This is a genomic window from Paenibacillus plantarum (assembly GCF_013141695.1).
In the GTDB taxonomy this organism is placed as follows: domain Bacteria; phylum Bacillota; class Bacilli; order Paenibacillales; family NBRC-103111; genus Paenibacillus_E; species Paenibacillus_E plantarum.
Genome location: NZ_WHNY01000083.1, coordinates 1 through 57,671, shown reverse-complemented (window position 1 = coordinate 57,671; position 57,671 = coordinate 1). Strand labels below are relative to the sequence as shown.

The window sequence follows — 57,671 nt, the reverse complement described above, 5'->3', positions numbered from 1 at the left end:
GGTTCAAGCAGCTTATTCCAATGGTACTTCGGCTCCTTTGACACAAGGTGCGGTGTGGAGCTCGTCGGATCCCACCGTGGCATCGGTGGCTAACGGCACCGTTCAAGCGCTGAAGGCTGGATCCTCGGTGCTGTCTGTGGTGTATGGAACAGCGCGCGCAGAGGCGACAGTGCGGATCTCGGAGATTGCGCCTCCTCCCGTTCAGGACGGCCAAGCGGCAATGAACATTTATGAGGAAGGGCTGAATGATGCCTTTCAGGATTACAGCTGGGCAACGCATAATCTCGCTGAATCTTCTGTCGTTCACACGGGTTCAAAAGCGATCTCCTTCAACCCAAGCGGTCAAGGCGGCTTATATCTATATAAGGGCAATGGAGCAGTTCAAGTGAAGGATTACGACCGCCTCGAATTTTGGATTAACGGGGGAGACGCCGGCGCACAACAGCTGGAGCTCGTATTCAACGCTGGCGGTCAAGCTGCGGCGAAGGTGGATATTGGCAGTCTGATCGAAGGCGGTAAAATTCCTGCCAATGGCTGGACGAAGGTACAGATTCAGCTGCCAGAACTGCAAATGAAAGAGCAACTATTTGACGGTTTGCTGTTTAGTGGTTTAAGTAGCGGAGAGCAAGGTACCATCTATCTGGATGATATCCGCTTACTGGAGAAGTATGTCGCACCTCCGGAATTGGTTGAAGGCGTCCTATCTCAATATGGGATGGTGCTAGCTCCTGGCGACAATGCCAAGCTTACCTATGAGGCTCGTTATTCCAATAACACAAGCGCTGATGTGAGCGACCGAGCGACTTGGACTACGAGTGATCCTAGTATCATCGCTGTAGATAAAGGCGTTTTGACGGCTACAGGAAGCGGCCTAGCGAAGCTAACGGCTGTTTATGGCACAGCATCGGCTTCCATGTACGTGCAGGTCGTTCCAGTCACACCCGAGGCGATATATCGAGATGGATTGGCTGAGGGCTATGATACATGGAGTTGGGGAACGAACAACTTTGACAATGTACAGCCAACTGCTTCGGGAACCAAGTCCATTTCGTTTCTAGCTCAAGGGTATGACGGTATTTGGATGCATCGCAATACGAAGATGGATCTCAATCATTACGCTGGGTTATCGTTGAAAATCCATGGCGGCTCCACAGGGGGACAGAAGCTGCACGTTAACTTGATGGACGATCGAAGTTTCGTCGGGGAGCTTAATCTCGACAGTGTGCTGCCAGAAGGCGTGCCGGCGAATCAATGGACGGAGGTTAAGCTGAAATTTGCTGATCTTGGTATCCGTGATCTCACGTTCGATGGTGTTGTCGTGTCAGCATGGGGTGAGCATGATCAAGGATTGGTCTATTTTGATGACATTAGCATGCTGAAGACCACATCGGTCGTTAGTTTGCCTGATCCAGAGCTCCCAACCGTCCAAGTCACCATAGACTCAACGAAAGGGCATCGAGCTTTAAGTCCTGGCATCTTTGGCGTGAATTTCGAGGATTCCCCTTCAGAAGGGCATTCCACGATGAATGTTCCGGTCAAACGCTGGGGCGGAAATGCGATGACCCGTTATAACTGGGAAATCGACACGACCAACCGTGGCGGCGACTGGTACTTCCTGAATATCGCCAACGATAACACGGACCCTTCGAAGCTGCCGAACGGTTCCTTGTCAGACCGGTTCATTCAGGATTCCAAAAACACTGGCACAGAGGTCTTACTGCAGGTGCCGACAATCGGTTGGACGCCGAAGGATCGAAAAACGAGCTGGAGCTTCTCGATTGATAAGTATGGTCAGCAGCAAGGCAACGAGTGCGATTGGCATGAGGCCTGGTGTCGCAAGGATGCAGGAAATGGCAGGAATAAGGATGGAAGTTATCTGACAGGCAACAATCCTACAGATACATCCAAGCAGGTCAGCTATGATTTCGTGAGGGGATGGGTTCAGCATATCCAGCAGCAGTTTGGTTCTTACGTGCACAACTATGCGCTCGATAATGAGCCTATGTTGTGGCCGCATTCCCATTGGGATGTTCACCCGCAAATGACAACTTATGATGAGGTTTGGAATTATACGCAAGGCTATGCTCAGGCGATCAAACAGGCAGATCCAGAGGCGAATATTTTCGGACCGGTACCGTGGGGATGGTGCGAGTATTTCTACTCGGCGAAGGACGGTTGTTCACCTGGCAAGGATATGGAGGACCATAACAACAAGCCTTATCTGGAGTGGTTTTTGGGCAAAGTAGAGGACTATCGCTTGCAAACCGGCCAACGTTTGGTCGACACGCTCGATATTCACTATTACCCGGCTGAAAATAACGTAGCATTCTCAAGCGATGAATCCAAACTCATGCGGAAACGCCGCTTTGATTCCTTGAAGTCGTTGTATGATCCGAGCTTCACCGATCCATCCTCTTGGATTCAAGAGCCCGTGAACCTGATACCTCGGATGCATGAACTCATTGCCCGCAACTCGCCGGGGATGAAGCTATCCATTTCCGAATATAACTTCGGAGACGGAACAGGCATCGGCAGCGGACTTGCGCAAGCGGAGGCGCTTGCCTTATTCGCCCGCGAAGGCGTCGATTATGCGATGCGTTGGGGAGCGCTTCTTGGCAATACGCCACTAGAAGACGCGTTCAAGTTGTACTTGGATTATGACGGACAAGGCAGCCGCATTGAAGGCGAGGTTGTCAGCGCAACGAGCTCCAACCTGAATACGATAGGCGCTTATACCATTGTATCGCCGGATGGCAAGCAATACGTGTTGCTGTTCAATAAAGACACAGCCCCACGTGAAGCCAAGCTGGAGTCGGATTTATCGCTGAATGCTGCAGCATCTGTGTACCGTTTTGATGCACAGAAGCGTCTTGCCCCAGCAGGAACCGTTCAAGGAACAAGCCAAGGCCTATCCGTGAAACTGCCAGCGATGTCTGCGACATTGATTGTCATTCCGTAATGAAGCGAAGGAGGAATCATAGATGAAAAAACGTTTGCGAAACAAAAGCATCGTCATTTCCACACTAGCCGTTATGTTCACTCTTTTTTTGACACAGCAGAGTTTAGGGGCAGGTTCATTAACGGAAATTAAAGTTTTTTTGAACACAGGTATCAAGGTTATGTTGAATGGGCAACCCTTCGAACCGACGGACAAGGACGATGGCACGAAGCTTGTACCGATTACCTATAGAGGTTCCACTTATTTACCAATGCGGGCAGTGGCCGAAGCTGCAGGGATACAAGTTACCTGGGACCCTCAAACTGAAACTGCCTACTTAGGTGAAGTAACTGGCAATATGGCTCAGAATTCCATCAGCTACATCAAAGCATCACCGGAATTTGTTTACAATGGGAATGCAACCTATCGCTTAGCAAGTAGGACACCAGAGGAGTTAACGACCGCAGACGGAACTACGCTGAACTACGGGTATGTGACTGGAGGAAGTCGTTCGGTCAATATGGAGGTCACCACGGATTTCCAATACGATAAATTTAAGGCTAGGATATGGGCGGCAGATACCTTGACTAACGATGATTTGCAGGTAAAGGTCGTGGATGAACATAATGTTACAGTGAAAGAGCTGAAAGTGAAGTCAGGTAAAATCACAGAGATTGAGCTAAACGTTAAAGATACGAAAGCCCTTCGGATCTACGTGCAAGGGGATAGAAGCATTGTAGGTGAGCCGATGTTAGGGAAATGATCGTTGATTGACGGGCAATGAATGAATATAGAATTAACCTCCTCAGCAGAATAGGCTAGGAGGTTTTTCTGTCTGGGTTGTGTTCGATAGGGATGAAGTTGTGTTCAATCCTCTCATTTTCTTGGGGAGAAGGCTCTTTTATACTGATGATAGATGAAATTACTATTAGAAAAGGGTGAGCCCCAATATGCGTACACAACCTACGACAAATGCCAGTAAACAGGCTCAAAAGCGGTTCGCCGCCTTTCATTGGAAGGGCCGCTGGGAATCGCCTGTAGCAGGGTATTTGTTCATCTCCCCATGGCTGCTTGGCTTCTTGCTCTTAACCTTATGGCCGATGATCCGATCGGTTTATTATTCCTTTACCAAATTTACGTTGCTGGACGCTCCCGATTGGATCGGCTTGAGAAACTATGAACGCATCTTCGCCGACGATGAAACGTTCAGACAGTCTCTCACAGTCACGCTGTTGTTCGTTGTCATCTCCGTGCCAATCAAGCTGGTGACTGCCCTGTTGGTCGCTATGCTGCTCAACAAGAACATAAAGGGAATTTCCATTTACCGTACATTTATTTATTTGCCATCTCTAATCGGAAGCAGTATCGCCGTCGCGGTTCTATGGAAAAACATTTTCGGAATCGACGGATTTATCAATAAGTTTTTAAGCATTTTTGGGATCGAGGGGATCAGTTGGATCAGCAGCCCAGGTACGGCTCTGGGCACATTAATTATCCTGGTGGCGTGGCAGTTCGGCTCTTCGATGGTTATTTTCCTTGCGGGGCTCAAACAAATTCCATCGGAGCTCTATGAGGCTTCTTCTGTCGATGGCGCGTCGAAGCTCAGACAATTTTTCAACATTACGCTGCCCATGCTTTCTCCGGTCTTGCTGTTTAATCTGGTGCTGCAGACGATTGGCTCGTTCCAAATGTTCACGCAGGCATTCATTATTACAAAAGGCGGTCCGATCAACTCTACGTATATGTATGCGCTGTATTTGTACGAAAGAGCTTTCGCCCGCTATGATATGGGCTACGCTTCGGCATTAGCCTGGATACTGCTTGTGATTATCGGCATCGCAACTGCCTTGATCTTCGCATCATCCCGTTACTGGGTATTCTATGAGACTGAAGGAGGCCGTAAGAAATGACACTCACGCAGCGCCGGACTCTCGGCTCCCATATTTTTTTAACCCTATTCAGTATCGTTATGGTCTATCCCATCTTGTGGTGGGTTGGAGCCGCATTCAAATCCAATGATGAGATGAGCTCGCCTAATTTGTTCCCGAAGGTATGGTTGTGGAGCAACTTCACCGACGGCTGGGTTGCGCTTCCGAAATTTACGTTCACGCACTTCTATATTAATTCTTTCGAGCTTATCGCAGGCGTGCTAATTACATCGGTGCTTTCTTGCAGTCTCGTCGCTTTCGGCTTTGCCCGACTTGACTTTCCGCTCAAAAATTTTTGGTTCTCTATCCTGATGGTCACGCTGATGCTGCCTAGTCAGGTAACGTTAGTACCGCAGTATATCATGTTCAATACATTCGGCTGGATTAATACGTATCTGCCGTTCTATGTTCCACATGCCCTAGCTGGCGGTATTGGTGGACCGTTCTTTATTTTCCTGCTCATTCAGTTCATTCGCGGACTTCCGAAGGATCTGGACGAATCGGCCAAAATTGATGGCTGCAGCTGGTTCGGCATTTACTGGCGCATCATCTTGCCACTCACCAAGCCTGCACTAGTCACGGTAGCGATCTACTGTTTCCTATGGAACTGGGATGATTTCTTCGGTCACTTGTTGTATATCAACTCAGTAGATAAATACACGGTTGGGCTGGCACTCAAATTGTTTGTAGACAGTCAATCTGCCTTGCCTTGGGGTCAATTGCTGGCGATGTCACTCGTATCCATTGTTCCTTCGTTAATTATCTTCTTTATGGCTCAGCGCCATTTTGTAGACGGCATTGCGTCAGGTGCAGTGAAGGGGTAAAATTTGATGAGTTGCTTGAAAAGCTGCGATATTGTGCAGCTTTTTTGGCTTTTAGGATTGCCGCCTGAGGGGAGTGCCTTGATGAACTTATTCAAACGTGTGCGGATTGATCGGTTGTTTTTCAGCAGTTTCGCTTCTTTCTTATCGATCTTGCTGCTCGTCTTTACATGGATCAGCTACAGTGTGACATCTAGGGAACTTGCGGATACATCATCGTACTACCAGCAAGATATGCTCAATGAGTTGAATAAACAGATCGATATCCAGTTGAAATCGATCGAGCAAATGTCGCTGGCTGCTTCCCGCAATATGAATACGATCGGCTATGATCCCTTTGAAAAGGATCCTTTCGAGCTATTTCATCGCAGGGACGATATGCTGCGGATGCTGGCAAGCATCACGTACAGCACGACGATGGTGCAGTCCATCTACTTATATATAGACAATCCAACTAAGACCGATCCCCAGGCTCCTGTGCAAATTCTGGATATGAAGCATGTTCGGGAGGAGTCATGGTATCCGGAAATCCAGAATTCAGACTTCGCCTGGGTCGGGGAGCGGACGCTCCCCACGAATAAAGGGCCGCAACAGTTTATCAGCTTCGCCCGTAAGCTATATAACAATTCGGACAAGTACTATGGACTGCTGATGCTGAACGTGAAGGCATCAGAAATCGAAAGCATGGTTCGCGGGGAGTCCGAGGGTAAAGAGAAGAATCGGTTGCTTTTAGATGCCAGCGGCAGGACGATCGCCACGATTGGAAAGCCGACTTTGAGTGAAAATGATCTTAGGCTGATCAGCAGCAAGGACATCGCATCGAATTATATACACCTACCGGTAAACCAAGATCAGAGTGAGGGAGCTCTGCTCGTATGGAGCAAGGTGCGATCAGATTGGATGTTGATTGAAATCACGCCATGGAATGAGATTGTACACGGCAGTATCCGGCTGGCCTATATCCTAGTCTCTATCGGTCTAATGGCCATCTGCATTACGGCCTTCTTCACGCTGTTCCTGTCAAAGCAATTCACGAAGCCGATTCGCTTGCTGCTTGCGCGAATGGGACGTGTGCCCGCGACAGGGTCTGGCATGGATCCGGATCTGCCTACCGACTATGAGAATGAGTTCGGGAGCTTATTCAACGGCTACCGCCGGCAAATGGAGCGGATTGAAGAGTTGCTGCAATCGCTGCAATCCCAACATAAGCGTAAGCGAGAAGCGGAGATATTGGCGCTGCAAGCGATGATTAATCCCCATTTTTTATACAATACCTTGGATCAGCTGAACTGGATTGCTATTGATTCTGGGCAAGAGAAAATCAGTACAATCGTTTCGTTAATGGGCAAAATGTTCCGTATTGGTCTTTCCAATGGTGAGACAGTCATTCCAATTCGGGATGAGCTGACGCATGTTGATTGCTACCTGCAAATTCAAAAGATTCGTTGGGGCGAACGTCTTACGTACACCATTGAAATCGAAGAGGAGCTAAAAGAACTGTATATTTCGCGTTTAACGATACAGCCATTTGTCGAGAATGCATTCATTCATGGATTTCATGGCAGAAGGGCTGGGGAGGTTCATATTGCCCTTAAGCGTAAAGAAAGCGAATTGGAAATTACCATTCGTGATAATGGAGTAGGTTTGCAGCCAGGTTGGGATGTGCCGAAGCCTCGCAAAACTGGCGGCTATGGCGTTAGGAATGTGATGGACCGCATCGCTGCCTATTTCGGGGAACCTTACGGCGTCACGATGCGAGGCAGAGCGGAAGGCGGAACGGAAGTGGTTCTGCGGCTCCCTGTTCTGCACAATAAATCCGAAGTGGAGGAGGCCTTTCATGTGGAGAGTACTTATTATTGATGATGATTTTCAAGTGCTGGAAGGGATGAAGAAATCCATCCCCTGGGAGCGGTTAGAGGCCGAATGGGTAGGAGAAGCGATGGATGGGCAGGAAGGACTCCAGAAGGTGAAGGAAACGAGCCCAGACATTATCATAACCGACATCTATATGCCTGTGATGAATGGTCTCGAGATGATCGAGCAACTGAAGCAGGTAGGATTTGCAGGAGAAATCATTATTCTCAGTGGCTATTCCGATTTTCAGTACGCGCGTCAAGCGCTGCGACTGCAGGTAAGTGATTACTTGTCGAAGCCAGTCACGATGGATGAGCTTAGTGGTGTGCTGGAGCGGGCTATCCATGAGCTGGAGACCAAGGAGCTGGCGAAACTAGAGCAGGAGGAGACGCGGCGCAGGTTAATGATGTACGAGCCCTTCGTGCAGAAGGAATGGCTGAAGTCGGTCGTCACAGGTACGTTGGGTCGGGCGATGGCGGAGGAAAGCATGGAGCCGATCGACGAGAAATCGTGGCTAAGGCAGAAACATCTCATCATGGGCATCGAGCTGATGGGGACAAACCGTGTATCGAACCTCACCTTAACGGACTGGAGCTTGTTCCGGTTCGCTCTGGCCAACATCATCCGCGAAGTGTTAGAGCGGGATTGGCCGCTTTCTGAGTTCATCGAGCTGCACAGCCATCATGCTGCCATCGTTTTTCATATTCCTCTAGAGCAATCGGATGCAGAGGCTCGAGCGAGTATAAAGCGTATCGGTGCGTACATTTCGGAATGTACCCAGACCTATTTGAAATTAAGTATCCGTATCGGAATAGGAAGTGTACAAGCGGACTGGAGACAACTCTCTGACTCCACAGAAGAGGCTTTCTTGGATCTCCTGCAGCAAACGCTGAACGAAGATCAGGGGACTCGCCTATCCAATCCGGATGATGCGGAGCCCGAGTTTACGATTCGCCCGATCAAGTTTTATCAAGAGCTGGCAGAGGCTATCGTATATGCGAAGAAAGAGGAGACACTTGCGATTGTGGATGCCTACTTGGCGCAGCTTCGCCAAATGCCTTCCGTAACGCCAGCGTATTTGCAATACTTATGCTCGGAACTGTGGACGATTCTGGCCTATTCGCTATACAGTACCGGCGTAGTGCTCGACGATCTGTTTCCCGGTCTGCCGGCAAACCAAGAAATTACCAAGATTCAGACAATCGAGGAGCTCCGGCATTGGCTTGAAAACAAAATCTCCGGCATTTCCTCACAGCGTGGATGGAGCGAACATTCCAAACATAAGGAAGCCATCGATTTCATGATTCAATATGCCCATGAGCATTATGCCGAGGACATTGCTTTGGAAGATTTATCGAAACAGCTGTATTTAACCCGCAATTATTTGAACCGGATGTTTAAGAAAGCGACCGGAGAAACCTTTACGAACTATTTGATCCGTGTAAGGCTGGAGAAAGCCAAAGTACTGCTGACGGAAGGTAAGCACATGATTTATGAGATAGCAGAAAAGGTGGGCTACAAAAATGTGGCTTATTTCAGCTCTATTTTCAAAAAACATTACGGTATGAATCCCAGTGAGCTCGGAAAGAAATAGGTTGTGCTCGATTGTGGTAGAAATGTGTTCATTACCCTTATTTTGATTGTGTCCTTCGGTTTATATAATGAAGATATAAGCGCGCTGCTGATGAATGGAGCTGCCACAGTACCTTCGTTCCTTTTATCGAAAAGGCGTTGACACATGGACCTGAATATGGAGTACAGGAAGGGGTTAACAGAATGATGAACAAGCAGATAAAAAGATGGGGTTTACTGACAGTTACAGCACTTACAGCGGTAAGCTTGACCGCTTGCGGTGGCAATACCGCGACCAGTACCAAAACGGGTGCAAGCGCACAACCAAGCAGCGGTGCAGCAGCAACAGCAGCAGTGGTCGATAATAAGCCTGTGAAACTGCGCATTGTATGGTGGGGCTCACAAGCCAGACATGATGCGACTTTGAAGGCACTTGATGCTTACACGAAGAAACATCCAAACGTTACGTTTGAACCGGAATTTTCCGGGTTCGATGGCTATGCGGATAAGCTTGCCACTCAGGCTGCAGCGAAAAATGCACCAGACGTGATCCAGATGGATCCGGCTTGGCTAGCTGAATATAGTGGAAGAAACCAACTCGTGGATCTGTCCAAAGGTATTAATACCGCGGATATCGATAAATCTCTCGTCGATTCTGGTAAATATAAAGATAAGTTATATGCGATTCCTTTAGGAAATAATGCGACGGGGATGCTATTCAACAAGAATGCAGTGGACAAACTGGGTATCACACCTCCGGCTAATGGCTGGACATGGGATCAATATTTCCAATTCGGCAGGGATGCGAAAGCGAAGCTAGAGAAGGATAAATATGCCTTGATGGATGCGACGAATGATTACACCGTTTACTCCTCCTACCAAAGCAGTCAAGGTAAGGGGAATCCGATTACCGTAGACGGCAAATTCAACTTGGACAAAGATACGTATCTTACGTTCACGAAGAAATATGCTGATCTTCGAAAAGAAGGTGTTGTTCCTCCTCCGGATGTTGCAACGACAGATAAAGAATCCGATGCGAAGATGGATTTGATGAACAACGATACGGTCTTGATCAAGCGCAGCTTCGCGGCCCTATTGCCTGGCTTTGATGGCGTGAAACCGGGCGCTTATAAGTTTGTTACACAGCCTAAAGGTGCGGAGGCAAGCGGCTTCCTGAAGCCGTCCATGTTCTGGTCCATCAGTGCGGATTCCAAGAACATCGAAGCGTCCAAAGCGTTTATCGACTGGTTCGTCAACGATACGGAAGCAGCGGATATTTTGACAACAACGCGCGGCGTACCCGTTTCCAAAAAGGTTCTCGATTATCTGACACCGAAGCTGACTCCTGCAGATAAACAGCAAATCGAGCTGATCAAAAACGTAGCACCAGATGCACAGCCATTTAACCCTGGCGCTAAAGGTTGGAGCAACTACACAGCTAAGGACTTTAAAGATATTGGTGAGAAAATAATGTTTGGCAAAATTACGCCAGAAGCGGCGTATGATGAATTGGTGAAGAAAGCGAAAGATTACCAATAAATCGGAAAATAGAGCAATTCATGAAAAACTCAGGTCGTCGGGATGTTCTCGACAGCTTGAGTTTTTCGCGTTGGTGATGCTCAGCCTCGCCACTTGCGTGAATTGGGTGATTCCTACTGGTATCGTGTATAATCAATGGAAGAATCACATCATAGCTAGTAAGGAATAGGTGAATAGTATGGTGGGGAAAGCAGTACTCCGGCAGATGGGCAGTTCGTCCTTAGCTTTATCGCCACTCGGACTTGGCTGCTGGCAATTCAGCAATGGTCAAGGAATGGTTGGCAAGTTTTGGCCAGTCCTGAAGAAAGCGGATGTGCGCAGCATCGTTCAGACCAGTCTCAAGGGCGGGATTAATTGGTTTGATACAGCGGAGGTGTACGGAAAAGGTCAATCCGAGCAAATGCTGGCGGAAGCGCTGCGCGAAGCGGGACCTTTGGCTGACGGCGCACATATTGCGACGAAGTGGTGGCCGTTCCTTCGCACCGCAAGCAGCATCACGAGTACGATTGATGAGCGCCTTCGGCTGCTGGAGAATCGGACGATCGACTTGCATCAGGTGCATCAGCCTTTTTCATTTTCATCTGTGCGAGAAGAAATGAATGCGATGGCAGGGCTCGTGAAGTCAGGTAAAATCAAGAACGTAGGCGTCAGTAATTTTTCTGCTGATAAAATGCGTGAAGCCGACCGCGTCCTCCGCGAGCACGGACTTCGCCTCATTTCCAACCAAGTGAAGTATAGCTTGTTGGATCGCAGGATTGAGCACAATGGGATCATGGAGGCTGCCAAGGAGCTCGGTGTCGCGATTATCGCGTACTCACCACTGGAGCAGGGGATCTTGAGCGGCAAGTTTCACAAAAACCCAGAGCTGGTGAAAGCGATCAAAGGTCCGCGTAAATTCACATCGGCTTTCCGTGCTTCGGGGCTGCAGAAATCGAAGCCGCTGATCGACAAGTTAGATGAGCTTGCACTGATCTATGATGCATCTCCGACGCAGATTGCACTGAATTGGCTGATTCATGCGCATGGGGAGACCGTGTTCGCCATTCCAGGTGCGTCGAAAACACATCACGCAGAAGAGAATGTGAAAGCCATGCAATTCACACTAACCGAAGAGGAATTAAAGCAAATCAGCGATGTTTCGAATCGCGTGCTGAACGAATAAGAGAAGCCTCCAATCACTTCATCGTGCGTTGGGGGCTTTTACCTTTTTCGCAGCGAATATGAATGTTATACAAATCTCTCCTATAAGTCTATGAATATACTATTTTCTGTCATATAATGGGACGTATTATGTTCGTTGTATTTAGTTTACAGGGGGAGAAATATGAAGATTTTTATTCGAAAAGGGATAGCCTCCCTACTGGCTGCTGTTTGGATTGCGGCCGTTGCCGTGCCGATCAGTGCTCAGGCAAGCAGCGCTGCTGCCGCCTATGAGGACGTGCCAGCCGATTACTATGCGAGTCAAGAAATTACATGGCTTAAACAAAAAGGGATTATTCAAGCCGAAGAGGACGGTAACTTTCATCCAGATGATGCCGTTACACGTGGAGATGCTGCGGTATGGCTCGGCAAGGCGCTTAAGGTGCAGAAGCCGAAGTCATTGAATGGATTCACGGACGTGGCAGAAGCCAGTCCTTACGCGGAAGCGGTGAACGCTTTGAAGGAACGGAATATTGTCCAAGGGGATGGCGGGATGTATCAACCTGCATCCTTTCTAACACGTGAACAGATGGCGAGCTTGCTCGTTCGTGCTTTTCAGCTCAAAGATAATGGCATTCAGGCCTGGCTCAAGGATGAGGGCAGCATCGCAAAGCCGCATCACGACGATGTAATAAGACTGAAGCAAAATTTTATTACCGAGCAATTGACGTTTATGCCACAGGAGCATGTGACGCGTGCCCAGCTTGTCTTATTCATATATCGGACGATTTCTGCGCAAGAAGAGACGTCGCAAGGTACGGTTTCATTGGATGATCTCCTGAAGCTTCCAGATAAGGCTGCTTTACGTTTATCACCTGACGGTACGAAACTAGCTTTATTGCAACCGTGGGAAAACCGCATGAATCTCTATATTCAAAAAGTTGGAGAGACACAAAGCACACGGATTACGAGCTCCAAAGACGAAAATATTCAAAGCTTATATTGGATTACAGACAAAGTGCTCATCTATTCCGTCGATAACGGCGGTACCGAAAATACGCATATTCATGTTGTTCATGCAGACGGTACGGGCGATAAAGACCTGACTCCCTATACGAATGTAAAGGCGGACCTGCTTGATGTGCGGCCTGCTCAGAAAGAAGAGGATTTTGAACTCTTAGTTACCATGAATAAGCGGGATCCCAAAGCAATGGATGTTTACCGGGTAAAGCTAGGATCAGGAGATACAACCCTCCATGTGCAAAATCCAGGAAACGTCAATTATTGGCAGACCGATAACTGGGGCCAAGTTCGTGCAGCGATAGCTGTAGATGGCGAAAAAACAAGCCTCCTCTATAGGCAGGATGAGAACAAAGATTTTGAGAAAATAGCGAGTTTTGATGCAAATGATACCTTTATTCCTGTTATGTTCACTTACAATCCAGGGGCTAATGCAATTGATCAACTCTATGCGGCTTCCAACGTTGGACGCGACAAGGTCGCACTGGTTACTTATGATTTAAGCACGAAGAAAGAGACGGAAGTCATCTATGTGAATGACGAAGTCGATATTAGCAATTTCATCTATTCTTACAAGAAGAGGACCATTCTAGCGGTTTCGTATGAGACGGATGATGTTCATTTGAAATATTTGGATAAAGAGTTTGAAGTGATGTCGCGCCAAATCGATGACAAACTGCAAAACACGCATTGGGGCATTATTGGTTCACCGGATAAAGATGTCCTGCTGCTGCATGCGGGAGGCGATAAGTCATATGGCAGCTATTATTTATATGATCGCAAGATGGATAAGCTCGATAAGATTGCAGATAGTAATCCGAATCTGGATGAGAAGAAGCTGGCCGACATGAAGCCGATTTCTTTCAAAAGTAGAGATGGCTTGACGATTCACGGATATTTAACGTTACCTAAAGGCGCAGCAGCAACGAAACTGCCTCTTGTTGTCAATCCGCATGGCGGGCCGAGGGCTCGCGATTCCTGGGGCTACAGCTCGGAAGTTCAGCTGCTGGCTAGCCAAGGGTACGCTGTGCTGCAATTAAATTTCCGAGGCTCAACAGGCTATGGGAAAGCCTTCCTGCATGCTGGAGATAAGCAATGGGGCCAAGCGATGCAGAATGATATCACGGACGGTGTTAAATGGCTGATTGAACGGGGCACTGCAGACCCTGAACGTGTGGCGATATACGGAGCCTCCTACGGTGGATATGCGACGTTGGCGGGTATGGCGTTTACGCCGGATTTGTACGCAGCAGGTGTGGATTATGTAGGTCCGTCCGGCCTATTAACGTTTTTGAACTCGATGCCACCATATTGGGAGATTGGTCGTTCGCAGATGTACCAACAGGTAGGTGACCCTGTTAAAGATAAGAAGATGCTCGAAGCGTATTCGCCCGTGCTGCATGCGGACCAAATCAAAGCCCCTCTCATGATCGCACAAGGCGTGAATGATCCGAGGGTGAAGAGAACGGAATCGGATCAAATGGTGACGGCGCTACGTAAACTAGATGTCGATGTACCTTATATGCTCAAAATGTCCGAAGGACATGGTTATTCCAAGTTAGAAAATGAACGGGATTTCTACCAGGCACTTATCCATTTTCTGAATAAGAACGTGAAGAACAAGAAGAAAGCGTCGTAGAACTATATTGAGGACTGTCCTAGTAGGGGAGCCTCGAATGAATGAGAGGCCTTAGGGCCTCTTTTTTGTCTGTGTGCTGACGAACTACTTCTTGAAGTTGTAAAATGTGCAACACCACAAACTGGCTATTTATGGTACGATGGAAACTAGGTCGGACAGACTATTACTATGTATATTGGAGGCGCTTACAGTATGAGTCAGGAACAATTGCAGGAAGGGTATTTTGGGGAGTTCGGAGGTAGCTTCGTGCCGCCAGAATTACAGGAAGTGCTAAATTATCTGAGTGAGCAATTCTATAAGTATAAAGACGATGCGGAATTTAATGAAGAATATAGTTATTATTTACGTGAATATGTCGGTCGCGAGAATCCACTGACCTATGTGAAGAGGTTGTCGGAGACTTGGGGCGGTGCGAAAGTCTATCTAAAGCGTGAGGACCTGAACCACACGGGTGCGCACAAAATTAACAACGTAATCGGTCAAATTCTGCTCGCCAAGCGGATGGGTGCCAAGCGGATTATCGCCGAGACTGGAGCTGGACAGCATGGCGTCGCAACGGCGACAGCCTGCGCTATGTTCGACATGGAATGCATCATCTATATGGGCGCCGAAGATACGCGTCGTCAATCCTTGAATGTTTTCCGGATGGAGCTGCTTGGCGCTACCGTTGTTCCCGTTCACAAAGGACAAGGTCGCCTGAAGGATGCTGTTGACGAAGCCTTGGGAGATCTTGTTCAGAATTACAAGAACACGTTCTACTTGCTTGGTTCTGCCGTCGGCCCACATCCGTTCCCGTCGATGGTTAAACATTTCCAATCGATCGTCAGCGAGGAATCCAAGCGTCAGATTCTCGAAAAGGAGGGTCGCCTGCCAGATGCGGTTATCGCCTGCGTAGGGGGAGGAAGTAACGCGATCGGCGCGTTTGCCCACTACCTAGACGAACCATCGGTTCGATTGATCGGGGTCGAGCCGGATCAAGCGCCTACGTTGACTGAAGGTGTTCCGAGCGTCATTCACGGCTTCAAGTGCCTGGTGCTGCTGGACGAGGAGGGTAACCCACGGAAGACCTATTCGATTGCAGCGGGTCTCGATTATCCAGGCATAGGGCCGGAGCATAGCTATTTGAAAGTAACGGAGAGAGCGGAATATGTGACAGTCAGCAATGATGAAGTTTTGGCTGCATTTCAGGAGTTGTCTCGCATGGAAGGGATTATTCCTGCGCTTGAGAGCGCGCATGCTGTCGCTTATGCGAAGAAGCTTGCTCCGACGATGAGTAAGGATCAAATCATCATCATCAACCTCTCTGGTCGCGGAGACAAGGATGTCGAACAAGTATTCGAAATGCTTAAGAAATAAACGACCTTATAATCCCGTCACGATGGCGATAAGTGGGGCACCCCCTTGGGGTGTCCTAACAAGCCGACATGAAAATGTAACAAGATTGAAATCTGATCTTCAGGTAGATTTAAGGAAACGAGCCTATACTAAATCTCGACCCCCTTTTAAATATATATACCTTGAGACCTGCGGCCCGTTGCTGTGGGTCATTTTTTTGTAGATGTACGAATTTAGAAAATTCCGAATTCCATATTATTCCATATATCATACAAATAGCCCACAGTCAGGATGGCAGCGAGTATAGTCATAAATGCGTTAAATTGTTTGAAAATGATGGAGCTCAGTAAGACCGCTAGTGGAAGATAGTACATGTAGATTTGACTAAACATCTCAAACTGCGGCTCCAAATAAGGTGAACATAGTACCAGAATGACGATGGATAAGATCGAATAAAGAAACCCTACGAGAATACCCAGAATAATTAAACCGATGAAATCAATAACTTTCGTATACACGCTTATTCTTTCCATTACCACACCTCCCCTTCGATACTTACATTTTAGTAAAGTAAGCCCAGTAGGATAAGTACTAACATTTCATAGTACCGGTGTAGTAGGGTTGTAGCGCTGTTCAGTAGAACGGCAAAAGAGCTGCCTCGCGGCAGCTTTCTACATACGAAATGGTAGGAGGGGTCATCACCAAAGTTAGGCACATCAGACCTGTCCTGTTTACGTTACAGCACGCCCATGCTCAACTCGTCTGTACTCCTTCGGCACAATGCCCTTACTCTCTCGGAATATCCGCGAAAAGGTTTTGTACGAGCCATAGCCAACTTCCAATGCGATTTCCGTGACGCTCATGTCGGTGGAGACCAGCAAGCTGCAGGCATGACGCAAGCGCAGATCGTGCAGGAAGTGGACGAAGGTTTGGCCTGTTGTTTGCTTAATCACTTCGCTGATGCGTGACACGCTCATCGTGAAGCGAGCTGCCAGATCGGACAGTGCCAAATCTTCTTGATAATTCCGATGGATATAATGAATAATCGGCCACACGGCGTGGCTGGACCTTGATGGGGATTTGGCCAACGTTGCAGCTTCTTCCTCCTGGCCTGCGTGCTGGAAGCGATGCCGATCGAAGCGGATCAGTATTTCCTTCAATTTGGCCTTCAGCAGGGTCTGCCTGTACCGCTCGTCACCGTGATACTCTTTCACCATCTCTTCGATGAGAGCCGACATCATCTCTTGCTCAGCCCCTTCGAACTGTACATAAGCTGGCAATCCATTCGCATCATTAAACAGATCAGAGAGACCTTGATCGTTCCCTGGTTCCATGAGCAGATCCATACTGAACATGCCGTTGAAGAGAACTAGCTTTTGACCCGGATCCGTAAAAATCTCATGCACCTGATAGGGCAGTACAAACGTGAAAGTGCCAGGCGCCATCGTATGTTTCACATCATTTATGGATTCAGCGCCACGTCCTTCAACCACATAAGAGAACTCCAGGTAATCATGGCGGTGCGCGCGAAAGCCATGTTCCAATGTATTTCTACTAAGGTGAAATGGGAAGGGGGAGTGCATATTAGGGTACGTTTTCAGATAATCTGGAAAATACGTCATGATCAGTCAGGGCTCCTTCGAAAAAATGGGACGTTTTCCGAATATACGGTACGACTTCTTAGTGATCTTATTTTATCATAAAAGCAGGGTCAACAGCGTGTACTTATGAGGAGGAACGAATCGTGGAAAGCGTTAACAAAATTAGAATTGGAATTATTGGTGCAGGCAATATTGGCGGGGTTCATATTCGGGAGTTTTCAAAGCTGGCGGAACTCTGTGAAATTACGGCGATTACAGATGCGTACTTGCCTTTAGCTACAGCGAGAGCGCAAGAGCATGGCATTGCTCATGTGGCTGCCACACCGGAGGAATTAATTCAAAGCGCGAACGTCGACGCCGTCATTATTGGGGTGCCGAATCAATACCATGCTTCCCTTGCTGTTCAAGCGATTGAAGCGGGTAAACATGTACTTATCGAGAAGCCTATGGGCATTAACGCCGAAGCGGCTAAACAAATATATGAAGCAAGTAAAGCGGCGAATACGATTGTGATGATCGGTCACCAAATGCGCTGGGAATCCGTTCCTATGCAAATCAAAGAGCAGGTTGAAGCGGGCGAGCTGGGCAAAATTTATACAGCCAAAACCGGTTGGTTCCGTCGCAAAGGTATCCCAGGTTGGGGGACTTGGTTCACGAAAATGGATGAGTCCGGTGGCGGTCCGTTGATCGATATCGGCGTTCATATGCTGGATCTTGCCCTGTATTTGATGGGGAATCCGAAACCAGTTTCTGTTGTTGGTGCAACGTATGCGGAATTCGGGCCGCGCCGCAAAGGGATTGGTACATGGGGCAAACCGAATTGGAATGGTACCTATGATGTAGAGGATTTGGCAACTGCGCTGATTCGTATGGAAGATGGCAGCACGCTGACGCTTGAAGTGAGCTGGGCGGTTCACATGGACACAGACAACACGCCTTTCGTACACCTCATGGGCGCGGATGGCGGAGCTAGCTACAAGGGACCTACGGGTAAATTGCTGACAGAGAAATTCAACCGTCCGATCGAGACTGAATTGAAAAAGCCTGAGAATGATGAAGGCGAGCGCCTACGTCTTAGCCTACATTTCCTAGATTGTATTCGTGAAGGCAAACAGCCGATCACATCGGCGCTTTCCGGTTATACGAACAATTTGATTCTCGATGCGATTTACGAGTCTTCGCGTACGGGTAGTGAAGTGAAATTGAACTGGGAGTAGTCTCGGCTAGAACGAAGTAAGCGGAACAGAGTGAATATAGAACGGACAGCGTGAAGAACAGACTAAGAAAGCGTATTGCAGCAACCATTTGGAGGGATTATCGATGCTTAGAGGGTTAACGAGAGCAGGGCTTGGCAAGATCGAGAGTAACGAGCAGTTCATCGAGTTAGCGGCAAAATATGGCTTCCAAGCGGTCGACATCGACGCTTTGAGCCTTGTAGAAGCTCACACCATAGCTGGTGCTCGTGAGTTATTAGAGAAGAATGGACTCGTTGTCGGGTCCATTGGTTTGCCCGTGGAATGGCGTTCCACGGAAGAGGTGTTTCGCGTTGGGCTGCCGAAGCTAGCCCAAGCCGCGGAAGCGGCAGCAGCGCTCGGCTGCACGAGCTGCTGCACGTATGTGCTGCCCTCGACAGACCTCGGGGCAGCGCACTTCATGGCGCTCGCGACGCGCAGATTGCGCACGTGCGCCCAAATCCTAGGCGCCTACGGCATCCGCCTAGGGCTGGAGTTCGTCGGTCCGCATCATCTGCGGACACGGTGGCAGAACCCGTTCATCTGGACCATCGATGAAACGTTGGATTGGATCGATGCGATCGGTGAGCGCAACGTGGGCTTATTGTTCGATTCGTACCACTGGTACACGAATGGTGGGACTGTCGCGGATATCGAGAAGCTCCGCGTCGATCAGATCGTGCATGTGCACATCAACGATGCGCCGGATGTGCCGGTTGAGGAAGTTCTCGACAACGGACGTGTGTATCCGGGCGAGGGCGTTATTAATTTGGCAGGCTTCCTGCAAGGCCTACAGCGTATTGGTTACACCGGCGCCGTGGCGCAGGAGATCCTGACGGCCGAAGCGCCGACAGATTCTCCGGAGAGCTTGGTGGAGCGGTCCAAAGCTGGCTTCGACAAGGTGTATGCCGCGGCGGGGCTGTAGGTTGTTGTGTTGCGTGTTGTGTGGAGAGCGAATCCTTCGGGATTCGCTTTTTTTGTTTTTAGGGGCTCCGCTGCCCCAACTCCCCCCAACTTTAATCGACCGCACTTACAACTAGCTAAAATCGAAATGGAGGGAGCCTCAGCGGCTCAATGATATACTTTGCCCCTTTTTGCGAAATAACTGGATTTCCTCCCGCTAATTAGCGGGAAATCCACGTCTTGGGACGTTTAACTGGATTTCCTACAGTTATTTTCCTCGCTTTTCCGCCTCTACGCTGAAAAGCCGAAAATTAGCTGTAGGAAATCCATCTAATCGCAGATTCTCAGTGAATCCGCCGAAATTAGCTGTAGTTTTTCCAGCTAAATGGCGCCACAGCTAATCCCAAGCCACCTTCCGCAGCGATTCCCACAGCCCCATGCATCTCCGTCGACAAAAATTCCTACATTTCGTCCCTAAAGTGTGACAAACTTCTCACGGAAACTCGGGTACGATTTTAAAAAAGCGAAAAGGAGATAAGATCATGCAAATTAAGAATAAACAGGACATCAGCTTGATTTTGGACAACTTTTCAAACTTCGCAGAGTGGGACGCAGCAGGGAAGAAGCTTTACCTTGTTTTTGCTGATAAAAAACGTGGAGGTCAATGGACCTTAATGAGTTATGAAGACGAACGCTTCAGTGTGCATGGCGTCGGGAAAGATTATGAGGACGCAGAAGAGTTGTTCTTCGATGAGCGTAATCAGGTGCTCTCCTTCCTGTGGGACAACCGTGCCGCGCTTAAAGCAGCGGTTGATTCCAGCCAAGTCGTTTCCGCTTAACCGCGTAGAAACGAAGATCATGTGGACAAGCCTCCTCGAGGCTGTCCTACATCTCACAAGGCGAACAATAGCCTGCGAAACCACCAACAATCATGTGGTGGCTTCGCGGGCTGTTTGCTTTTTCGCAGCAGTGGCTTCGCAGGCTGTTTGCCTTTCCAGCGGTGGAAGGCAAACAGCTCTTCCCTTACGTACTAGGCTTCAAGCCCTCCCTCTGCTTATCCCGGTACTGACCAGGCGTAAGCCCTTCCTGCTTGCGGAAGGAGCGGATGAAATTCTGCGAGTTGTTGTAGCGCAGCTTCGAGGAGATATCCTTGATCGGCATATCGGTCTCGGAGAGCCATTTTTTCGCCATATTGAAACGGTAGTTCGATAAGTAATCACTGAAGGAGCAGTTCGTCTCTTTGCGGAAAATGCTGCTCAAATAATTGGCATTGTAATGCAAGCGAGAAGCGCACTCCTCGAGTGTCAGATCGGTGTCGTAGTAATGCTGCACGAGATCGATAATTTTCTCGGAAATGTTGTGGTACTGCGCATCCTGCCTGTCGCGGTAAATACGGATCAGCGGATGGATGACCTCGGTCCAGAACCAGTCCTCGATCTCGGGGGTCGTGTGCAGGCCGAGCACTTCCTCGAACAAAGAGCCTTTGTTCGGATGAATTTGATTCAAGGCGATGCCGGATTCCTGCATCATCATCAGCAGGTTGTTGAGCAGCCGCGCTAGCGGAATTTGATACTCCTGCGGGGTGAGCTGTGCCGCGAAAACAGCATGCAGCAGCTGCTTCAACAGCTCGCGGGATTTATCCTTTTCGGCTAGCTTAATGCTGTCGATCAGTTCATTCTCAATAGGCTTGGGATAGTTCAAATTCAAGTAATGCTTCCCTGAGTTGATGTTCTCATACTGGATAATAATGCCCTCGCCGAGCTTGATACGATGCTTCAAAGCCTCGAGCCCCTCTTTATAGGCTAGCGACATCTGGGTAAACGCATGAATCGGCAAGGAGATCCCGATGGAGATGTGCAGCTTCAGGAAGTTATAAATATGCTGTTGAACCTGCTCGGTTAGGCTGTACACCATCGTACGGAAGTCGCTGTCGACGCTGTCCGAGCTGCCAATCATGGTCACAATGGTCTGGTCAATCAGGATCGGCGCTAAGCGCTGCTCCGAAGGAATGAGCTCCTCCATCATGTTGTGCACGGCGAAGAGCAGCAGCTCCATGTCCTTTTTCTCATAGCGAGTGTGATCGATGGCGTCGATTTGGATGGTGATGACGGACATCGTTTTCCAAGCAGCAATATGGTCGGTGTAGCCGAATTGGGCAAGTTTCTCTAGCAGCTCAGTCGGCTTAATATGCCCCTGAAAAGCTTTGATCAGGAAGAAGGTCCGCACCTGGCCGATATGCTGATGGACTTCTTTTTCAAGCTGCGATTTCGATTGGAACAACGTGTGTACATGCTCACTGATCATCTGAAATTCATTCGCTTTGCGCTTCTGATTGCCGCTAACCAAGCCTCCGATTTGATTCAGAAGAAGCTGGATCGGTGAGTACATTTTACGCGAAACGAGCCATGCGAGCAGCAAAGCAAGAAGCAGCATCAGGGCGCAAATATAGATCGTATAGGTTCCAATTTTGCTGGATTCCTTGGTCAAGCTATCAATTGACGTCAAGGAAAGATAGGTCCAGTTGTTCAGGTTCGAACGCAAATACGTAACGGAATAAGGCTTATCGTGAATGCTGGCGCGGAACTGTCCGCTCTCATCTTCATCAAGGTGTGTCAGGTCGGTCAGACCGGCAGCTGTGATTGATTTTCCGATGAGACCTGGATCCCGATTCATTACAATTCGCTGGTGTTCGTCCATGATGACAATGTCATCGGGATGCTCACTATCACTTTGAATCATATCCTTCAGGGAGCAGGCAGGGATATTAGCTAAAGCGAGGCCGAATTTATCGAGTCCAGTGGTCGGCAGCTTTTTAACTAGCGAAATACTATAGTCACAGGTCACGCTTCGCGCATTTTCTTCGGTGTAAAACCACTCGGAAGGATTCAGGATCCACGTGCTATTATCTTGCGTGTTCATCAAGGAAATCAATTTATCAGCAAACGGATACTTATCGAATTTGTAGAGCCCTGAATTTTTGATCATCCAATTCTGTTTCGCATTAATCAAGAGTACATCTTCCAGCCTTGTGTCAAAAGATTGCATATACCGAATCTCACTTCGCAGATCATCGTACATCATGAAATCGGTTACAGTCAGCGGCATGTCCATGGCCTTTTTGAGAACAGTGGAATTGATGACCTGATTTAGTGTATGGTTGACAGTGGTTAATTTCTGCTCTACATTGGAGTTAATTTGGGTGATTAACTGCATTTTTCCTTCGTTTACATTTTTTTGGATTTCGTTTGAAGACGTAAAGAAGGCGAAAGCGCCGATAAAGATCACAGGCAGCGTACTAAGCAAGAAGCTGAATATCGTCATTTTGCTAAGAAAACTTAAAGAGCGCATCGCATCCAACACCTTATCTGTTCAAAGAATCATTCGTCAGACTATCTATGTATTGTAGTCAAGAGTGCGGTTCAGATCAATAATCATCTGCAAATGGGATAATCATTATCTCATATTTGCCGCCCAAAACACAGCTGTTGCAAGGAGGAGTTAGCATGAGAAGTGGAATAGTTGGCCAGCGGTTTAAGTGGACAGGACGAATGAGTATCGTTCTTATTGTCATCATGTTGATCAGTGCCTGTCAGAACGACAACACGCCAAAAGCAGAAGATGATAAAGGTGCAAGGCCTGTTATTTCTATTATGGCACCTCTTCATTTTCCGCATCCGCCCATACCTGAGCTTGTCCAAGCGATTGAGAATAAGACGCAAACGAAGCTGGAATTGAATTGGGTTCCGGATGGCATCTACACGGATAAAATGAATACGGCCCTTACGACGAACTCGTTGAAAAAGGCAACCTACGTGAAATATACGGATTACATGCTGATGAAAAATTCGATCCGTTCCGGCGCATTCTGGGATATTGGGCCGTATTTGGATGCGTATCCAAATTTAAAAAAGCTGAATAAAGAGATTTTGGGGCAAGCGGCGGTCGATGGCAAAATCTATGGCTTATATACCGAGCGCCCGTCCTCTCGGCAAGGCATTATTATTCGTGAGGATTGGCTGAATAATCTTAAGTTGAAAAAGCCGACGAATTTAAATGAACTTTATGAGGTTTTAAAAGCGTTCACATATGGCGACCCTGATCGCGACGGGAAGAATGATACGATCGGGTTAACGGACCGCAATGACTTGGTGTTCGGTTCCTTTAAGACGCTCAGCTCCTATTTTGGGACACCGAATAATTGGGGTGTTACCGGAGGTAAGCTTGTACCGGAGTTTGAAACGCAGTCCTATATCGATGCGATGAATTTCATGAAGAAGCTCTATGATGAGAAGCTGATTAATTCGGATTTTGCGGTAACGAGTAAGGAAGTACAGCGAGATAAGCTGATTCGCGGCACGGCCGGCGTGTACATTGGCAGTATGCAGGATGTGCAGCGTCTTTCCGATGAGGCGCAGTTAGTGAATCCGGAGGCAAGACTGACGTTGGTGAATCATATTGAAGGGCCGCAAGGATTTCATATTTGGTCCATTCCAAACTATAGTGCATTATATCTCTTTTCGAAAAAGGCTATAAGAACCGAGGCGGAACTGAAGCAGATGCTGCAGTTTTTTGATCGGACGATGGATAAAGATGTCGCCAATCTCATGAAGTACGGCCTAGAGGGACGGCATTATACAGTTAAAAATGGGCAAATCCAGCTCTCCGAAGAGACGTCGAAGATTCGTGTCAATGAAGTCAACGCCTTGTATGCGCTGATGATCGCCGATCTGAACAACCCGAACGTCATTCCCGTTGTGGAAAGTGAATCTTTGTCCCAGCTGGCCGATACGCTGAGCTTGGATAATGAGAAATACGTCGTCAAGGATCCGACATTAGGCATGGAGTCAAAGACCTACGACGAACGAGGCGTCGAGTTGTACAAAATCATCTCCGATGCGACGTACAATTATATTCTGGGCAAGCTGGATAAAGCGGCTTTTCAACAAGAAATCGAGCGTTGGAAGCGCGGCGGCGGGAATCAGATGATAACGGAGTATAATGAGGCATTTGCGAAGAAGGGGTAGTCGGGTCTCGCACCTGTAAACTCTGGGACATCGTGCGAATAACTGGATTTCCTACAGCTAAATTTGGCGGATTTCGTTGGAAAGTGTGATTAGATGGAAAATAGGTAGTTAATTCGAGCTACTATTGGCCATATGAGTAATTTAGCTTAAATTAGATGGAGGTTTTCCATCTATCTTCGATATTGGGTGCATTTCGGTGGAATTAGATGGAGGTTTTCCAGTTAATTGCTGATCGAGGTAAGCGTCTAAGGCAATAAGTAAGTTGCGAGTATAAATAAGGCGTGATAAGATTATAAATAGAAAAGAGACGTGCTACCAACACGTCTCCTGCACAATAATTTGGTGGGCAACCTCCAAGGTATAAGCAAGGTGTAACCCACTGGTTAGGTAGTCAGCCTGAGTGGGTTACTTTCGTTTTTCGATATATGTTAGAAGCGCCAGTATAAACGTACCGAACGCGAGCATAACGATTATCGTTTGGAAAGCTTCCATGGCATCAACCTCCTTTCCGGAGGGAGCCGCACACAAGTTGAGATTGTACTTAATAAATATATCATAACGAGTCTACCAACAGGTAGGCTTTTTCTTTTGTCCTTTTAGGCCTAAAGACTCAACCACGCGGCCTTAAAGGCCTCCTCAATAATCATTTCCCCTCCCGATAATCATCATCTCACATCCCGCGTCAGACGTGGGTTATATGAGTAAATGATTGTTTCGGTACCTCCCCCGAACCGTGTAATGTGTGAGTTGTAGCACACAACATTTTCACGGAGGTCAAACCGATATGAAGAGAAATTTAGTTACGATTCCACTAAGCGTACTACTCGTTTCCAGCTTTGCTTTGGCAGCATGCGGAGATAAAGAAACGCCTGCATCGACAACTGCAGCATCGTCATCAGTGGCAGCAACGACAACAACAGCACCGAAGCCGACAGACAATACACCGACAGCAATTACCATCATGGCACCACTCAATACGGCACAAACGCCACCAGATACCATTATTAAAGAACTTGAAAAGCTGACGAACACGAAACTGACGTATCAATTCTTCCCAGCAGACACGTATGAAGAGAAGTTGAATACGACATTTGCAACAGGAGCACTGCCACAAGTAACGTATTTGAAAAACCAAGCAACCTTCATTCAAATGAAATCCGCGATCCGTGACGGTCAATTCTGGGAGATCGGGCCACTATTGAAAGACTTCCCGAACCTTAGCAAATTGAAATCCACAACGAATGACAATACGAAAGTGGATGGCAAATTGTACACCTTGTACCGCGGTGTAGACATTGCTCGTCAAGGACTCATCTACCGTAAAGACTGGGCAGACAAGTTGGGTCTGAAACCTCCTGCTAATCTAGATGAATTGTTCGCCATGGCGAAAGCGTTTACGGAAAACGATCCTGACGGAAATGGCAAAAAAGACACCATTGGTCTAACCGATCGTAACGATCTGATCTATGGCGCATTCAAAACAGTTGCAGCTTGGCAGGGCACGCCGAATAACTGGGGCACTAAGGATGGTAAGCTAGCTCCGGAATTCATGTTCCCGCAATATGTAGCGACGATGGATTATTTCAAAAAAATGCGTGATGGCGGCTACATCAATAAAGATTTCGCTGCTACAAGTAAAACAGATCAACAAAAACTGTTCACAAGCGGAACAGCAGGTATGTATATCGGAGCGATGACGGACGTTTCCACATTGAACAAAGACTTGGTCAAAAACGTACCGACAGCCGTAGTCGATGTACACAGCATGGTAGCTGGACCTGACGGTAAATTCGCAGCATGGGCACTGCCTGGCTATGCAAACGTCGTGCTGTTCCCGAAATCCTCGAACAAAACAGAAGCAGATCTTCGTAAAGTGCTAGCGTACTTCGACAAAATGATGACACCAGAAGTAGCGAACATGGCGAACTGGGGCATTAAAGATGCGAACTACAGCGTAGTCGATAACAAAGCGAAGAAGCTGGATGAAGAAAAATGGACACGCGAAGTAAAACCATTCACAGATGCAGCGATTGGTGATGAAGATACGTCGGGCAGATTCTTGGGTATTCCAACGATCCCTGCACAAGGTAAAGCGGATGAATTGAAAATCGCGAACCTGAAGTTCGCTGTTCAAGATCCAGTTGCAGCGCTAGATTCCAAAACAAACCTTGAAAAAGGTGTTCAATTGCAAGCGGTTATCACGGATGCAACGAACAAATACATTTACGGAACACTGGATAAAGATGGATTTGATAAAGCGATTGAAGATTGGAAAAGTCGTGGCGGCAGCAAAATCATCGAAGAATACAACGCACTTAAAAAGTAATTCAGCAACACAGTGTCTGACTAGTCAAGGCGAGAGGGCTGCTTGCACCGCGGCAGTCTTCTCCTTTTAAGGAAAGGAAGAAGTCCTATGCAAGAAGTGAATGTTTCGCAAAGTGTTGTCGCAAGGAAGTCGAGCAGTGAACTAAGCAGGCGTCTTTGGAAAAACAAATGGATTTATGTCATGTTGCTGCCGGGGATTTTGTATTTTATCGTTTTCAAATACATCCCGATGTATGGATTGATCATTTCCTTCCAGAACTACAAGCCTTTCAAAGGAATTACGGGGAGTGAATGGGTCGGTCTCGAGCATTTTCAGCGATTGTTTACAGAGCCGGACTTCTTAAATATTTTGAGCAATACGTTAATCTTGTTCGTTATGAATCTCTTGTTTTATTTCCCAATCCCCATCATCTTGGCGCTCATGCTGAATGAAGTTAGAGGGAATCTCTTCAAGAAAGTGTTTCAAACAATCGTGTACCTGCCTCACTTTATGTCTTGGGTCATTATCGTCTCCATCAGCTTCGTTATGCTGACTATGGACGGCGGCGTTATTAATGAAATGATTACGTATTTCGGCTTTGAAAAGGTGAATTTCTTACTTGCTCCAGAATGGTTCAGACCGATTTATATTCTGCAAGTGATTTGGCGTGAAGCAGGTTGGGGAACGATCATTTATTTGGCGGCTATTGCCTCCATTGACCCCGGATTGTATGAAGCTGCTCGTATGGATGGCGCAGGACGTCTTAGACAAGTGTGGCACATTACGCTGCCGGCGATCCGAAGTGTCATTATTGTTTTACTAATTTTGAAAATTGGTGCGGTTCTCGAGCTCGGTTTCGAACATGTGTATTTGCTTCTTAACTCCATGAACCGAGAAGTTGCTGAGATCATTGATACTTATGTATATACAGCAGGTTTGAAACAAGGGCAATTCAGCTACAGTGCAGCAATTGGTTTGTTCAAATCCTTTATTGGACTTGTTCTGGTGATGATTGTGAATCGAATTGCAAAGAAAATGGGCGAAGAAGGCGTTTACTAGGCTTGTGTAGCGTGTAAGCAGCTAGGAGGTTGAAAGTCGTGGTAGAAGATAAAACAATTGCCGGCAGAACGTTCGGTATCATCAACTATTTGTTATTAACGATTATCGGATTGGTTACGATCATCCCCTTCGTGCACGTGGTGGCAGGTTCCTTCACGACGAGTGCGGAAATGGCGGCGAAGAAATTCGTCCTCATTCCGACGGATTGGAGTATCGAGGCTTATCGGTTTATATTTTCGACGAATACGATATTCAAAGCGATGGCGGTCTCGATTGGGACGACGGCTATCGGCACCGTGATTAGTATGTTCATCACAGCATTGATGGCTTACGGCTTGGCACGCAGAGATGTGGATGGTCGTAAAGTGATTATGTTCCTCGTTGTATTCACCATGTTGTTCCACGGCGGGTTGATCCCGACGTTCCTGGTGGTTAAGGAGCTTGGCATGATCGACACCTATGCGGCGTTGATTCTGCCAACAGCAGTCAGTGCGTTTAACTTAATTATTTTGAAAAACTTCTTCCAGAACATCCCTGAAGGACTGGAGGAGTCGGCTAAAATTGATGGCTGCAGCGACTTCGGTATCTTGTTCCGTATCGTGCTACCGTTGTCGATGCCTGCGATTGCAACGATTTCATTGTTCTACGCGGTAACGTATTGGAACACGTATATGAGCGCGATTCTCTATATCAATGAAAGTGCCAAATGGCCGATTCAGGTTTTGCTTCGCCAAATTGTCGTCCTTGCCAGCGGTATGGACGTAAGCTCTGACTTGGACAGCGTGGCACCGCCACCAGCCCAGTCGATTAAAATGGCAGTAATCGTCGTAGCGACTCTTCCGATTCTATTAGTGTATCCGTTCTTGCAGAAGCATTTTGCTAAGGGTGCGATGATTGGATCCATCAAAGGATAGTCAAACCCATAGACAACCTGGCAACCCAGCACTTCCCGCCATGTCGCAGAAGTTAAGTGGAAAAACTACATCTATTTTTTAAGAAATAGACAGATCTCAACAACTAGATGGAAAAACTCCAGCTAATTCGGCCAATTCAACCGTTTCTCGCTAAAAGGAGAGGAACTAACTGTAGAAAATACAGTTAGTTCTTCAAACACGCCTAAAGTGAGGAAATTAGATGGAGTTTTTCCATTTAAATGGATACTATCCTGGAAAGGGGAAACACATCATGGCTTCAACAACAACCCGTACACCACTGGAGTGGGCACAAGCTGCCTGCGACTCGATCATGGACATGCATACGCCGATGCAGCTTCCGCCCGCTGGGCGCTGGCATTACCATCAGGGCGTATTCCTGTGCGGCATGGAAATGCTTGCACAAGCCAATCCGGATACGCGCTATGACGCGTATATCCAAGGTTATGTCGACGGCCTAGTCGATGACAATGGCAGTCTCTACTTCGCGCGCGACGAGCTCGACGCGATGCAAGCTGGGCTGCTGCTGTTCCGCATCGAACAGCGCACAGGCCAGCCCAAATACCGCGCAGCTGCAGATAAGCTGCGCAATCTGCTCAAGACCCTGAACCTCACCTCCGAAGGTGGGTTCTGGCACAAAGATAAATACGCCAACCAAATGTGGTTGGACGGTCTGTACATGGCCGGCGTCTTCTCGCTGAAATACGCGAACGCCTTCGGCGAAACAAGCTTGCGCCAAACCGTGCTGCATCAAGAGCAGCTTATGCGCAAGTATATGAAAGACGAGCGCACGGGTCTGCTGTACCATGCGTGGGACGAAAGCCGCCGCATGCCGTGGGCGAACCCCGAAACCGGCTGCTCGCCGGAATTCTGGGGGCGTTCGCTTGGCTGGTACGGCTTAGCCGTCTCGCAGTTCCTCGACGAATTGCCGGCAGACGAGCCAGGGCGCGTAGCGCTGGTCAGCTCGCTGCACGACTTCGTGCATGCGTTGATCCGCTACCAGGATGCTGATAGCGGCCTCTGGTATCAGGTGATCGACAAAGGCAATCAACCGGATAACTGGCTGGAAAGCTCCTGTACAAGTCTGTTCGTCTACACGATCGCCAAAGCCGTGAATCTTGGGGTTGTTGACCGTGAATGTGCGGCAGCAGCGGTGAAAGGGTATGAAGGCTTGCTGCGCACGTTGAAATTTGATGAGCAAGGAAGAGTTATTTTGCCGCTGATTTGTATTGGAACATCGGCGGGTGACTATGAGAACTATGTAACGCGTCCAACGAGTGAGAATGATCTGCATGGTGTGGGAGCTTTTGTCATGGCGTGCGTGGAAGTTGAAGCATTGAACAAGTAAGGATCCGAAGGAGCGACCTATGGCGATATATAACATAACGACGTTCGGCGCTGTTGGTGATGGCGAAACCGATAACACGCAGGCGATCGCGGCAGCGATCGAAGCCTGCTCGCTACATGGCGGCGGAACGGTATTCGTCCCAGCGGGTACGTATCTCACGGGCAGGATTGAGCTGCTCAGCTACATGACGTTGGAGCTTGAGACGGGCTCAAAGCTGATGTTTACCAGCGAGTTCGACAAGTACCCCCTCGTACAGACGCGCTGGTCAGGTTACGAATGCTACGGGTACTCCCCGCTCATTTATGGGAGGGGCTTGAAGAAGGTAGCGATCAAAGGTGATGGCATCATTGATGGGCAAGGCAGTGCCTGGTGGCAAGTGTATCGTGAGATTCGCAAAGGCGGTACAGTGGATTCGGCGCAAACGCAAGAGCTCAAAGTGAAGAATCGGGCGTTGCTGGAAACGGTGAAGAGCAATATTGTGGAGTGGTCCTCCCAATTTCTAAGGCCGCCGCTGCTGCAATTGATAGATTGTGAAGGCGTTAGGCTCGAAGGTATAACCTTGCAGAATTCCCCTTTCTGGAATACACATCTCGTCTATTGCTCGGATGTTCAGCTTCATGGGGTTTCGATTAAGAACCCGAATGATACGCCTAATGGCGACGGACTGGATATCGACTCTTGCCAAAATGTCCGTATTTCTGATTGCTTCTTCGATGTTGGCGATGATTGCTTGTGCATCAAATCCGGCATCGATGAAGATGGCCGACGGGTGGGCAAGCCTTCCGAGAATATCGTGATTACCAACTGTACGATGTTGAGAGGACATGGCGGTGTCGTGCTCGGCAGCGAGATGGCTGGCGGTATTCGGAATGTGGTCATTTCCAATTGTATTTTCACAGGGACCGATCGTGGCATACGGATGAAAACGAACCGCGCTCGCGGCGGGTACATCAAGAATATCTTAGTCAGCAATATTTATATGGAAGATGTGTGCTGTCCGTTAACGATTAACTCGTTCTACCGGCACGGCGTTGACGAAAGCGACCCGTTGATCAGCAGTCCAGAAGCCGTTCCCGTAACGGAATGCACACCTGTGATCGAACACATTCGGATCCATCAAGTAACCGCGAAGCGGACTCGTGCCGCTGCTGGCTTCCTCTATGGACTGCCAGAAATGCCGATTCGTGACGTGCAGCTATCCCATGTGCACATCGAGATGACGACGGATCCTACGGAGCAGGGAGATGAGCCTGACATGGTGCGCGAGAAGTTAATCATGGCTGGCGACGGCATGCTGTGCAAGCATGTAGCGGACTTGGAGCTTCATCATGTGCGTATCGAGACGCGTCAAGGTCCTGCTCTTTGTTTGGAAGATACGCGTGGCGTCGATGTTCACTCGCTTACCATGAAGGGGAAGCATACCGCGACGCCGGTTGCGCGTGTGGCTCGTTCTGAGGATGTATTCTTCTCAGGAAGACAGACGATGGAGCTGGACTACCTAGAAGAAGAGAAAGTGACGGTTCGTTCGCAAGCGTGAGATTTGGAGGAAAAGGGCGCCTGAAGACGTCCTTCTATCCTTACGTTCATTACATAGTTCTTCTTCTTACCAAAAAGTAAGCGCATACAAAAATGTTGGAGGGATGTTACTTGAAACAACACAAAAGGTTGTTGGCAATGGTTTTGTCATTTGCTTTAGTATTATCGATGATTCCTTTTAGCGGATCGGCAGCAGCAATTGGGGATTGGCAATTTAGCGCTTTCGGATCAAGTACAAATTCTACAACAACTAATCTTAGTCCTACTGGTAATGCAGATGGCTCTATCACGTTAGAAGCAACTAATGGCAAAATAGCATCAGATAATGAAGGTATATCTTTTTATTATAAAACACTAGACATACCTACGGATGCCAATTTTGAAATTTCTGCGAAAGCGAAAGTAGTGAATTTTAACAGTAAATCCACCATTTCCACTCCAGCTCAAAAATCATTTGGGTTAATGCTGCGCGGGAGCGTGGGGACAAGCGGTTCCACACAAACGTCCAACTACGTTGCAGTGGGTGGCTTTGGTCTTACAGCTACTACAAGCAATATGCAGGCGTTTTACAAACAAGGTGTTGGAGGTACACCAGTCACAGGAACTCAAACAAAAATAGCATTTAGTGATTTGAATGCTCCTACTGCGGATGAAGAGTATGTGCTGAAAATCAGAAAAACAGGCGACGCCTATGTCGTAACGGCTAATGGCAAAAGCGAAAAGTTTAAACTCGATAATTTATTCAGCAGTAAAATCTATGTCGGTATGTATGCGGCAAGAGATGCCAAAATCACGTTTAGTGATTTCGATATTAAAGTCGATCCTAGAGCTCCAATTCAATTAAAACTAGACACGACTTCAATGAAAACGGAGTATTTGAAAGATACAAGTTTAGATACAACCGGTTTAAAGGTAACAGGTGTATACGCAGATCATAGTGAGGAAGTTCTTTCGACAAGCGATTATGTGATTACGGGTTTTGATAGTAGTCAATTGAGGACAATCCCAATAACGATTAGCTTTAACGGTGCGTTCCAAACGATTAATCTGACCATCGTGCCTTTAACAGCTATGGCATTGGGAATCAAATATTTTCCTGCCAAGACGGAATATTATGTAGGAGATCTATTTGATCCTGAAGGTTTCGTAGTTACGGCAGCCTACAATTCAGGGGTTATGACAGATCTCGCAAGTGATAAATACACATTCTCCATTTCAGAAGCGACGGTAACAGGTTCCACATATGCCTTCAATACTCCCGGATCAAAAATAGTTACAGTCAGATCGATAGAGACGCCTTCAACGGTCACGACATTTAACGTAACTGTTAATGAAGCTCAATTGACTGGTTTGGAAATCGCACAACCTCCGCAAAAAACACTGTATTATCTGGGCGATTCGTTTAAACCTAACGGGATGGTTGTGTATGCCCGCTATAGTGACAATTCGAAAGTAAGACTTTTGTCCGAAGATTATACAACCGCACTCGACACAACCACTGCGGGTTCGAAGCCAGTTGTCATTTCGTACAGAGGACAACAAGCTAATGTCGCCGTTACGGTCAAACAAAAAGAATTAACGGGGATCCAAGTTACGCAATATCCTAAAACAACCTACCGAATTGGTGAAGATGTAAGCACTAGCGGACTAATGGTTTCAAAATTGTACGACAACAAGGATCAAGAAGTCCTAGCACCAGCTGTCTATACAATCGATAGCTCGAATTATACTAAGAACATAGCTGGCGTTTATGACATTAAGATCATTCCTACCGATGGAGGCATTGGGCCTATCGTCTATAAAGTGACGGTTAGAGAACCAGTGACCTATACCTGGAATCCGATTAGATTCGGCCAATCTTCGTCTGCAGGAAGTAATACCATCACGCCAAAAGTAGACGGAAGCGTACAACTCGTTGCTTTAGACGGCGGTGGTAAGGTTACTGGCGATCATGATGGTATTTCCTTTTACTACGTAGAATTGGACGCTATGAAAGATAACTTTGTCTTATCGGCAGACATTAAAGTCAATGCTTATGCGAAAACGCCTTACGACGGCCAAGAATCTTTCGGGATTATGGCGAGAGATGCCATTGGAACTGCAGGTGATTCTAGTGTATTCGCCTCCAACATTGCAGCTATTGGTGGATACAGCGGTGGCACAACGAAAGACAACGGCACCCAATTATTCGTAAGATCAGGTGTCGAATCTAGTGATGGCAAAGGCAGTAAGGGCATTCAAAGCGTGATGTTAAGAAATGAAAGACCTTCATCGAGCAACACGCCTTATAAGCTCACGCTCACCAAAACGAATAGCGGCTTCACTGGAAAGATTAACAATGAGCAGGAGCAAAAGATTTTTGTTCCAGACATTATGATTGTTCAAGATTCCAAAATGTATGTAGGGTTTTATACGGCTCGTCTTGCAACAATTGATGTTAGTAATATCGAACTGATCGTAACGGCAGCAGAAACGGATACGCCTAAGGTTGAGGCTCCTAATCTGCCTGTTACACCTGATTTCCAATTTGTTTCTCTAGATAAAACTTCAAAAATGGATTATTCCTTATCCATAAAGTCGAATGTAAACGGTACGGTAACGATTAAACAGGATCAACATGTCATCGCAACAGAATTGAACGTTGAAGCGGGTAAAATGATTACCTTACCTACAACAGTCACCCAGAATACGTACACGAACTTTGGCGCTGTGTTTTTACCACATGATACGCAGTTGTTGACGTCGTATGATAAACAGGTAGCCAACTTTTCAGTATCCATGAAGACGTTTGTTCCAGGCGGTGATATCTATGTATCGCCAACAGGTACAAGTGCAGGTACAGGTACAATCGATAGTCCGCTTGATCTTGACACAGCTATTGCTTATGTGAGCGCAGGGCAGAAGATCATCCTTCAAGATGGTAGATATGTGCGTAATGCCAAGCTTGATATTAAGAAGGGCAATGACGGTACGCCTTCCGCAAAGAAATATCTCGAGGCAGCTCCAGGTGCGACGCCAATTATTGATTTTGATAAGAAATCCGAAGGCGTTGTGTTGAGCGGGGATTATTGGCATATTAAAGGAATTGATTTTACACGCACAGGTCCGAACACGAAAGGTTTTACAGTAGGCGGCAATTATAACATCGTTGAGCAAAGTAGATTTTATGCTAATGGTGACACGGGGCTGCAAATTAGCAGTACGGACGGATCAACTGACAAAACGACATGGCCGTCTTATAATCTGATTTTGAACTGCGAATCCTTTGATAATATAGATCCATCCAATAACAATGCCGATGGTTTCGCAGCAAAACTAACAGCTGGTCTAGGCAATGTGTTCCGTGGTGATATTGCCCACAATAACATTGATGATGGTTGGGATCTATATACAAAGGTGGGTACAGGGGCGATCGGCGCTGTAACGATTGAAGACAGCATTGCCTATAATAACGGGACACTAACGAATGGCAGAGTAGGCGAAGGAGACAAGAATGGTTTCAAGCTAGGTGGCGAAGGCATTCATGTTCCACATTTGATTCGCAACAGTATGGCTTTTGGCAATGGTGCTAATGGTTTTACAAGTAATAGTAACCCTGGTGTCAGAGCTGAAAATAATATTGGCTTTAACAATGCCAAAGGCAACTTAAGTTTTACAACGTATTCAGGCATACCTACTGATTTCACAATTAATGGCTTTGTATCCTATCAAAAAACGGTATCTGTCAAAGATAGTTACCCTGCAGAATTAAAAGCCGACAATAACTATATGTTCGACGGTTCCAAATCTGTTAACAAATCGGGTATTCGACTTACAGATGCAAACTTTACAAGTCTAGAACCAGTTGAATCGTACACGAGAAATCAAGATGGCAGCATCAACTTGGGGACATTCCTTCAGCTTATCGCACCGCTTTCTGCTCCAACAAACCTGACCGCGTCCGCAAGTGACGCAAAAGCGATATTAACATGGAGGACCGTTACTGGTGCTACTTACTATAACGTTTATCGTGGCATGGCTGAAGTTGGTCCATATGAAAAAATTGCAACAAACGTTACGAATGCAACGTATACAAATGGCGAATTAACTAACGGCATAACTTATTATTACAAGGTAACTGGAGTAAACGATTTAGGGGAAGGTCAATATTCGAATTCAACAAGTGTAGTGCCTTTTAGATCAACTGATAATTCAACTGGAGGTTCTGGAGGTGCAGCACCAGCTGCTCCAACAATCATTGATGGCGGCGTACAAGTATCAATCACCCCAGTAAATCAAACGATTAATGGGAAAATTGTGGCGGTCGTTTCGGTAGATGGCGGCACATTGGGGAAAGCATTTGATGCACTCAAATCCAATGAATCCAATAAGCAAAAGATTACGATTGATGTCAATAGCACGGAAGGGACTGCTAAAGTTCAGGTTGATGCTAACGCCTTATCGGCAGGTCTGAAAAACGCGCCAGATGCCGTGTTGTCCATTAAAAGTAATGAGGTTACTTACGATCTCCCTGCCAAATCGTTGGATCTTGCGAATATAGCGACAGCGCTTGGAACCGATGTGAGCAACGTGAAAATTAATATCACGATTGAAAAAGTAACGGGCCCTACGGCTGAACTAATTAACGCTAAGGCCAAACAAGCTGGATTAACGCTGCTTTCTGGTGCAGTGGATTTCACTATTACCGCGGAAGGCAATGGGAAGACGGTAACAGTAGACAATTTCGGGAATACGTACGTGCCAAGAACGATTACCTTAGTGAAAACAGTAGATTCCAATCAACTAACTGCGGTATTGTTCAACCCGGAAACCGGAGAGATGTCTTTCGTTCCAGCGGTAGTAACAACCGTAAATGGCAAGGCAGAAGTTACAATCAAACGTCAGGGTAATAGTATCTACACCGTTGTTCAATCTTCGAAGACTTTCGATGACGTAAAAGGACATTGGGCGAAGAATGAGATCGAATTGTTGGCTTCCAAATTAGTAGTCAAGGGTACTTCGGATACTACTTTTGGACCTAATAATTACATTACGCGTGCCGAATTTGCGGCCCTACTGGTTAGATCACTTGGCTTAAAAGAAGAGGGATCAACGCGTTTCACGGACGTACCTGCTAACAGTTGGTTTGCGGGGACGGCAGGCGTATCGGCTAAAGCTGGATTAATTGAGGGCTTTGAAGATAACACATTCAGACCGAATGAAAGAATCACGAGAGAGCAGATGGCGGTCATGATCACGCGAGCAATGACATTTGCCGGGAAATCAGCTGCTGTTGACCTTAAACAATTAGACAAATTTACGGATAGTAAGAGCTTGAGTACGTGGTCACATAATGCCGTAGCTGGGGCGTTAAGCGCTGGTATTGTAAACGGCGTAACCGAAACGGAATTTGTCCCGGCAGCTTCAGCGACTAGAGCGGAAGCCGCGGTCATGCTGAAGAGATTCTTACAATTTGTTCAGTTTATCAATTAATTTCTTGGTGAAGGACGTCCGCTCAGGGCGTCCTTTTTCCTGCTTTCACATGGATTTCCATAATTAAGGAAGCTCGCAAGTGACGAAATATGCTAAAATAAGCTTCATATACATGGGAGTTTGACAAGAGAGAACATCAGGGGGAACCGTCTATGAAACGATTGCTAGCTGTCAGCGATATCCACGGCTGTGCGGATGAATTTAAGGAATTACTAGATAAAGCAAAGTATAATGCGGACGAGGACCAGCTTATTTTGCTAGGAGACTATGTAGACCGGGGTCCAGCAAGTCGGGAGACTGTGGAGCATGTGATGTTCCTGGTGCGTGAGAAGGGTGCGATTGCCCTCAAAGGGAATCATGACCAGCGTTTTTTGGAAGTGATGGGCGGTACCGATGACTTGACGGAAATGAAGTTTTTTGAGCATGGCGGCATCCAAACGTTCCAAAGCTTTAGCGGAGTCAGGGACTTTGATTTGAAAACAGCGAAAGAGCGCATTCGGGCGAATTGCAGTGAGCATCTGGCCTTTTTACGTGAGCTGCCGCTTTATTACGAGAATGACACGCATATTTTTGTCCATGCCGGGCTGAATCCCGCTTATGCAGATTGGAAAACACAGCCGGAGCGGGACTTTATTTGGATTCGTGCACCGTTTGTGCAACAGAAAACCGTTGTGAAGAAGATTGTTGTATTTGGACATACGACGACGAAGGATATTCATGGGAAAGCGGAAGTGTGGTTTGATACGGACAAAATCGGGATCGATGGCGGTTGTGCCTACGGCCTGCAGTTGAATCTTCTTGAAATTAAGGGGAAGAATCAATACAAGACGTATTCCGTTGCTTCCAAAGGAAGTTGGAAATAAGGAGCAAGAAATATCAAGAAGCGTAGTTCCGAATGACGTAAACTGAGGTTAGGAAGTTGAAGGGGGCATACGATGGACACCAGTTATGAGATGCGGATTCAGAAGACGCTGGATCATATTGAGGAGCATCTGTCGGGTCCGCTGTCTGTTGAATGCTTAGCCGAGGTCGCCTGTTTCTCTGCCTTTCATTTTCATCGGGTTTTTCAAACGATGGTAGGCGACGCGGTGATGGAGTATGTGCGCAAAAGGAGATTAGCGAGAGCGGCTTACCAAATCGCACACACCGAACAGAAGTTGATCGATATCGCCCTCGACAATGGCTTCCAATCCCCGGAGAATTTCTCTAGGGCATTTAAAAAGGTGTTTGAACGTACGCCGCTTGCCTATCGCAAGCAAGGCATACGACCGCCTAATTATCCCAGAGTGAATGTGCTGGATCGGAAATTTAATCCCTATTTAGGAGGAATACGTATGGACTACGCATTGAAAACGAAACCTAGTTTCAAATTGATTGGATACGAATTGAAGACGTCTTGCAAGGAGGGGCAGAATCACCGAGATATCCCGTTGTTCTGGCAGACGTACATGCAAGAAGGGTTAGGGCAACATATTCCGAATCGTGTTCACACAGGGGTGCCTGTTGAAATTGGCGTTTGTGCGGATTTCGACTTGGAGAGCGGGGATTTGACCTACATCATCGGGATGGAGGCAACAAGCTTCGGGGACGTTCCGGAGAATATGGTATGTCGCGAGTTTCCAGAGGCGAATTACGCAGTATTCACGACACCGAAGGTGAAGCAGGAGGAGTTTGTGGCGTCGATTCAAAGTACGTGGCAGACGATTTTCACGGAATGGTTTCCTCATTCGGGATACGAGCATGCGGGGAGTGCCGAGTTTGAATATTATGATGAACGTTGTCATTCGAACCTGCATGAGCTTGTAGAGATGGATATTTATATTCCAATCAAAGCGAAGTAAGCCGTGGAAATAGGATAGGTGCAGGATGTAACAAATGAGGAATCAATTGTCACGCAAATGACATCGGAATTTCATCTCGCTTTAAGGTTCGGAGCCTATAATGAAATTCGACCCCCTTTTAATATATATACCTTAGACCTGCGGCCCGTTGCTGTGGGTCTCTTTTTTATTAATTTTTGTTTAATCTAATGTATGATCAAAGTGAGGAATAGTAATGAGTGATAGTTTAATGATATAATAATGTCAGAATAATGTCATTTCGAAAGGGGTTGTATAGAATGAATATTAAGCCCTCTACTTCAATTCGACAGGATTACAATGGATTTTCAAGATATTGCCATGAAATAGACGAGCCAGTGTTTATAACACGAAATGGGGAAGCTGATTTAGTAGTAATGAGTCACGAGGCATATCGGAGAATGGAAGCTCGAATTAAATTGCAATCAAAGCTTTTAGTAGCTGAAAAGCAGGTTGCCGAAGGAGCAGAATTACTTGATCATGATCAAGTAATGGCAAGGATGCGGAGGAAGATTAATGCCGCAAAAGAATAAGATTCAATATTCTCCGGTAGCCGTTGATGATATGGACGAGATATTTTCGGTTATCTCTCAGGATAATGTTACGGCTGCTGAAAGCATGCTTGATAATTTAGATCATCAAATATCAGCCTTAGCTGATTTTCCAAATATGGGCTCTGTATTATCAGATGAAGAATTTTCACTTATACAACATGGCTATCGATTTATTTTCGTGAATCCATACTTGGTTTTCTATAGGATTAAAGATAATACTGCGATTATTCATCGTATTTTGCATGGGCGAAGAGATTACCTTCGCGAATTGTTTGGCTCATTGAATAACTAAAGAAGAAGCGTGCAGGCTCAGTGGCTTGCACGCTTCTTTACTTGGTAGCTCTCTTAGGCCCTCGCTCGCTCCTGTCCGCGCGAGCTTCTGATAACGAGGAATATCGCCATCGCTAGGAAGATCAGCAGTGGAACAGATGACCGCATCCCATCGTGGGAGCGAATATGGGTCAGCATGGCGCTCGCCATAATCATGGCGATGACACCTGCGGAGAGCAGGGTAATCCGCGGGTGCCATAGGCCGATGATGAGCCCGATGCCAGCGACGAGTTCGACGGCGCCGACGATATACATGAAACCTACACTGTACCCGTAGGTCGATGTGAAGACTTCCATTTGCAGCTCATGGGTGGACAGCTTCAAAATCCCGAACATGACAAACGCTGCTGCCAATAAGATTTGAATGATGCGAGTCGTCCATGTCAATGCTTGAGCACCTCTGTTTGTTGAAATTGGTTATGTTAGCATGTGCAACCTAACTAATTTCATGCGGGTGGTCATGCATGCAGCGCTACTTAGAATGAAACGGCCAAATAGCTCAGCGATCCCACCTCGTAGCTACGGTGGATAATCTGAACTGGCCGCTCAGGATCGCCGCTCCCCATCGCGATGTAGAGCGGGATGAAATGCTCAGGGCGAGGCACGGCCATCTTCGCATTAGGGGCTTCCACGGCGTAGTTGAACAACGCCTCTAGGTTCTTAGCTTGCATATTGGCGGCAAGCCAATCGTCAAAAGCGACCGCCCAAGCATCCGGCTCGGTCGCATTCCAGTTCAACGCGCGCAGGTTATGCACGGTGGCGCCGCTGCCGATGATCAGGATGTCTTCCTGATCCAGACCACGCAGGGCTTCGCCGATTCGGTACTGCTCGGCTGGCGGCAAATATGGATTCACCGAAATTTGAATGACAGGAACTTCAGGTGTAGGGAACATTCGTAACAATGGTACCCATGAGCCGTGGTCTAGGCCGCGAGAGCTATCGAGTTGAACAGGAATACCCTTCGCTTGAAAGCGCTCTGCTATCGATTGTGCCAGTGTGGCATCCCCTTTGGCAGGGTATTTTAATTGGAAAAGCTCGTCAGGAAAGCCGCGGAAATCATAGATAGTTTCATATACATCATTTGTGGAGGAGATGGTAAGCACTTCCGTTTCCCAATGCGCAGTGAAAATAACGATGGCTTTGGGTGACAGCTTTTTACCGTACTCGAGTAAGAATTGCGTACAAGCAGTATCCTGCAGCGCCATCATCGGTGAACCGTGCCCTACAAAAATTGGTGAAATCATGGGAAAACATCTCCTTCTATATGTTTAATGTACTTAAATATATTTAATTACTTTATGTAACTAATGATACGCTTTTGATTCTTCTGCGTCAAGTAAGTAAATTACTTTTTGTTAGTTTGTTGAGGGGAGGAGTTACGCGTGCGGGTGAGGGATGAGGATGAGAGTGGGGAAGTGAAGTTGGGTGAAGATGTTAGATGAAGTGGGTAGAGTAGAGTAGAGTAGAGTAGAGTGCAGTAAAGTGTAACGTAGTTTAGTGGGAGTAATCCCACCCTAAGGCCAGTTGAGCGCCTCTATCCGCACGTCGAGGGAGGTTGATGTAAATAACTGGATTTCCTACAGCTAATTCCTCCGATTTTTGTTCTATAAGCCGAATACCCTCGAATTAACTACATAAATTCCATCTATTCGGCGATTTCATGTGAAAACGCCATAATTAGCTGGAGTTTTTCCATTTATTCGATTTCGCGGCCCATCGCCGCCGCCCTAGCCACCTCCAGCTCAACACCACATAACGCAAAAGAGCCTCCCCAAACGGAAGACTCTTCGCGCAATTCATCTATTTCTCTGGATCCACCACTTCAAGTGGGGTGAATGTGAGCTCAGCTGCATCATCATCCTGCTCAACGAAACGTTTGAGCACATTGAGTTTATTTTCCCAATAGCGCTCGTAAAAGGAAAGCCAACGTTTGAGCTCCATCAGTGGCTCGGCCTCCAATCGGTAACGGGTCTCGCGGCCGACTTTGCGTTCTTTTACTAAGCCGGCCTCGGCGAGAATACGAAGATGCTTCGATACCGCTGTACGGCTCATGGGGAAATGGCCTGAGATGACCGTGACCGGCATTTCCTGATCACCCAGAAGCTGCAGCAGATGTCGTCGCGTGGGGTCGGCTATGGCCTGGAAGACGTCATGCTTTTGCGCGGGAATAGCCATCTTAAGCCTCGATGTAAGCAGATAGCCTTTGGACGATGCCTGCCCAGCCTTGTGACATCGTATCGCGAACCGTATCATGCGGTTGACCGAATTCGGTAACTTTGTCGATATCCCAGCCGCCATGGGTGAGGGTGAACTGTGTTTTGCCATCTAACTCGGTCAATTCAAAAGATAAGAACCAATCCTGGCCCCAAGAGAAGCTTAGGCGATTAGGGGGATCTAATTCTGTGACCTTACAAGGGGATTTGCCGAAAGGGCCAGCTTCCAAATGGAATTCATAGCCGATTTCTGGCATGAAATTATTCGGCATGAACCAAACCGCTATGCCTTCAGAAGTGGCTACAGCGTTCCACACTTTTTGTATAGGTGCGTTAAAAACAAGTGTTTGTTTAATATCAGGTAGAGATTGCATTTGATTTTCCATTGTAAAAAGCCTCCAGTGTTTAGTGTTGTTAATTACTCTTTACCTTAGTTTTCCAGTAAAATCACTTTTGCATCGGACTCGCCAACGCGAAACCGTTTGGTTACATGTCTCATTATACGAAACCATTTGGTTTCGTGTCAAGATGCGTGCTCAAGCGCAACTTTTGGGCGAAATGGAATATTTTAAGCGTAACTGCTCAGAATAATGGAAAGCTCTAGCAGGAGGGGATCGTGCATGGCCATATGGGATCGGTTATTGTTTTCTTTCTCGCGGCAAGTAGATAGAGAGCCTACACGATTTGAGATACCTGTGTTAACGGAGCCTGCCAATACGAATGAGTCGGTTTCGTTAGCTCATATTCTGGAGCAATTTGAAGATTGTATTGATGTATTTCATCGAAACATACCTAGCGTCCAAGTTGATATTATTTATATTCCCCATATGATTGATCACACCCAATTGTCTCGGGAAGTCATGGATCCATTATCGAATGTGCAAACGGATGATTTAAGCCACCTGTTAGAGCAGTCGCAATTTGAAGAATCGGATGACCCTAAGAAAATTGTCATTGGGATATTGTCTGGGCAAGTAGCTATTTTTCATGACGAAAAGGTATATTTGTTCTTTGTTTATGGCCCTGAAGCTAGGAGTGTGCAACAGTCAGAGACCGAGACCGTTATTACCGGGCCGCATGATGCGTTTACGGAAACAGCGGGTACGAATCTTTCGTTAGTGCGAAGAAGGGTAAAGAGCTCTCATCTAAAAGTGATTAAGCTAGAAGTCGGTGAAGTCACCAAAACCGTCGTATTTGTTCTGTATATCAAAGGGATTGCGAATATGGATCTGGTGAATGAATTTGTTGGACGTATTCGTGGAATTGAGATTGATGCCGTCTACGATGGCAACATGTTTTCTCAGTATATCGATGATTTTCCTAATTCATTATTTCCGCAATTCTTAATGACGGAGCGTCCAGACACGGCCGTTTCCAAATTGGTGGGAGGTCGGATTCTGGCCATTGTAGATGGAAGTCCATCCGTAGTGAGCGCTCCAACAGCTTTCTTCGACTTCTTTTCTTCCGCGGATGACTACTATCAGAGATGGTCGATTGGGACTGCTACTCGGATGCTTCGGTTTATCGCCTTTGTGATAACCATTACGTTTACAGCTGTCTATGTCTCTGTGACTACGTATCATTATGAGATGATACCTGAGGCGTTGATTTTGACATTAAGAGAATCACGAAGTAAGGTGCCTTTTCCTCCCGTTATTGAAGCGATGTTGATGGAAGTAACGATAGAACTATTGCGTGAAGCGGGGGCTCGGTTGCCGACCAAAATCGGACAAACCATTGGCATCGTTGGCGGTATTGTTATTGGTCAAGCGGCTGTTCAAGCAGGGCTTACGAGCAACATTCTTATTATTGCAGTTGCTTCATCGGCGATATCGTCTTTTGTGATTCCGAGTTATGTGATGAGCGCATCGATTCGTCTTATCCGCTTTGGTTTGATTTTGCTAGCCGGTATATGGGGGAATTTCGGTCTGATGGTGGGCATCTGCTACATTGTGATCCATTTATGTGGGTTGACGAGTTTAGGAACATCCTATCTATCTCCCTTTGCACCTACAAAATGGGGTGACTGGAAAGATGTATTCATTCGCGGTCCTTTCTCCATGCTGTCTGTACGGCCGAGTCAAGTGAAAACGACCAATTCCAAGAAGAATAAAATGAGAAAATAAGGATGATCAGTGCGTGAATGAGAAGCTGAGCGGTTTCCATATCTTCATTTTGATTCATATGACTCAAGTTGGTGTGGGGTTCTTTGCTTTGCCGCGCATTGCAGCTGAATACTTTGGTTATAACGGTTGGCTCATGTTAGTTGTCATCGCGGCTATCGTCGCTTTTAACATTTATCTGATTTGGGTCGTTTGGAAAATGGGAAACGGGACGGATATATTCACTATTTTGGAAAGCTTTCTGCCTAAGTGGATCGTGTATCCGTTATATGTCATGGTAGGGCTAACTTGGTCGCTTACGGCTAGTCTGGTTGCTAAGGAGTATGTGCTTATTTTCCAAGTTACCGCATTTCCAACAGCAAACCCGATGTCTTTCATGTTTGTTGTTAGTTTGTTAGCGTATTTATTGCTCGTTAAAGGCGTTTATTCGATTGTGAAAGCAAGTACTGTATTTTTATTTTTGGTATTGTGGATGATGCCTTTGGAAATTCCATTCTTTAATGATCTGCAATTATCGCGATATACGCATTATATATTTCAAGAGGGCAAAGACCATTGGAAGGGTGCTTTTAACCTATACGGTTCTTTCTTGGGATATGAGCTCAGTATGCTGTTGTTCCCTTACGTTCAGCAGAAAGCGCGATTTTTTACAGGTGTACAGATAGCTAATTTCGTTAGTTTTATGCTCTACGTCAGTGTGTGCTTAGTTTGCTTTGGCTTCTATAGCTTGCAACAGTTGAAATTGATTATGTTTCCTTGTATCGACTTACTTGCGTATATTAAATTTCCTTTTATCGAGCGAGCGGAGAATATCCTCTTTAGTTTTCTTGTGTTTCGGGTTCTCATTACAATCGTTATGTATCATTGGGCAGCAAGTTTATGCTTGCAACGGGTTTTCATGAAGAGTAAGTTTGCGCGTATCACGCTATATTTGATGGCTATTACTTTTCTCATTTCGTTCATTCCAAGTGTGTTGGATGAGGTAGGTAAATGGTTGTTTATTGGTACTTATGTGACGATTGCTTATTCCTTTGTTTTACCGATCATGTTAATTGGCATTCTTTCTATCCAAAGGTGGCGAAAACAGCTTGCTTAAGATTCAGTTTCGATGGCTGATTACTTGTATGCTACTGATGACGATCACAGGCTGTGGGAATGACCAGCGGATCTTAGAAAAGATAGGACTGACACATACGACAGCATTTGATCTAATGCCTGGGGGCATGCTCAAGGTAACCAATAGCATTCCTCTGGCTGTGGATGAAGGCCGAAAGCCAAGAGAAGTCTTGACGACCATTTCCGATAGTAGCAAAGGTGCAAAAGTAGATCTATCTAGGCAGACTCAGTTGGTTCTGGTCAGTGGACAGATGCGTAATATTATGTTCGGGACGACACTAGCAAGGCAAGGGTTTTGGGATGATATCGATACCTTGGTAAGGGATCCTTCTGTTTCACCGCGGGTCAAAGTGACCGTTGTGGATGGAGATGCTCATGACTTACTAGTCAAAGACTATAGCAATTACCTGCGCACAGCACAGTATATTGATCGAATGATGCAATCTGAAATGAGGTTCCAGAGCATTCCGAAGATTACCCTATATGAGTTCACCAGAGACTATTACGATGATGGTGTTGATCCTGTTGCGCCGATCATTAAAGATATTGGTGACCATGTGAAGGTGAATGGTATTGCCTTGTTTCAAGATGATCGCTATGTGACGAAAATAGCAGACAAGGAAACGATTTTTTTTGCGATGTTAAGTAAAAAATTCAAGTTAGGTTCCTTACCCATGCGTCTAAGTGAAGAGGGGGATAAGAAAGAGTTTGTGTTGTTCGATTCGTTGGTTAGCAAACGAAAGGTTCACGCGACACGCGCGGGCGGGAGCTCGTTCAAAGTGGATTTCGATATTGCAGTAAGCGGTGTTATTCTGGAGTACATGGGAGATTTGAAAGTTAGCAAGGAAGAAGATCGGCATGCACTTGAGGACAAAATAGGAGAAAAAATTACCTCGCACATGGAAACTATGCTGAAAAACATGCAGAAGCATAATGTGGACAGCCTTGGGTTAGGAAACGAGATTAAGCAAATTGTTCCTTATAAGGAATGGAAAGCTATGAACTGGCGTGAGGTGTACCCCGATATAGAGATTCATTGTCAAACGAAAGTGAAGATCAAGCATTATGGGAAGTTTCAATGATTGCACGGAAATCAGAGTGGCGATGAGATTGAATTCGGAGGGTGAATTTGGTAGGGTAGAAGTCAAAGAATATAGCTAGGATGAAGGAGCAATGGGGAAAATGATACGATTTGCAGTCATTGGTACGAACTGGATCACAGAGGAATTCATTCATGCGGCGCTCGAAACAGGAGAGTTCGAGTTGACCGCTGTATACTCACGCACGGCGGAAAAGGCTGCAGAATTCGCAGGGAAATTTGATGTCGTACATCAATTTACAGACTTAACGGCATTTGCGCAAAGTGATGCGTTTGAAGCTGTTTATATTGCAAGTCCGAACTCCTTGCATGCGGAGTATGCTGTTCATTGTATGAAGCATGGGAAACATGTGATTTGCGAAAAGCCTGCGGCATCTAATACTGCGGAGCTTGCCGCTATGATTGACACTGCGCGCAGCCATCAGGTTGTGTTCATGGAGGCGTTGAAGTCAACGCTAATGCCTAACTTCAAAGCGGTACAAGACAATTTACATAAGCTTGGCAAAGTGCGTCGTTATTTTGCGAGCTATTGCCAGTATTCATCCAGATATGACGCCTACAAGCAGGGGACTGTGCTGAATGCGTTCAATCCTGTGTTTTCAAATGGTTCGATGATGGATTTAGGTGTGTATTGTATTTATCCATTGGTTGTGTTGTTCGGTGCGCCTGAACGGGTACAAGCGAGTGCGGTGATGCTGGAATCCGGCGTTGATGGCGAGGGTAGCTTGTTGCTAAGCTACAAAGAGATGGATGCTGTGATTCAGCATTCCAAAATCGCTAGCTCCTACCTGCCAACCGAAATTCAAGGTGAATTGGCGACCATGGTCATCGATAAGATTAACCAACCAGAGAAAGTGCAAATTCGTTACCGCGATGGCTCCGTAGAGGATCTGACGCGGGAGCAAAGCGCAAGAACGATGCGCTACGAGGCGGAGGAGTTTAGCCGGCTGATTAAGGCGGGTGACTTAGAGTCCCCGACGAACTCACATGCGAATTCCAGCGCGGCGATGGCTATTATGGATGAGGCGCGGAGACAGATCGGGCTGGTGTATCCGGCGGATCGGAAGTAAGGCGGGGAGGATGAGTCAGCCAGGCTGAGCCGAGCAAAGCCGATCTAGGATAAGCCTGGCTAAGCTGAGCTAGGCCAAGCCAAGTGAAGCCGAGTCGAACCGAGCTGAACCAAACCGGGTTAACCCAACCCAACCCAACCCAACCCAACCCAACCCAACCCAACCCAACCCAACCCAACCCAGGCGGGGCCTTCCTCTCGACCGGCTGGCCGCGATTAACTGGAAAAACTACAGCTATTTTCATGATTTTCGAGTGAAAATCAGAAATAGCTGGAAATTATGTAGTTAATTTCACGCATTTGACCCATTTCGTTAGAAAAGGCTGGAATTAACTGGAGGTTTTACAGTTAATGTTCGTAAGAGCTGAATATGTGAGAAAATAGCTGGAGTTTTTCCAGCTATTTTTTGCGTTCTGTTGCGGAGAGGCAGTGATTAGCTAGTTGGAGATGGGAATGGCGTGGAGAGGTAATGGGGTGGGGTTGAAGTAGACAATAAGGTAGGGATGGAGGCAATGAGATGGCGTTGAGGTAGACAAGAAGGTAGGGATGGAGGTAATGAGATGGTGGGTGAGGTAGGCAAGAAGGTAGAGTTAGAAGTTGTAACATGAAGCAATGAAATGTGCGACAAGGTTAAGTGGGCTGCAGTATGAAGTAGCAGAGTAGTCGGGAAGTAGTAGTACCTCTACGCAAGAAAAGAAGAACCTGAGGAAATCCTCAGGTTCTTCTAAGTTCTGTGCTAGCTAGTTCAGGGGCGTTGAGCGTGCAGCCCTAATAGCAATTGCGGCATCTTTGGTTTGAGCGGTACGTTTTTGAACGAGATGGTACACCACCCCAACAAGCAGCCAAGTTATGCCCATCCATATCGCGTCCTTATCCAGCAATGACAGTAGATAGCCGATGAATCCGGCGCCTAGCAACGGAAGCACGAGATACAAGATCGTTTGCTTCGGCGAGCGTTGGCGTTCTTTCATATACTTTTGTGCGATGACAGATACGTTGACGAAGAAGAAGGCGGAAAGGGCGCCGAAATTGACGAATTTCACGGCATTATCCAAGGAGATCACGAGCGCGAGCAACGAGACGACGCTAACGATCACAATGTTGATAACAGGTGTGCCCAACTTCGGATGAAGGAACGCAAACACTCGCTTCGGCAGCACGCTATCTCGACCCAGCACGAACAGGAGGCGTGAGACGCTAGTTACGGACGATAACCCTTGGGTGAAAATCGCAAGAATTAAAACGGTGAGGAATACCGAGCTCAGCGCTGCTCCGCCAACCATTTTAACAATTTCAAAGCCAGCAGAATCGATGTTTACGAAAGTTAGATGTGGATAGACAAGCTGCGTTAGGAAAGAAGGCACTAAATAGAGAATGCTGGCAACGATAATGATGATCATGATGGCTTTCGGAATGGTTTTCTCCGAATTGACCGTTTCTTCAGCCATCGTTGTCACTGTATCAAAACCTAAGAATGAGAAACATATAATAGAAGCGCCAGCGAGAATGGTGGAGAAAGGTACATCCGTTTGCAGAAAAGGCTGAAGCGGGTGAATCTCACCAACACCGGATAAGTTGCGGAATAGAAAGAAACAGAACACAGCGATAAAAATCATTTGGATCCAGACGAACAATTTGCTGATATTTGCGGAGAATTTGATGCCAATGATATTAATGAGACCGAGGACGATGTTAAGTCCGATGATCCACACATAAGCAGGAATGGACGGGAACTGAGCATGCAGGTAGATACCGAAGGTTAAGCACGCAATGATGGGGGAGAAGAAATAGTCCAGGAGCAAGACCCAGCCTACTAGAAAGCCTAGATAGGGATGGATGCTTTTTTTGGTGTAGGTGTAGGCGGAACCGGAAGTCGGAAAAACCTTAGACATCACACCATAGCTGTACGCGGTGAAGAAGATCGCAATGAAAGCGAGGAGGTAAGCCTGCGTCAACATCCCATGTGCATTCTCATAGGCGATCCCATAGATGGAGAAATAAATCATAGGGGTCATCCAAGCGAGCCCCATATAAACAACTTGATACAAGCTTAGGGATTTACGTAGTGTGCCTTCAGTGGTCATAGTGATAACACTCCCTCATCAGTGGTTAATGTGAACACAGAAGAGGTTTGTATGCAAAAAAGCCAAGGCGATATCTAGGTTACAGATATCTCCCGGGCTTTTATCCCTCCGTGAACACAGTCTTTAGCTGTGCGTCTTCTCTTGGTCCAGACCGGGGAGCAGGCCGCCCGCGGAACCCTAGAAAACTTTGTATGTGATGTTTCATTACTTATATGTAAGGATGTTAAGTAAATTATTAATGATGTTAGATATTCGTTATTTGTGTAAGTTAATATAACACATTATTAGGTTTGTGAGAAGTATTTTATGCAAATTAACTAAAATGAATAGAAGTTATTGACACATATCATCAACGATGTTATGTTTAGTGACATAAACGAATACGATTGTTTACTAGGATTCCGCCGGTAACGTACCGGGCTGGTCCGAGAGTAAACCACTCTTGTGAAAGAGTGCCACGGAAGGATAAAAACCTGGGAGATATCACCAAGACAATGGGTCTTGTGATGTCTCCCTTTTTGTTTAAGCAAAAAGCGAAGGAGAGCGATAGCATGGGGAACATTTGGAGCAAGGACATAGGGCCGGGAGGCAAATGGTCAGGGGTAATTGGCAAAGGGAAGTTAATTCGTTTGACTGCGCTGGAAGCAGGCGCGAATGTGTCAATCCAGTTGTACCACGCGAAGGATCTGACGGAGCGTTACAATATGCCAGACACGCTCAAAGCACAGCATACGGCGCATTTGACCCGTGGGAATGTACTGATGAGCGATAACGGTCGTGCGATGGTGAGTATCGTGGAAGATAGCTTAGGGTGGCATGATCCACTTAGCGGATACACAAGTCGTGCAGCGACAGATGCCAAGTACGGTACGACGAACTATCAGGAGCTGCGCAATGATTGGCTGCGGAGCGGTCAAGAGAATTTTGCGGTTGAGCTTGTTCGTAATGGTCTAAGCATGCGGGATATGATGCCGGTGGTGAATCTATTCTCCAAAGTCGTCGTGGATGACAATGGGGACATGAGACTCAGCCTAGATCACTGCCCAGCAGGGGCCATAGTTACATTAAGAACAGAGCTAGACACACTAGTCGTTCTGTCCAACACGCCGAATCCATTAGATCCAAGAGAGAGTTATCCATCTGTGCCTGTCAAAATAGAGGTGATGGGCGCATCGCCTGTTAATGAAGACGATTATTGCTTGAATTATCGCCCGGAGAATCGCCGAGCTTTTGAAAATACATGGGAATATCACACACTGCTAGGTTCTTAATGAACTGACCAAACAAAGGAGGCATGGAGTATGGCTGTATTTAATCGAGTAGAGAGCCCGCGTCAAGTGGAGGATGCGATATATAGTGAAGTAGTTCAAGCGGGAGACGGCTGGATGCGTGTTCTGAAGCCAGGGCAAGTGATGCGGATTGTGGATCTCGAAGGGAATCAAGCGGCAGACACGTTGTTCTATGATGCGGAGAATCCCGAGGATCACTACAGTGCGGTGGCGACGATCACAGGGCAAAGCAACATCTACTTGAGCACTGGTTCCATTTTGAGAGCCGAGTCAGGTAAGGAATTGCTGCGAATTGTAGCTGACACCTGTGGACGTCATGATACGGTTGGTGGTTCGTGCTCCGCACAAAGCAATACGGTGCGTTACTCACACGATAAGCTGTCGATGCACAATTGTCGTGATACGTTCATGCTTCAACTGGCTGGACAGGACGGCGTGTATACGAAGCGGGATTTAGCACCAAACATCAATTTCTTCATGAATGTACCCGTGACACCGGATGGTGGTTTGAAATTCGATGATGGCGTATCCTCGCCTGGCTGCTATGTCGAAATGCAGTCCATTGGCAGCACGATGGCACTAATCAGCAATTGTCCGCAGCTTAACAATCCATGTAATGCCTATAACCCGACACCGATTCAGGTGCTCATCTGGGATAAATAACGAACATACACATGAAGGAGTGGTTACGATGTTTACAAAAGTGCTAATTGCGAATCGTGGAGCAATCGCTGTGCGTATCGAGCGTACATTGCGCAAATTGGGAGTTCAATCCGTTGCTGTTTATACGGCTGCAGATCAAGATAGTTTACATGTGGATGGAGCCGATGAGGCGGTTCTGATCGGTGAGGGGCCAGCGAAATCGAGTTACTTGAATACAGAGCTGATTCTCCAAACGGCGCTTGAAACGGGTGCGCAAGCGATCCATCCTGGGTATGGCTTCTTGAGTGAAAATGCGGATTTCGCCCGTGCTTGTCGCGAGCATGGCATTGTATTCATCGGACCGACTCCGGAGCAAATGGAGATGTTCGGACTGAAGCATTCCGCACGTGAAATTGCCGAACGTGCAGGTGTTCCGATGCTGCCAGGTACTCCGTTAATCACGGAGCTGGAAGAAGCTTTAACAGAAGCGGCCCGTATTGGCTACCCGGTTATTTTGAAAAGTACAGCGGGCGGCGGCGGTATCGGCATGCGCGTTTGTGCAGATGAAGCGACATTGCGCTCTGCCTACGATGGCGTACGTCATTTGGCTGAAACGAATTTCAAAAACGGGGGCATGTTCCTCGAGAAATATATTGCACGTGCTCGTCACGTTGAAGTACAAATTTTCGGCAACTCGTTGGGTGAAGTTGTAACACTAGGTGAGCGCGATTGCTCTATCCAACGCCGTAATCAAAAGGTCATTGAAGAAAGCCCAGCTCCGAACCTGTCAGACGAAGTACGTGAGGCCATGTTTGCTTCGGCGAAGCGTTTGGCAGCAGAAGTTGGCTACCGCAGTGCGGGAACGGTTGAGTATCTTTATGATCCGGAAACGTGTGAGTTTTACTTCTTGGAAGTGAACACGCGTCTTCAAGTAGAGCATGGTGTGACGGAGGAAGTGCTTGGGATCGACCTCGTGGAGTGGATGGTTCGTGAAGCGGCGCTTGAGCTGAATGACATTCAACCCCTCATCCGCAAACCTGAAGGGCACAGCATCCAAGCGCGGATTTACGCAGAGGATTGCTTGCAACAGTTCCGTCCGAGTGCCGGTCAGCTAGATCGCGCAGTTTTCTCAAGCGAAGCACGTAATGAGACGTGGGTTCGCGATGGTCTAACGGTAACGACACTTTACGATCCGATGCTGGCTAAAATCATTGTTCATGGCAAAGACCGCCTAGACGCGATCCATAAATTAGTAGAAGCGCTGGCGGAAACGCGCATGTATGGGTTAACAACGAACCTGCAGTATGTACGTGCGCTTCTGCAAGAAGAAGCTTGCCTCACAGGCAATGTCTACACGCAATTGTTGAATACATTCGAGCCTACAGAGCGCGCGCTTGAAGTTGTTGATGGCGGTATTCAGACAACCGTGCAAGACTTCCCAGGCCGTATTCGCCATTGGGATGTCGGTGTGCCGCCCTGCGGACCGATGGATCCGTTATCGTTCCGTATCGGGAATAAATTGCTAGGCAATGCGGACGATGCGCCTGGTCTTGAAATGACCTTGCGTGGCGGCTCCTACAAGTTCCGCAGTGACATGTGGTTCTGCGTAACGGGTGCGGATATGCAAGCGGAACTCGATGGGGAGACGGTCGCTATGTACCGTCCGGTGTTTGCAGCGAAAGGGCAAGTGCTAAGCTTTGGCGAAGCCAAAGAAGGCATGCGCACCTATTTGTTAATCGGCGGCGGACTCGATATGCCGAAGCTTTTAGGCAGTTCGTCCACGTTTACGTTGGGCGGCTTCGGTGGTCACGGCGGACGTGCGCTTCGCACGGGCGATGTGCTTGGTGTTAACGAAGGCGGGGAGAACCGAGTGCAGGATGTGTTTGAATTAGCGCCGGATCATCGCCCAGGGATGACACGGGAGTGGACGATTGGGGTTGTTCCTGGACCGCATTGTACAGGTGAGTTTTTGCGCACGGAGTATCTGGATCAATTGACAGAAACGAGCTGGGAAGTGCATTTTAACTCCTCGCGGACGGGGGTTCGTTTGAAAGGGCCAGCTCCGCTGTGGACGCGTGAAGATGGCGGGGAAGCGGGACTCCACCCTTCCAACATTCACGATAATGCCTACGCAATCGGTACACTCGACCTAACGGGTGATATGCCGATTTTGCTAGGGCCTGATGGTCCCAGCCTTGGAGGTTTCGTGTGTCCGGTGACGACTGCATCGGCTGAGTTCTGGAAGCTAGGGCAATTACACCCTGGTGACTCGATCCGTTTCCACCTGCTGACGCTTCCTGAAGCCGAAGCGCTTCGTGATCTACAAGAGAGCAACCTGCGTGCGATTGGCGAGGGACATTTTGAACAACTAATACATGTGCAATTGCCTGCTGTAAATGAGGAGATTACGCCAGAGTATCCGCGACTTTTCCATGAAGTCGAGAACCGTCGATTCCCGATCACGATTCGCTGCTGCGGGGATCAAAACTTGCTCGTCGAATACGGTGAGCTAGAACTGGATTTACTGCTGCGCTTCCAAGTGCAGGCTTTGATGCAGGCGATTGTGGAAAGTGGCTCGATTCCCGTGTTGGACTTGACGCCAGGTATTCGCTCCTTGCAAATTCATATTGATCCTTCGCAAATTACAGTGACAGAGGCGTGCGCAAAAATTGTTGAGATCGACGCTGCGCTGCCTCCACTAGAACAGTTCCGTGTGCCATCGCGTATTGTACGCTTGCCATTGTCGTGGGATGATCCAGCAACGCAACTTGCAATCGAGCGGTATCAACAAGGCGTACGCCCGGATGCACCTTGGTGCCCGAGCAATTTAGAATTCATTCAACGTATTAATGGATTAGACACTATAGATGAAGTGAAAAAAATTGTGTATGAAGCGAACTATCTCGTACTAGGGTTAGGTGATGTGTATTTGGGCGCTCCTGTGGCAACACCGGTTGATCCTCGTCATCGTCTAGTTACAACGAAATACAACCCCGCTCGTACATGGACACCAGAAAATGCCGTCGGCATCGGTGGAGCTTACATGTGTGTGTATGGGATGGAAGGTCCGGGCGGATATCAATTCGTAGGGCGTACCATTCAAATGTGGAATCGTCTGCGCTCAACGGAGAGTTTTCAGGCGGGTAAGCCTTGGTTGTTGAGATTTTTTGATCAAATTCAATTCTATGAAGTGAGTGCGGAAGAGCTGCTGCAATTGCGTGAGGATTTCCCTCGCGGTCGTTATGAGGCGGACATTCAAGAGACGACGTTTGATTTAGGTGAGTACCTACAATTCCTAAGTACTATAGAAGAAACAACGGATACGTTCCGTACCCAGCAGCGTGATGCGTTCAAAGAAGAACGTGAGAGTTGGAAGGCCAAAGGGTTAGCGGAATATGTCTCCGAGCAGGAGACAGGCGATGTTGCACCGGAAGATGAGTTACCTGCAGGGACGATCGCAGTGCGTGGTATTATGCCAGGCAGCGTTTGGAAAGTGTTGGTGTCTCCGGGTGAGCAAGTGAAGAAGGGTGACCAGCTGGCGATTCTTGAAAGTATGAAAATGGAGTTCCCACAGCACGCACCTTGTGACGGTTATGTTTCGATGATTGGCGTTAAACCGGGCGATCAGGTACATGCCGGACAATTAATTCTAGGTATCGCACAATCTGCATAAGGGAGAGGTGAAGGGGTTATGGGAGAACGGGTTATTAGTGATGAGTTGGCAAAAGAATTGACCATATCTTATCTGCGTGAAAAATATGAAGCGGGCGCATTATCTCCACAGGAGGTCATGTCGACGATTGTAGAGCGTTCGATCGCTGACGCTGATATGAACATTTGGATTACGCCGCCGACGATGGATGCGATACAGCCGTACTTGGATCGTTTGTCTACACTCTCCTTTGCGGACGCACCATTGTGGGGCATTCCCTTCGCGATCAAAGATAACATTGATCTAGCGGGTGTTCCGACGACCGCAGGCTGCGCGGAATATGCGTTTACGCCGGATGAGCATGCGGGTGTCGTAGAGAGATTGATTGCTGCAGGCGCCATTCCTGTAGGCAAAAGCAATCTAGATCAGTTCGCGACCGGCCTAGTCGGCGCTCGCAGTCCTTACGGGGACGCGCATAATGCGCTGCGTCCTGAACTGATCAGCGGCGGCTCGAGCTCTGGCTCGGCCGTCAGTGTAGTCCGTGGCCAAGTGGTGTTCTCACTTGGCACAGATACAGCTGGCTCCGGCCGTGTGCCGGCAGCGCTGAATCGCCTAGTCGGCTATAAGCCGAGTCTCGGCGCATGGCCGACCAAGGGGGTCGTGCCAGCCTGTGCGAGCCTCGACTGCGTCACGGTCTTCGCGCATTCCCTCGCGGATGCGCTTGTCGTAGACAGCGTGGCGCGGGGAGTCCACGCGGAAGATCCTTGGTCCCGCAATGTTGTGCGGAAACCAGCGGGACTGCCTGCAAAGATATGTTTGCCTAGCGGTGAACTAGGCTTTTATGGACCTTACGCTGCGGAGTATCGCGCAGCGTGGCTACAGGCTGTTGAACAGGTGCGTGAGGTTAGTCGGCGTGAGGGTATTTTGATTGAAGAGGTAGATGTTGACTTATTCGCGCAAGCTGCGGCGATTTTATATGAAGGCCCTTGGGTGGCTGAACGCTGGGCCGATATCGGTCCATTTATTGAGGCGAATCCAGGTGTAGCATATCCGGTGACGGAAAAGATATTGCGCTCGGGCGCAGCTGCCGAGTATGACGCGGCATCGGTATTTGTTGCGATGCATAAGCTACAGCAGTATAAATTGGAAGCTAGGAATTTGTTGCGGGATGCGGTGCTAGTAATGCCGACTTGCGGAGGCACGTGGACACGCGAGCAGGTCCTCGCAGACCCGATCAGTACGAATCGTGATATGGGTCGTTACACGAACCATTGCAATCTTCTGGATTTGTGTGCGGTGGCTATGCCAGCGGGCGATGCGGCGCCGGAGACGCCGTTTGGGATTACACTCTTCGCGTTAGCGGAAGAGGAAGGGTTGATTTGTGGGGCGGCGGAGTTGTTGGTTGGAAGCGACGTAGCTGTAGCGGAAGTTGCTGCGGCGAGTGCCAGCGCCGATGCAAAGGTGGATAACCCCGTCGTTGCTGCGCAAACGACGCTCGTGGCGGTTTGCGGGCTGCACATGCGTGGCTACCCGCTGGAGAAACAGATGCAAGGCTGCGGAGCTCGGTTCATCCGGGAGGATGAATCCGCTGCGAAGTACAGCCTTGTGAAGCTGCCGACATCCCCTGCGAAGCCAGGGATGATCAAGCAACAGCAGGGTGGCGCAGCCATCCTGCTGGAGATTTGGGAGATGCCGCTCGAGGCATTCGGCGGCTTTGCGGCAGCGATCCCGGCTCCGCTCGGGATCGGCAAGGTTGAGCTCCGGGACGGCACGGAAGTCCCGGGCTTCGTTTGTGAAGCTTACGCGGCCGAAGGCGCGGAAGATATTACGGCGTTGCGAAGTTGGCGCAACGTGGTGCCTTTGTAATTGACCGGGAAAGGAGGGAAGCGGAGAGCTCCCTCCTTTTTCTTTTCTTTTTCCCTGTTGAAAGTAGGTTGGGGCTAGCTCTTCTAATGAAAGTGAGAATGGAAGCGATGCCGGATAGTTGGATCGGACAGCTTTATGCATGCTCCTTAGATACTAGCTAGAGACTTAGGACGATGGCTGTTAGAGGCTGAGCGTCTACTGGGATTTACTTACTGAGGAAGAATGGAGGGAAAGATGCGCATTTCAGGTTCGTTTAAGGTCGAGAGCTTATACTATATTTCAACCCCCTTTATCATATATAAATGCTAGACTCCTGTAGCTTGTTGCTGCAGGTTCTTTTTTTGAATATAAACAATTCAAAACAATGGCAATAATGGAACTATTCCAAAGGGGTTGTAATTGATTTCTAGACATGGTACATTAGTCCTCGTTGTTCTGAAGCAGGCAAACACAAATGATGCGAAATGAACTTCTCGACAGACATCGACACCAATTGAAAAAAAGAACTTGCATTGGTGAAACGATCTGTGGTATATTACTTCTCGCTGCTTCGGTAACACGGCAGTGAGCGAAAGAA

At 47.5% G+C, this 57,671-nt stretch carries 41 protein-coding genes and 2 riboswitches (1 of these 43 running past the window's edge); of the genes, 32 read left to right on the top strand and 9 right to left on the bottom strand.

All coding sequences use genetic code 11. The features are described from left to right. The 10 genes from GC096_RS34395 to trpB form a co-directional block, all read left to right on the top strand. Positions 1–2,959, top strand: the 3' portion of a protein-coding gene (locus GC096_RS34395) for a glycoside hydrolase family 44 protein (protein WP_171637018.1). Its footprint begins 659 nt before the window's first position; the window shows 2,959 of its 3,618 coding nt (coding positions 660–3,618); its start codon lies off the left edge, out of view; it ends in the stop codon at positions 2,957–2,959. Between the two features lie 22 nt (positions 2,960–2,981). Beyond that, on the top strand, positions 2,982–3,701 hold the full coding sequence (locus GC096_RS34390; protein ID WP_171637016.1) for a stalk domain-containing protein: 720 nt from the start codon (positions 2,982–2,984) through the stop codon (positions 3,699–3,701). Positions 3,702–3,888: 187 nt separating this feature from the next. Continuing rightward, positions 3,889–4,848: a carbohydrate ABC transporter permease gene (locus tag GC096_RS34385; protein WP_171637014.1), complete on the top strand. Its 960-nt coding sequence runs from the start codon at positions 3,889–3,891 to the stop codon at positions 4,846–4,848. Further along, positions 4,845–5,690, top strand: a complete 846-nt coding sequence (locus GC096_RS34380; RefSeq protein ID WP_171637012.1) for a carbohydrate ABC transporter permease — start codon at positions 4,845–4,847, stop codon at positions 5,688–5,690. Before GC096_RS34385 ends, GC096_RS34380 begins: the two co-directional genes overlap by 4 nt. A gap of 6 nt (positions 5,691–5,696) precedes the next feature. Then, positions 5,697–7,547 carry a sensor histidine kinase gene (locus tag GC096_RS34375; protein ID WP_171637010.1) on the top strand — a complete coding sequence of 617 codons (1,851 nt, stop codon included), beginning with the start codon at positions 5,697–5,699 and terminating at the stop codon, positions 7,545–7,547. Beyond that, positions 7,525–9,135 carry a response regulator transcription factor gene (locus GC096_RS34370; RefSeq protein WP_171637008.1) on the top strand — a complete coding sequence of 537 codons (1,611 nt, stop codon included), beginning with the start codon at positions 7,525–7,527 and terminating at the stop codon, positions 9,133–9,135. The genes GC096_RS34375 and GC096_RS34370 overlap by 23 nt, the downstream gene beginning before the upstream one ends. Before the next feature lie 182 nt (positions 9,136–9,317). Next, the gene (locus GC096_RS34365; protein WP_171637006.1) at positions 9,318–10,652 is read left to right on the top strand and encodes an ABC transporter substrate-binding protein; all 1,335 of its coding nucleotides are present in this window, start codon (positions 9,318–9,320) and stop codon (positions 10,650–10,652) included. Positions 10,653–10,830: 178 nt separating this feature from the next. Continuing rightward, positions 10,831–11,814, top strand: a complete 984-nt coding sequence (locus tag GC096_RS34360; protein ID WP_171637004.1) for an aldo/keto reductase — start codon at positions 10,831–10,833, stop codon at positions 11,812–11,814. A gap of 162 nt (positions 11,815–11,976) precedes the next feature. Further along, positions 11,977–14,451, top strand: coding sequence for a S9 family peptidase (locus tag GC096_RS34355; protein ID WP_171637002.1), 2,475 nt, complete (start codon positions 11,977–11,979; stop codon positions 14,449–14,451). A gap of 192 nt (positions 14,452–14,643) precedes the next feature. Further along, positions 14,644–15,807 carry a tryptophan synthase subunit beta gene (gene trpB / locus GC096_RS34350; RefSeq protein WP_171636999.1) on the top strand — a complete coding sequence of 388 codons (1,164 nt, stop codon included), beginning with the start codon at positions 14,644–14,646 and terminating at the stop codon, positions 15,805–15,807. A 212-nt stretch (positions 15,808–16,019) separates the two neighbouring features. Here the strand turns inward: trpB and GC096_RS34345 are convergent, their stop codons facing one another. Together GC096_RS34345 and GC096_RS34340 are read right to left on the bottom strand one after the other, a co-directional pair. Next, positions 16,020–16,319 carry a hypothetical protein gene (locus GC096_RS34345; RefSeq protein ID WP_171636997.1) on the bottom strand — a complete coding sequence of 100 codons (300 nt, stop codon included), beginning with the start codon at positions 16,317–16,319 and terminating at the stop codon, positions 16,020–16,022. A gap of 198 nt (positions 16,320–16,517) precedes the next feature. After that, the gene (locus tag GC096_RS34340; RefSeq protein ID WP_246303178.1) at positions 16,518–17,369 is read right to left on the bottom strand and encodes a helix-turn-helix domain-containing protein; all 852 of its coding nucleotides are present in this window, start codon (positions 17,367–17,369) and stop codon (positions 16,518–16,520) included. A gap of 161 nt (positions 17,370–17,530) precedes the next feature. On the opposite strand from GC096_RS34340, the gene GC096_RS34335 reads away from it, so the two are divergent. The 3 genes from GC096_RS34335 to GC096_RS34325 all read left to right on the top strand — a co-directional run bounded on the left by GC096_RS34335 (position 17,531) and on the right by GC096_RS34325 (position 20,361). Continuing rightward, positions 17,531–18,604, top strand: a complete 1,074-nt coding sequence (locus GC096_RS34335; RefSeq protein ID WP_171636993.1) for a Gfo/Idh/MocA family protein — start codon at positions 17,531–17,533, stop codon at positions 18,602–18,604. A 103-nt stretch (positions 18,605–18,707) separates the two neighbouring features. Continuing rightward, positions 18,708–19,544, top strand: a complete 837-nt coding sequence (locus tag GC096_RS34330; RefSeq protein ID WP_171636991.1) for a sugar phosphate isomerase/epimerase family protein — start codon at positions 18,708–18,710, stop codon at positions 19,542–19,544. Between the two features lie 520 nt (positions 19,545–20,064). Continuing rightward, on the top strand, positions 20,065–20,361 hold the full coding sequence (locus GC096_RS34325) for a hypothetical protein (protein ID WP_171636989.1): 297 nt from the start codon (positions 20,065–20,067) through the stop codon (positions 20,359–20,361). A 184-nt stretch (positions 20,362–20,545) separates the two neighbouring features. Here GC096_RS34325 and GC096_RS34320 read toward each other — a convergent pair whose 3' ends face one another. Next, positions 20,546–22,870 (bottom strand): response regulator transcription factor, encoded by a 2,325-nt coding sequence (locus tag GC096_RS34320; RefSeq protein WP_171636987.1) that lies wholly within the window; start codon positions 22,868–22,870, stop codon positions 20,546–20,548. Positions 22,871–23,025: 155 nt separating this feature from the next. Here GC096_RS34320 and GC096_RS34315 point away from each other — a divergent pair, with 155 nt between their 5' ends. Then, complete coding sequence (locus GC096_RS34315; protein ID WP_246303171.1) at positions 23,026–24,546, top strand: extracellular solute-binding protein; 1,521 nt, start codon at positions 23,026–23,028, stop codon at positions 24,544–24,546. A gap of 405 nt (positions 24,547–24,951) precedes the next feature. Here GC096_RS34315 and GC096_RS34310 read toward each other — a convergent pair whose 3' ends face one another. Beyond that, a complete protein-coding gene (locus GC096_RS34310) occupies positions 24,952–25,038 on the bottom strand; it encodes a putative holin-like toxin (protein ID WP_171637038.1) in 87 nt (28 codons plus the stop codon). Positions 25,039–25,330: 292 nt separating this feature from the next. Between GC096_RS34310 and GC096_RS34305 the strand changes: the two genes are divergently transcribed. The 10 genes from GC096_RS34305 to GC096_RS34260 all read left to right on the top strand — a co-directional run bounded on the left by GC096_RS34305 (position 25,331) and on the right by GC096_RS34260 (position 39,903). Then, positions 25,331–26,872: an extracellular solute-binding protein gene (locus tag GC096_RS34305; protein ID WP_171636985.1), complete on the top strand. Its 1,542-nt coding sequence runs from the start codon at positions 25,331–25,333 to the stop codon at positions 26,870–26,872. An 87-nt stretch (positions 26,873–26,959) separates the two neighbouring features. After that, positions 26,960–27,910, top strand: a complete 951-nt coding sequence (locus tag GC096_RS34300; RefSeq protein ID WP_171636983.1) for an ABC transporter permease — start codon at positions 26,960–26,962, stop codon at positions 27,908–27,910. Between the two features lie 38 nt (positions 27,911–27,948). Continuing rightward, positions 27,949–28,824 (top strand): carbohydrate ABC transporter permease, encoded by an 876-nt coding sequence (locus tag GC096_RS34295; RefSeq protein ID WP_171636981.1) that lies wholly within the window; start codon positions 27,949–27,951, stop codon positions 28,822–28,824. A 271-nt stretch (positions 28,825–29,095) separates the two neighbouring features. Further along, positions 29,096–30,190 carry a glycoside hydrolase family 88/105 protein gene (locus GC096_RS34290; RefSeq protein WP_171636978.1) on the top strand — a complete coding sequence of 365 codons (1,095 nt, stop codon included), beginning with the start codon at positions 29,096–29,098 and terminating at the stop codon, positions 30,188–30,190. Positions 30,191–30,209: 19 nt separating this feature from the next. Further along, positions 30,210–31,727 (top strand): glycoside hydrolase family 28 protein, encoded by a 1,518-nt coding sequence (locus GC096_RS34285; RefSeq protein WP_171636977.1) that lies wholly within the window; start codon positions 30,210–30,212, stop codon positions 31,725–31,727. Between the two features lie 110 nt (positions 31,728–31,837). Then, positions 31,838–37,198, top strand: a complete 5,361-nt coding sequence (locus GC096_RS34280) for a right-handed parallel beta-helix repeat-containing protein (RefSeq protein ID WP_171636975.1) — start codon at positions 31,838–31,840, stop codon at positions 37,196–37,198. 152 nt (positions 37,199–37,350) lie between these two features. Further along, a complete protein-coding gene (locus GC096_RS34275) occupies positions 37,351–38,061 on the top strand; it encodes a metallophosphoesterase family protein (RefSeq protein ID WP_171636973.1) in 711 nt (236 codons plus the stop codon). A 72-nt stretch (positions 38,062–38,133) separates the two neighbouring features. Continuing rightward, positions 38,134–39,039 (top strand): AraC family transcriptional regulator, encoded by a 906-nt coding sequence (locus tag GC096_RS34270; RefSeq protein WP_171636971.1) that lies wholly within the window; start codon positions 38,134–38,136, stop codon positions 39,037–39,039. A gap of 278 nt (positions 39,040–39,317) precedes the next feature. Then, positions 39,318–39,590 carry a type II toxin-antitoxin system Phd/YefM family antitoxin gene (locus tag GC096_RS34265; protein WP_171636969.1) on the top strand — a complete coding sequence of 91 codons (273 nt, stop codon included), beginning with the start codon at positions 39,318–39,320 and terminating at the stop codon, positions 39,588–39,590. Then, the gene (locus tag GC096_RS34260; RefSeq protein ID WP_171636967.1) at positions 39,574–39,903 is read left to right on the top strand and encodes a type II toxin-antitoxin system RelE/ParE family toxin; all 330 of its coding nucleotides are present in this window, start codon (positions 39,574–39,576) and stop codon (positions 39,901–39,903) included. Before GC096_RS34265 ends, GC096_RS34260 begins: the two co-directional genes overlap by 17 nt. Before the next feature lie 53 nt (positions 39,904–39,956). On the opposite strand, the gene GC096_RS34255 is transcribed toward GC096_RS34260, so the two are convergent. The 4 genes from GC096_RS34255 to GC096_RS34240 form a co-directional block, all read right to left on the bottom strand. Then, positions 39,957–40,328: a DoxX family protein gene (locus tag GC096_RS34255; RefSeq protein WP_171636966.1), complete on the bottom strand. Its 372-nt coding sequence runs from the start codon at positions 40,326–40,328 to the stop codon at positions 39,957–39,959. Positions 40,329–40,417: 89 nt separating this feature from the next. Beyond that, on the bottom strand, positions 40,418–41,185 hold the full coding sequence (locus tag GC096_RS34250) for a DODA-type extradiol aromatic ring-opening family dioxygenase (protein WP_171636965.1): 768 nt from the start codon (positions 41,183–41,185) through the stop codon (positions 40,418–40,420). Positions 41,186–41,741: 556 nt separating this feature from the next. Continuing rightward, positions 41,742–42,116 carry an ArsR/SmtB family transcription factor gene (locus GC096_RS34245; RefSeq protein WP_171636964.1) on the bottom strand — a complete coding sequence of 125 codons (375 nt, stop codon included), beginning with the start codon at positions 42,114–42,116 and terminating at the stop codon, positions 41,742–41,744. A 1-nt stretch (position 42,117) separates the two neighbouring features. Continuing rightward, positions 42,118–42,540, bottom strand: coding sequence for an SRPBCC family protein (locus GC096_RS34240; protein WP_171636963.1), 423 nt, complete (start codon positions 42,538–42,540; stop codon positions 42,118–42,120). 234 nt (positions 42,541–42,774) lie between these two features. Here GC096_RS34240 and GC096_RS34235 point away from each other — a divergent pair, with 234 nt between their 5' ends. The 4 genes from GC096_RS34235 (at position 42,775) to GC096_RS34220 (ending at position 47,562) form a co-directional block, all read left to right on the top strand. After that, positions 42,775–44,280 (top strand): spore germination protein, encoded by a 1,506-nt coding sequence (locus tag GC096_RS34235; RefSeq protein ID WP_171636962.1) that lies wholly within the window; start codon positions 42,775–42,777, stop codon positions 44,278–44,280. Between the two features lie 13 nt (positions 44,281–44,293). After that, positions 44,294–45,373 carry a GerAB/ArcD/ProY family transporter gene (locus GC096_RS34230; protein WP_171636961.1) on the top strand — a complete coding sequence of 360 codons (1,080 nt, stop codon included), beginning with the start codon at positions 44,294–44,296 and terminating at the stop codon, positions 45,371–45,373. After that, on the top strand, positions 45,366–46,475 hold the full coding sequence (locus GC096_RS34225; RefSeq protein WP_171636959.1) for a Ger(x)C family spore germination protein: 1,110 nt from the start codon (positions 45,366–45,368) through the stop codon (positions 46,473–46,475). Before GC096_RS34230 ends, GC096_RS34225 begins: the two co-directional genes overlap by 8 nt. A 100-nt stretch (positions 46,476–46,575) precedes the next feature. Further along, positions 46,576–47,562 (top strand): Gfo/Idh/MocA family protein, encoded by a 987-nt coding sequence (locus GC096_RS34220; protein ID WP_171637036.1) that lies wholly within the window; start codon positions 46,576–46,578, stop codon positions 47,560–47,562. Between the two features lie 739 nt (positions 47,563–48,301). Here GC096_RS34220 and GC096_RS34215 read toward each other — a convergent pair. Further along, complete coding sequence (locus GC096_RS34215; protein ID WP_171636957.1) at positions 48,302–49,645, bottom strand: APC family permease; 1,344 nt, start codon at positions 49,643–49,645, stop codon at positions 48,302–48,304. Positions 49,646–49,732: 87 nt separating this feature from the next. Then, positions 49,733–49,837, bottom strand: a riboswitch (guanidine-I (ykkC/yxkD leader). 190 nt (positions 49,838–50,027) lie between these two features. Continuing rightward, positions 50,028–50,127, top strand: a riboswitch (guanidine-I (ykkC/yxkD leader). A gap of 69 nt (positions 50,128–50,196) precedes the next feature. Between GC096_RS34215 and GC096_RS34210 the strand changes: the two genes are divergently transcribed. Genes GC096_RS34210 through atzF form a run of 4 tightly spaced genes read left to right on the top strand, consistent with a single transcriptional unit; the run spans position 50,197 to position 57,094 of the window. Further along, positions 50,197–50,916 (top strand): urea amidolyase associated protein UAAP1, encoded by a 720-nt coding sequence (locus GC096_RS34210; protein WP_171636955.1) that lies wholly within the window; start codon positions 50,197–50,199, stop codon positions 50,914–50,916. Positions 50,917–50,946: 30 nt separating this feature from the next. After that, positions 50,947–51,597, top strand: coding sequence for an urea amidolyase associated protein UAAP2 (locus tag GC096_RS34205; RefSeq protein ID WP_171636953.1), 651 nt, complete (start codon positions 50,947–50,949; stop codon positions 51,595–51,597). Positions 51,598–51,625: 28 nt separating this feature from the next. After that, the gene (gene uca / locus GC096_RS34200) at positions 51,626–55,249 is read left to right on the top strand and encodes an urea carboxylase (protein WP_171636951.1); all 3,624 of its coding nucleotides are present in this window, start codon (positions 51,626–51,628) and stop codon (positions 55,247–55,249) included. 18 nt (positions 55,250–55,267) lie between these two features. Then, positions 55,268–57,094: an allophanate hydrolase gene (atzF, locus tag GC096_RS34195; RefSeq protein ID WP_171636949.1), complete on the top strand. Its 1,827-nt coding sequence runs from the start codon at positions 55,268–55,270 to the stop codon at positions 57,092–57,094. The last annotated feature ends 577 nt before the right edge of the window (positions 57,095–57,671 follow it).

Coding starts and splice junctions, on each gene's coding strand:
- GC096_RS34390 (WP_171637016.1), top strand. CDS start 2,982: ATGAAAAAACGTTTGCGAAACAAAAGCATCGTCATTTCCACACTAGCC.
- GC096_RS34385 (WP_171637014.1), top strand. CDS start 3,889: ATGCGTACACAACCTACGACAAATGCCAGTAAACAGGCTCAAAAGCGG.
- GC096_RS34380 (WP_171637012.1), top strand. CDS start 4,845: ATGACACTCACGCAGCGCCGGACTCTCGGCTCCCATATTTTTTTAACC.
- GC096_RS34375 (WP_171637010.1), top strand. CDS start 5,697: ATGAGTTGCTTGAAAAGCTGCGATATTGTGCAGCTTTTTTGGCTTTTA.
- GC096_RS34370 (WP_171637008.1), top strand. CDS start 7,525: ATGTGGAGAGTACTTATTATTGATGATGATTTTCAAGTGCTGGAAGGG.
- GC096_RS34365 (WP_171637006.1), top strand. CDS start 9,318: ATGATGAACAAGCAGATAAAAAGATGGGGTTTACTGACAGTTACAGCA.
- GC096_RS34360 (WP_171637004.1), top strand. CDS start 10,831: ATGGTGGGGAAAGCAGTACTCCGGCAGATGGGCAGTTCGTCCTTAGCT.
- GC096_RS34355 (WP_171637002.1), top strand. CDS start 11,977: ATGAAGATTTTTATTCGAAAAGGGATAGCCTCCCTACTGGCTGCTGTT.
- trpB (WP_171636999.1), top strand. CDS start 14,644: ATGAGTCAGGAACAATTGCAGGAAGGGTATTTTGGGGAGTTCGGAGGT.
- GC096_RS34345 (WP_171636997.1), bottom strand. CDS start 16,319: ATGGAAAGAATAAGCGTGTATACGAAAGTTATTGATTTCATCGGTTTA.
- GC096_RS34340 (WP_246303178.1), bottom strand. CDS start 17,369: ATGCACTCCCCCTTCCCATTTCACCTTAGTAGAAATACATTGGAACAT.
- GC096_RS34330 (WP_171636991.1), top strand. CDS start 18,708: ATGCTTAGAGGGTTAACGAGAGCAGGGCTTGGCAAGATCGAGAGTAAC.
- GC096_RS34325 (WP_171636989.1), top strand. CDS start 20,065: ATGCAAATTAAGAATAAACAGGACATCAGCTTGATTTTGGACAACTTT.
- GC096_RS34320 (WP_171636987.1), bottom strand. CDS start 22,870: ATGCGCTCTTTAAGTTTTCTTAGCAAAATGACGATATTCAGCTTCTTG.
- GC096_RS34315 (WP_246303171.1), top strand. CDS start 23,026: ATGAGAAGTGGAATAGTTGGCCAGCGGTTTAAGTGGACAGGACGAATG.
- GC096_RS34310 (WP_171637038.1), bottom strand. CDS start 25,038: ATGGAAGCTTTCCAAACGATAATCGTTATGCTCGCGTTCGGTACGTTT.
- GC096_RS34305 (WP_171636985.1), top strand. CDS start 25,331: ATGAAGAGAAATTTAGTTACGATTCCACTAAGCGTACTACTCGTTTCC.
- GC096_RS34300 (WP_171636983.1), top strand. CDS start 26,960: ATGCAAGAAGTGAATGTTTCGCAAAGTGTTGTCGCAAGGAAGTCGAGC.
- GC096_RS34290 (WP_171636978.1), top strand. CDS start 29,096: ATGGCTTCAACAACAACCCGTACACCACTGGAGTGGGCACAAGCTGCC.
- GC096_RS34285 (WP_171636977.1), top strand. CDS start 30,210: ATGGCGATATATAACATAACGACGTTCGGCGCTGTTGGTGATGGCGAA.
- GC096_RS34275 (WP_171636973.1), top strand. CDS start 37,351: ATGAAACGATTGCTAGCTGTCAGCGATATCCACGGCTGTGCGGATGAA.
- GC096_RS34270 (WP_171636971.1), top strand. CDS start 38,134: ATGGACACCAGTTATGAGATGCGGATTCAGAAGACGCTGGATCATATT.
- GC096_RS34265 (WP_171636969.1), top strand. CDS start 39,318: ATGAATATTAAGCCCTCTACTTCAATTCGACAGGATTACAATGGATTT.
- GC096_RS34260 (WP_171636967.1), top strand. CDS start 39,574: ATGCCGCAAAAGAATAAGATTCAATATTCTCCGGTAGCCGTTGATGAT.
- GC096_RS34250 (WP_171636965.1), bottom strand. CDS start 41,185: ATGATTTCACCAATTTTTGTAGGGCACGGTTCACCGATGATGGCGCTG.
- GC096_RS34245 (WP_171636964.1), bottom strand. CDS start 42,116: ATGGCTATTCCCGCGCAAAAGCATGACGTCTTCCAGGCCATAGCCGAC.
- GC096_RS34240 (WP_171636963.1), bottom strand. CDS start 42,540: ATGGAAAATCAAATGCAATCTCTACCTGATATTAAACAAACACTTGTT.
- GC096_RS34235 (WP_171636962.1), top strand. CDS start 42,775: ATGGCCATATGGGATCGGTTATTGTTTTCTTTCTCGCGGCAAGTAGAT.
- GC096_RS34220 (WP_171637036.1), top strand. CDS start 46,576: ATGATACGATTTGCAGTCATTGGTACGAACTGGATCACAGAGGAATTC.
- GC096_RS34215 (WP_171636957.1), bottom strand. CDS start 49,645: ATGACCACTGAAGGCACACTACGTAAATCCCTAAGCTTGTATCAAGTT.
- GC096_RS34210 (WP_171636955.1), top strand. CDS start 50,197: ATGGGGAACATTTGGAGCAAGGACATAGGGCCGGGAGGCAAATGGTCA.
- GC096_RS34205 (WP_171636953.1), top strand. CDS start 50,947: ATGGCTGTATTTAATCGAGTAGAGAGCCCGCGTCAAGTGGAGGATGCG.
- uca (WP_171636951.1), top strand. CDS start 51,626: ATGTTTACAAAAGTGCTAATTGCGAATCGTGGAGCAATCGCTGTGCGT.
- atzF (WP_171636949.1), top strand. CDS start 55,268: ATGGGAGAACGGGTTATTAGTGATGAGTTGGCAAAAGAATTGACCATA.